Origin of the sequence: Rhodoplanes azumiensis (genome assembly GCF_042682915.1) — a bacterium.
GTDB lineage: Bacteria > Pseudomonadota > Alphaproteobacteria > Rhizobiales > Xanthobacteraceae > Rhodoplanes > Rhodoplanes azumiensis.
This window is the reverse complement of sequence record NZ_JBHUIW010000030.1, coordinates 1-54463: the sequence shown is the minus strand read 5'-3', so window position 1 is coordinate 54463 and position 54463 is coordinate 1. Positions and strand designations below refer to the sequence as shown.

Genomic DNA, 54463 nt, shown 5'->3' with positions numbered 1-54463 from the left:
TCTCCTCCATCGAGGACGACGCCTCCTCGGCGGACGCCGCCTGCTCGGTCGCGCCTTCCGACAGCTCCTCGGCGCTCGACGACAGCTCCTGGCTGCCGGCCGAGACGTTGTCGGCGGCGGCGAGCGCTTCGGCGACGACCTGCCGCAGCTTCGCCACCATGACGTTGACGTGGCCGATCAGATCGCCGATCTCGTCCTTGGATGTCACATCGACCGTGCGGGTGAGGTCGCCGGCGGCGACCGCCTGGGCGAGCGCCCCGGCCCTGGCGAGGCTGCGGCTGATGCTCGTCGCCATCCAGACGGCGATCACGGCGGCGAACAGAAGCGAAACCCCGACGACGCCGAGCATCAGATCGCGGGCGCCCTCGTACTGCGCGTTCGCGGCCTTCTTGGCGTCCTCCAGCAGGCCGCGATTGATGTCGGCGCCGCGCTCGAACTGCTTCTGGAGATCGGCCGTCAGCTTGCGCCGTTCGCCGGTCGATATCGCCCGAGCCTGATCACGGGCGCCCTGATCGACCAGACCACGGATCTTGTCCTGAAGTGCTCCGATCTGATTCAGCAGGCTCCGATTGTTGGCCCAGATCGACTTGTATTGCGCCGCGGCCGTCTCGTCGGCCTTGTCGATACGCGCCATGAGCGCCTGCCGCTCCTGAACGAGCTCGTTGCCATAGCGCAGGATCTCGTCCTTGGTCTCGGCCATCAGCATGTTCTGCTCGGACCGGACGATCGAGACGAGCGAGGTATTCATCTCGAGCGAGAAGGCGAGGCGTTGGACAGGTACGTCGACGACCCGCGTGAGCGTCGCGTCGAGCGTGGCGAGATTCGAGATGCCGAGCCAGGCCGTGACGCCCGACAGGACGATCACCACGGCGAAGGCGAGCGCCAATTTGAGCTTGATGGTGAAGCGCATCACAGGTCTCCTGAACGCGCGGCCGGCGTACAGGTCGGTCGTCGCTCTGACTTGGTTGCGTCGAGAGCCGGTTCGGCGGACGACGGCGAGAGAATGCGGGCGAGATCGGGAACGACGATGAAGTCGTCGCCGCGCTTGCCGATGAAGCGGATGTAGTCCTGCCGCCAGCGGGTGCCGACGCGCGGCACGTCCTCCAGGGCCGAGGCGGCGAGCTCGGTCACCTCGTGGACCTTGTCGGCCCGGATGCCGATCACGGTCGGCACCCGGTCGATCTCGATCTCGGTGACGACGATGCGGGTGTCGATCGTGTCGGGCGCCGGCTCCATGCCGAACTTCAGGCGCAGATCGGCGAGCGGCACGACCTTGCCGCGCACGTTGATCAGACCGTTGACGAAGGGCTCGCTCCCGGGCACCTCGGTGACCGGCACGAGATCGAGGATCTCGCGCACCTGGGACGCCTCGAGGGCGAAGGTCTGGCCCTGCAAATCCAGGGTCAGCACCTCGAGGGGTCGGCCGGCATCGTGATCGGACGTTTCGAAGCGGTTCATGGCGTTGTCTTTCGCGGCTCAGCTCGCGGCCTTGAGCCGCTCCTCGGTGGCCTGCCCGTCGGCGACGAGCTGCGGCACGTCGAGGATCAGGGCGACACTGCCGTCGCCCAGGATGGTGGCACCGGAGAACACCCCGATGCCGGCGTGAAGCCGCGACAGCGACTTGATGACGGTCTGATGGTCGCCGATCACCTGATCGACGACGAGCCCGACCCGGAAGCCGCCGGCCGAGACGATGACGACCTTCTGATAAGGATCGGGCGGCAGCCGCGAGGCGAACTGCTCGCGCAGTCGGATATAGGGAACGAGGTCGCCACGGATGTTGAGGAAGCAGCGGCCCTTGGCGCGCAGATCGTCCTCCGGCGTGAGCTCGACGCACTCTTCGACGGCGCCGAGCGGGATGACGTAGCGGCCCTTCCCGACCCGCACCAGGAGGCCGTCGATGATCGCGAGCGTGAGCGGCAGACGCAGCGTCACCTCGGAGCCTTGGCCCGGCGTGCTCCTCACGTCGATCGAGCCGCGCAGATCGTCGATGGTGCGCTTCACCACGTCCATGCCGACGCCGCGGCCGGACAGGCTCGTCACCTCGCGGGCCGTCGAGAACCCCGGCGCGAAGATGATCTTGAACAGCTCCTCGTCGGCGAGCCGAGCGCCCGGCGCGATCAGGCCGTTCTCCTCGGCGCGCGCCTGGATACGGTCACGGTCGAGCCCGCGGCCGTCGTCGCCGACCGAGATCAGCACGGCGGCGCCGGCGTGACGCGCGGTGAGCGAGACGCGACCGGTCGCCGGCTTGCCGGCGGCGGCGCGGCCGTCGCGCGGCTCGAGGCCGTGGTCGGCGGCGTTGCGGATGAGATGGACGAGCGGATCGGCGAGCCGCTCGATCACGGTCTTGTCGAGCTCGGTCTCCTCGCCCGAGGTGATCAGCTCGATGTCCTTGCCGAGATCGCGCGAGAGGTCGTGGACGAGGCGGCGAAAGCGACCGAACAGCGAGCCGATCGGCATCATGCGGACACCCATGGTGGTGTCCTGCAGCTCGCGGGCGAGGCGCTCGATCTCTTCGGTGACGGACTTCACCTGCGGATCGAGCGAGGCTGCGGCGATCTGCTTGAGCCGCGACTGGGCGATGACGAGCTCGCCCACCCGGTCCATCAGCTCGTCCAGCCGCTCCGCCGGCACCCGGATGCTGCCGGTGCCGTGGCGTCCGGCGGACGCGGCCGAAGCCGTTCCGGACGCGGTCTGGCCCGCTGCGGCCGCAGCGGCAGGTGCGGTCGCAGCAGTCGCAGCGGTCGCAGCGGCCGGAGCGGCCGGAGCGGACGCCGCGGGCGGCGACGCGGAGCGGGTCTCGGGGCAAGGTTCGCCGTGAGCCGCGGCGGCGGCGCGCTTGTCGAGGGAGTTCCAGGCGGTCGCCGGGTCCGACAGGACCGGCACGTCGCTCGACACGGCAGGCGCCGAAGCCGCAGCGGCGTCCGCGGCGACCGGCACGATGCTCAGCTCCATGTCGTCGAGGAGGAACATGAACACCTCCTCGATCGCGTCGCGCGGCCTCGCCGTGGTGAGCAGCACCTCCCAGCCGACGTGACAATCGAGCGGGTCGATCTCGTCGAGCGCGGGAACGTCGCCGGTGCGCGCCACCACGGTCGCGGTGCCGAGCGAATGAAGATCCTCGATCAGCAGGAGCGGATTGGTGCCGGTCGCCATCGCACCCTTGGGCAGGCGGAAGGTCACGCGGAACGTCTGCTCGGCCGCCGCGGCCGCGGCGGCCGGCCGGGTCGCGCCGGGCACGACGGCGTGGGGAGCGCCGTTCGCCGGCCCGTTCGCGAGAATCAGGTGGAGCCCGCGGAGAATCGTGTCGCTGGCCGCCTCGTCGGCCTCGGCCGGCGCCTCGATCAGGCGCCGCATCTGATCCTTCGCATGGAGGGTGAGCGCGATCAGCTCGGCCGTCGCCGCCACTTCGCCCTTGCGGACACGATCGAACGCGCTCTCGACGTGATGCGTGAAGGCGGCGAGCCGGTCGAAACCGAACATCGCGCCCGAGCCTTTCAACGTATGGAGCGCCCGGAAGGCGGCGTCGATCAGATCGGCGTCGCCGGGCCGGTGCTCGAGGTCGAGGAGCGTGTGCTCGAGCTGCTCCAGGAGCTCCTGGGCTTCCTGGCGGAACGTGTCCGCTGCATCGACGATGGTCATGCGCCGAGAACCTTCCTGACCACGGCGACGAGCTGCTCCTGCTGGAACGGCTTGGTGATCCAGCCGGTGGCGCCCGCCTCCTTGGCCTCCTTCTTCACGTTGGCGTCGGACTCGGTGGTGAGGAACAGGATCGGCACACCGCGATAGCTCGGCAGCTTGCGCAGCTCGCGGATCAGCGCGAGGCCGTTCATCACCGGCATGTTGAGGTCCGTCACGATCATGTCGACCGGATTGGCCTTCGCCTTGGCGAGGCCGTCGGCGCCGTCGTTCGCCTGGAGCACGCGGTATCCGGCTCCCTGCAGCGTGAGCTGCACCATCTGGCGCACGCTGGCGGAGTCGTCGACGTTGAGAATGGTCTTGCTCATGGATGATCCGTTGCTTGCAGCCAGAACGCGGAGCCGCCGCACGGGTCGGCGGGATCGACGGCGAGGAAGCCGGCGCGGTCGAGAGCGCGGAGGAGCGCCCCCCCGACGGGCGCGGCGAGGTGGAGAGACTTGCCGGCCGCTCGTGCGCTGCGCCGGGCGGCGAGGACGAGCTGGACGAGCGAGAGGTCGAATTCGGAGACGTCGTCGAGCCGGATCTGCACCGCGTCGGCACGACCGAGCTCGGCCCGGAGCCGCTCGTGCGCGGCCGCGATGGTGCGGACCGTCTGCGCACCGGCGAGGTCGACGACCGCGACCTCCGGGACGACATTCAGGTTGTTACTAATCACGTCACACACCTGTGGCGATCACCGGGCCACGCGCTTATCGCATTGCCCTCTCTCGGCTTTCCGCCACGGAACGTACCCGGTCCGGTTTTAAGCCAGACTTAACAGGTGATAGCCTGGGTAATTGGTACTTACTAATAAAGACCCGATAAACATCGTTTAGAGTTCGTCTCGACCCGTGGCCGAGGCGTTACCGGTTGCAGCGTCGCGAAGCTGTCGCGAACATGGAAACATGCAACGGCCCGTGGCATTTCGGCGGGTCCACGCCGTCGCGAAAATCGTAAACGCGACGCCCCTGCGGGACCGCTCCGACCACCCTGGCGTTGTGATCGGACGTGATCAGACGCGCACCGCGGCGGATTTCCGCATGGCCGTCATGCAGGCCGGCGCGCGGGCGGAATGCTGGCTCACGTCGTCGGCGAGGCTGCGCGATACCGCCGCGCGCATCGCCTCCCCGATCATCACGACACACGGCCCGGACGGCAGGGCCTCGACGGCGCGCAGCAGACCGGCAACGCTCGTGATCACGTCACGTTCGTCGGTCCGGGTCGCGTTCACGATGGCGACGGCCGGTGTGGTCGGCGGCAGGCCGGCGGCGAGTGCCCGGGCGACCAAGGCCGGCAAGGTCTTACGTGGCATGTAGACGACGGTGGTGACGGACGGATCGGCCAGCGTCGTGCCGTCCACATCGTCGGGCAGCCGGGCATCGCGATCGTGGCCCGTGACGTACTGAACGCGGCGCGCCACGCCGCGGGCGGTGAGCGACACGGAAAGTCCGGCCGCGGCGCCCTGTGCGACCGTGACGCCCGGCACCACGGAAATCGCGATCCCGGCGGCGCGCGCCGCCGCGATCTCCTCGCCGGCACGGCCGAACACCCCGGGGTCGCCGCTCTTCAGCCGCACCACGCGCTTGCCGCGCCGGGCGAGGCCGACCATCAGGGCATTGATGTCGTCCTGCCGGCAGGAGGGGCGATGCCCGGTCTTGCCGACGAGCAGCGTGCGGGCCTCCCGCCGCGCGAAGGCGAGCACCTCGGGTGCGACGAGATCGTCGTAGAGCACCACGTCGGCGCTGCGCAGCGCCCGCACGGCCGCGAGCGTCATCAGCTCCGGATCGCCCGGGCCGGCGCCGACCAGCGTGATGGTCCCCTCCCCTTCGCCGGCGCCGCCGGCGAGCAGTTCGTCGAGGTCGTCGCGCGTCGGGCTGCGATCCGGCTCGTGGAAGGCGCGGTCGGCGAAGCGCTGCCAGAAGCCACGACGCGCCGTCATCGAGGCGACGCGGTCGGCGACCTCGGCCCGCCACGTCTTGGCGGCGTCGAGCCAGCGCGCGAGGCCGACCGGGATCAGCGCCTCGATCTTCGAGCGCAGCGTCTGGGCGAGCACCGGCGCGGCCCCGTCGGTCGAGATGCCGACCACCAGCGGCGAGCGGTTGACGATGGCGCCGAACTGCACGTCGCACAGATGCGGCCGATCGACCGCGTTGACGATGGCGCCGGCGCGACGCGCCGCCGCGACAGCCGCCTGCGCATCCGCCTCGTCCTCCAGCGCGACGACGACGACGCGCGCCCCCTCGAAGTCTTCGGGCCGCCAGGCGCGCGCGTGGAGCGCGACGGCGCCGTCCGGCACCGACTGCGGCGCGGCGCGCATCTCGTCGGACATCGCTTCGGCGATCACGTCGACGAGCGCCCCGGCCGAAGCGAGCAGCCGCGCCTTCCAGGCCGCCCCGGCCGAGCCGCCGATCACGACGGCCCGCTGTCCGCGCAGCGGCACGAACACGGGCAGCACGGCGAGCGGCGCGAGGCCGCCGGCGTGCGTTTCCTCCGGGTGGCGATCAGGCTGCGGCACGGGACACCTCCGCGAGAAGCCGCTTCAGCTCGGGCAGGCACGAGCCGCAATTGGTGCCGGCCATCACGGCCGCGCCGATCGCAGCCGTGTCGGTCGCGCCGGCCGCGACCGCGGCGAGGATCGCATCGCGCCCGACCGAGAAGCACGCGCAGACCAGCGGCCCGCATGCCGCCGCCCCGTCGGGGGCGCGGCCCGAGAGCAGCGCGAGGCGCGTCGCCGGCGCGAAGGCCTCGCCGACCATCGGCGCCAGCGTCTCCCAGCGCGGTACCTGCCCGGCCGGACCGATGAAGACGGCACCGGCGAGCCGGGCGTCCGCGAACGCCGCGATCCTGATCACGTCGCGGGCCGGATCGTGCAGCTCGGCGCACTCGCAATCCGAGAACAGCGCGCGGATCGCGGGCACCAGCGCCTCGATCGGCGCGTCGCTTGCGAGGCTCCAGGCGAAGCCTCCAGCGACGGCGATGCGGGACCACCACAGACCGTCCGGCAACGACAACGGCCCGCGCGAGAGCGCGAAGCCGGCACGCCGCATCGTCACCGGTGTCATGGTCGCGGGCGTCGCCTTCGCTTCGGGCTGGCCCGAATACGGATCCGTCGCCCCCGCGACCAGAGGTCCGACGCGGCCGTGCGAGGACGTCTCGGCGGTCCAGTGGATCGGCGCGAAGATCTCGCCGGACCGCACCACCTCGGTCGCGACGACGCGCAGGACGGCCTCGCCGTGCGCCGTCTCGACCTTTGCGAAGCCGCCGTCAGACAGGCCGAAGCGCGCGACGTCGTCGGGATGCACTTCGACGAAGGGCTCGGGCCGATGCGCACCGAGCCGCGGGGACAGGCCGGTGCGCGTCATCGTGTGCCACTGGTCACGGATACGGCCGGTGTTGAGGCGAAGCGGATAACGCGGCGACACCGCGGCGGCCAGCGTCGGCATCGCGGCCGGCACGAAGCGGGCGCGGCCGTCGGTCGTGACGAACCCGCCGGCACCGAACAGCCGGACCGTGCCCTCGCGCTGCCCGCGCGGCACCGGCCACTGGATCGGCGCCAACGCGTCGTATTCCTCGTCGCCGAGATCGGCGAGGCCGGAGATGTCGAAGGCGCGCGCCCCGTCGTTCTCGAAGCCGGACAGCGCCGCGTGCTCGCGAAAGATCGCAGCGGGCGACGTGTAGGCGAAGGCGGCGCCGTATCCGAGCCGCGCCGCGACGCCCGACAGGATCCACCAGTCCGGCTTCGCCTCGCCGGGCCGTGGCAGCACGGCGCGCTGGCGCGAGATGCGCCGTTCGGAGTTCGTGACGGTGCCGTCCTTCTCGCTCCACGCGGCGGCCGGCAGCCTGACATGGGCGCCGGCGCCGAGCGTGTCGTTCGACACGACGTTTTCTGAGACCAGAAGCAGATCGAGCGTCTGCAGCGCCGTCCGCACCGCGTCGGCACGCGGCAGCGACACGGCCGGGTTGGTGCCCATCACCCACAGCGCCTTGATGCGACCGTCGGCGACGGCGTCGAACAGGTCGACGGCCTTCAGCCCCTCGCCCGTGACGATGTGCGGCGCGTTCCAGAAGCGGCGCACGCGATCGACCTCGGCCGGCGCGAAGCCCATGTGTGCGGCCAGCATGTTGGCGAGGCCGCCGACCTCGCGGCCGCCCATCGCGTTCGGCTGTCCGGTGAACGACAGCGGCCCGGTGCCGGGCTTTCCGATACGCCCGGTGGCGAGATGGCAGGCGACGATGCTGGTCACCTTGTCGGTGCCCTGCGCCGACTGGTTCACGCCCTGCGAATAGACGGTCACGACCTTATCGGTGTCGCGCCAAGCGCCGACGAACTCGCTCACCTCGGCCTCGGACAGGCCTGTGCGAGTGGCCGTGGCGGCGAGCGACGGTGCGATCTCGCGGGCGCGGGCGAGCGTCTCGCCGAAGCCGGTCGTGTGCGTCTCGATGAACGCCCGGTCGAGCGCATCGGTATCGGCGAGCTGCGTCAGGAGATGGGCGAACAACACCGTGTCCTGACCGGGTGCGATCGCGAGATGCCGGTCGGCCTCCTCGGCCGTCGCGGTGCGGCGTGGATCGACCACGATCAGCCGCGTGCCGCGGGCGCGGCGCGCCGCGACGATGCGCTGGAACAAGACCGGGTGACACCACGCCGCGTTCGATCCGACCAGCACGATCAGATCGGCCTCGTCCAGATCGGCGTAGCAGCCCGGCACCACGTCGGCGCCGAAGCTGCGGCGATGGCCGGCGACCGAGGACGCCATGCACAGCCGCGAGTTGGTGTCGACATGCGGCGTTCCGAGAAAGCCCTTCGCCAGCTTGTTGGCGACGTAATAGTCCTCGGTGAGGAGCTGACCCGAGAGATAGAAGGCGACGCTCTCGCGGCCGTGTGTCGTGATCACCTCGGTGAGGCGGGACGCGACGGCATCGAGCGCCGTGGCCCAGTCGACCTGCTTTCCGTCCACGACGGGATGCAGGAGCCGGGTCGACAGGCCGAGCGTCTCGCCGAGCGCGGCCCCCTTCGAGCACAGCCGGCCGAAGTTGGCCGGATGCGCGGGATCGCCCGCGATCGCGAGACCGCCCTGCCCGTCCGGCGTGGCGACGACGCCGCAGCCGACGCCGCAATACGGGCAGGTGGTTCGCACGGACGCAGTCCCGAAGGCCATGGCGAGCGCCCTCAATACACGTCGGCCTGATAGCGACCGGCCTTCTTCAGCGCGGCCACGTAGGCGACGGCGGCGTCAGCCGTCCTGCCGCCGTGCCGCTCGACGATGTCGACCAGCGCGCGCTCGACGTCCTTGGCCATCCGCTTGGCGTCGCCGCAGACCGCGACCTGCGCGCCCTCCTCGAGCCAGGCGTACAGCTCGGACCCGACCTCGCGCATGCGATCCTGCACGTAGAACTTCTCGGCTCCGTCCCGTGACCAGGCGAGCGACAGCCGGGTCAACACGCCGGCGTCCTTGAGCGTGTTCAACTCGTCCTCGTAGAAGAAGTCGTGATCACGTCGCTGGTGGCCGAAGAACAGCCAGTTCTTCCCCGGCGCGCCGGTCGCGGCGCGTTCCTGCAGGAAGGCCCGGAACGGCGCGATGCCGGTGCCCGGGCCGATCATGATCAGCGGCGTCGCCGGATCCTGCGGGACGCCGAAGCCGTGCGCCCGCTGGACGTAGACCGGAACCCGCGCCCCGATCGCGAGGCGCTCGCCCAGATAGGTCGAGGCGACGCCGAAGCGGCCGCGACGGTTCACGGTGTAGCGCACGGCGTCGACCGTGAGCGAGACGCGACCCGGATCGGCCTTCGGCGACGACGAGATCGAGTAGAGCCGCGGCTGCAGCGGATCGAGCGCCTCGACGAAGGCCTCGGCGGACGGGCGCACGCCGAACTTCATCAGCGCCGCGAGCACGTCCAGCGTCGCGGCGTCGCCGTCCGGATCCTCGCCGGCGGCGAGCGCCCGCGCCTTTCGGCGCAGCGCCCCACCGGTCACATAGGAGAAGAGCTGGAACAACGCATCGGGCGCGGCGCCGAGCGACACGTCGTTCGTGAGCACCTCGAACAGCGGCTTGCCGGCGACGAGCCCCTCGGGCCGCGCGCCGAGCTGCGCGATCACCGCATCGACCAGGCCCGGGGCGTTCTTCGCGAGCACGCCGAGGCTGTCGCCGACCGTGTAGGTCACGCCGCTCTCCGACAGATCGAGATCGACGTGGAACGTCTCTTTCTCGGAGCCGGGACCGTTGAGACGGCGACGGCCGACCAGCACCGCCTCGACGGGCGCTTCGCGGGAAAAACCGCGCGCGGCCGGCGCCGCGGGGGCGGTCTCGATCACGGTGTTCTCGATCACGGTCGAGGCGAGCGACGGCGACGCGCTCGTCGTGGCACCACCGATCTCGGCGGCGAGCGCCTTCACGGCGCGAAACGTCTCCTTGCCGCCCGGCGCGCACAGATTGAGCCGCGCCTCGGCACCGGTGAACAGCGCGTTCGCATAGGCCGCGCAGGTGTAGCCGCACTGGCCGCAGTCCTGCTGCGCCATCGCCGCCATCAGGCGCGGCGCCAGGGGACGATCCTCGGCGAGTTTCTGGCGCTCGGCGAGCGGCAGGGCGGGATCGTGCCAGGGTGCGTCGTCGTTGTCGGCGAGGGCCGAACCCATGGACGCGCCGGCGCCGTCCGGGGCCGCGACGGGCAGCGGTGCACCCGGAGCCGCGAGCGTGGCGAAGAAGCCGCCGAGCCATGCGCGCTGCTCGGCCGAGAACGGCGCCGTCTCGGGCAGCACGTAGACGGACGGTGGTTGCACGGATGCGTTCATTCGACGGCCTCCAGGGCGCGCACCTCGCGCGGCGCCAGGGATTTCAGGTGATCGATGCCCGTCCTCAGCGTGAACTGCTGAAAGGTCTCGGCGGGTCCGCGGCGGCCGTCCAGATAAGCCCGCAGCAGCGCCTCGACGTGATCGGCGGCCGCATCGGCGCGAACGCCGCTCCATAGCACGCGGCCGATCGCGGCGTTCTCGGCGAAGCCGCCGCCGACCACGATGTCGTAGCCTTCCACCGTGTCACCGTCGTCGCCGACCGGCACCTTCACGCCGATCAATCCGATGTCGCCGATATAGTGCTGGGCGCAGGAGTTCGGACAGCCGGTGAGATGGATGTTGACCGGCGCGTCGAGTGCGAGCCGCCCCTCGACGTGATCGGCAATCTTCAGCGCGTGCTCCTTGGTGTGGGCGTTGGCGAACTTGCAGCCGGTCATCCCCGTGCAGGCGACGAGGCCCGCCCGTATCGAGCTCGGCTGCGCCGACAGCCCCAGGTCGGCGAGGCGTCGCTCCACGTCGCCGGCGCGCTCGGCCGCGACGCCGGAGATGATCAGGTTCTGCCAGACCGTCAATCGGATATCGCCGTCGCCGAGATCCCGCGCGATCGCGGCGAGACCGCGGACCTGGTCCACCGTGAGACGTCCCACCAGGACGACCACGCCCACATAGACACGGTCGATCTGCCGCTGCGGATGCACGCCGAGATGGCCCATGCGGTCGGTCGCCGGGCGCGGCGCGACCTGCGCCGCATCGACCCGATCGAGCCGGCGGCCCAGCACCGCCTCGACCTTCGCGAGGAACGTCTCGAAGCCGAGCCGATCGAGCACGTATTTGAGCCGCGCCTTGGCCCGGTCCGTGCGGTCCGCCTCGGCGATGAACACGCGCACGATCGCGTCCGCGACGGCCGTGCAGTCGGCCGGCCTCACGACGACGCCGGTGTCGCGCGCCAGATCCCGGTGGCCCGAGATGCCGCCGAGCACGAGCCGCATCCAGATGCCGGCCGGCACCGCGGCGCCGTCCAGCACCTCGACGGCCTGGAAGCCGATGTCGTTGGTCTCCTCCAGGGCGGGAATTCTCCCACCGCCGTCGAACGACACGTTGAACTTGCGCGGCAGGCCGATGAGAGAGCGATCGTTGAGGATGTGGAAGTGCCAGGCCCGCGCCAGCGGCCGCGTGTCGATCAGCTCTTGCGGGTCGATCCCGGCGGTCGGCGAGCCGGTGACGTTGCGGATGTTGTCGGCGCCGGCGCCGCGCGCCGTCAGGCCGAGATCCGACAGGCCTTCGAGGAACGGCGCGGCGTTCTCGGGCGCGATCTCGCGGATCTGCAGATTCGCCCGCGTCGTCACGTGGACATAGCCGCCGCCGAATGTCTCCGCGAGTTCGGCGACGCCGGCGAACTGCCAGTGATTCAGAATCCCGTTCGGGATGCGCAGCCGCGCCATGTAGGAGGTCTGGGCCGGCGCCACCCAGAACAGGCCGTGATAACGCCAGCGGAAGTTGTCCTGCGGGTTCGGTGCCTTGCCGGCATCGGCATCGCGCTTCAGCCGCGCATAGGCGTCGAGCGGGTGTTCGGCCCGCTTCCACTTCTCCTGATCGGCGAGCTTTCTTCCTTCGGCCAGAACTTTGTCCTGTGCGGCGAGATGCGGCGCATCGGGCCCGGTCGGTGCCGACGCCGCAGGCGTGCCGGGCGCGCCGAAGCCGACCGACTTCATCACCGCCATGCCGGCCGCCATGCCCTCCAGATAACGCTTCTGCTCGGCCGAGAAGTCGGTCATCGCACGATCCTCAGGCTGCCTCGGCGACCGCCTCGGCGGCAGGCTCGGTTTCCGGCTCGAACGCGACGGCAGTCGCCTCGGCGCGCGGCCCGAACACCAACGCATCGCGCATTCCTGACACGTCGGCGCGGCGCGTGATCAGATCCTGGAAGAAGCCGGCATGGCGCGTCTCGCCGACCAGGATCGCACCGACGAGTCGGTTCTCGGCGACGACCAGTCTGGCGTAGCGACCGGCGGCGGCGTCCGAGAGCGTGATCACCTCGGCGCCGGCGGGCGGCGTCACGTCGCCGGCCGAGAACACCGGCACGCCCGAGACCTTCAGGCGGGTCGCGAGAAGCGTGCCGGTATAGCGCGCATCCTCGCCCGCGAGCCGGCGGGCGAGCACGACCGCCTGCGCGTAACCGGGCTCGACGAGTCCGTAGACGGTGCCGCGATGCGAGACGCATTCGCCGATCGCGTGAACCCGTTGTGCCGAGGTCGCGAGCCGGTCGTCGACCACGACGCCGCGCTCGACCGACAGGCCCGCCCCGACGGCGAGCCCGACCGACGGCCGTACCCCGACCGCCACGACGACGAGCCCGGCCGGCAGCCGCCGCCCGTCGGCGAGCCGCACCGCCTCGACCTGATCACGGCCTTCCACGGCGGCGGTCTGCGCCTCAAGCACGATGTCGATTCCGCGCTCGCGCATCGCCGCCTCGACGATCCGTGCGGCGCCGTGGTCGAGCTGCCGCTCCATCACCCGGTCGGCGAGATGGACGAGCGTGACGGCGACGCCGGCGCGGGCGAGGCCGTAGGCGGCCTCCAAGCCGAGCAGGCCGCCGCCGATCACCACGGCCGGGCTCCCGCGCCGTGCCGCCTCGCGCATGAGCGCGACGTCGGCGAGATCGCGGAACGTGATCACGCCGGGGAGGTCCATGCCGGGCGCCGGAAGTCGAATCGGCTCCGAGCCGGTCGCGAGCACGAGGCGATCGAACGGCACGACGCCGTGGCCGCCGATCCGCACCTCGCGCTCCGCCGTGTCGATGCCGGTCGCCCGCGCGCCGGTGATCAGCCGCACCCGGTTGGCCAGATACCAGCGGCGATCGCGGAAGCGGCACTCCTCGTCCGTCACCTCGTCGGCGAGCAGCGCCGAGAGCAGCACGCGGTTGTAGGCCGGTACCGGCTCGGCGCCGATGACGGTGATGTCGAAGCGCTCCGGCACCCGCCGCGTCACCTCCTCGACGAGGCGCAGCCCGACCATGCCGTTGCCGACGACGACCAGCCGCTCACGCATGGCGAGATCCGAGCCGCGAGATCAGCGCGCCTTCACCTCTCCCCGCGGCGCGGGGAGAGGAAGGGCGAGGGCCGTGCCCGATACTGTCAGAACACCTCATGACCATGACTCCGGAGCCGCTGTCATCGCCGCCTCACGCCGCCTCGACGAAGCGATTACGGGCGTAGAGGAACTCGAGCACGGCGGCGCGGCAGCGGTTGTACTCGTGGTCGTCGACCAGCTCGAGCCGCCGGCGGGGCCGGGCGAGGTTCACGGTCAGCACCTCGCCGATGGTGGCGGCCGGGCCGTTGGTCATCATCACGATGCGGTCGGAGAGCAGCACGGCCTCGTCGACGTCGTGCGTGATCATGATCATGGTGTTGCTCAGGCGCGCGTGGATCTCCATCACCTGGTCCTGGAGATGGGCGCGGGTGAGCGCGTCGAGCGCTCCGAACGGCTCGTCGAGTAGCAGGATCTTCGGCTCCATGGCGAGCGCCCGGGCGATCCCGACGCGCTGCTTCATGCCGCCGGAGATCTCGGCCGGGCGCTTGTCCTTCGCGTGCGCCATGTTGACGAGGGCGAGGTTCTCCATGATCCATTCACGCCGCTCGGCCCGCGAACGCTTGCCGCGGAAGACCTTGTCGACCGCGAGCGCGACGTTCTCGTAGACGGTGAGCCACGGCAGCAGGCTGTGGTTCTGGAACACGACGGCGCGATCCGGTCCCGGCTCGTTCACCTCGTGCTCTTCCAGGATCACGCCGCCCGTGGAGGCGCGCAGCAGGCCGGCGACGATGTTGAGGAGCGTCGACTTCCCGCAGCCCGAATGGCCGATGATCGAGACGAACTCGCCGGCCTGGATTCGCAACGTCACGTCGCGCAGCACCTCGGAGGTGGCACCGGCGCGGGAGAAGCTGATGCCGACGTGGTCGATCTTCAGATAGGCGTCCTTGAGACAGGCGTCCATGACGGGCTCCATCAGTTCGACGCGGTGCCGCGGGTGACCAGCACGGCGGCGCCCGCCACCAGCCGGTCGAGCAGGAAGCCGACGCCGCCGATATAGGCGAGCGCGACGACGATGTCGGGGAGCCGCGAGGAGTTCCAGGCGTCCCAGATGAAGAAGCCGATGCCGACGCCGCCGGTGAGCATCTCGGCCGCGACGATGGCGAGCCAGGCGAGCCCGATGCCGATGCGCAGGCCGGTGAAGATGTAGGGCGCCGCCGACGGCACCATGATCTTGCCGAAGAACTCGAGATGATTGAGCCGCAGCACCCGCGCGACGTTGCGATAGTCCTGCGGAATGTTGCGGATGCCGACCGCGGTGTTGATCAGGATCGGCCAGATCGAGGTGATGAAGATCACGAAGATGGCGCTCGGGTTGGCGTCCCGGAACGCGGCGAGCGAGATCGGCAGCCAGGCGAGCGGCGGCACGGTGCGCAGCACCTGGAAGACGGGATCGAAGCCGCGCATCGCCCACACCGACTGGCCGACGACGGCGCCGATCAGCACGCCGGCCATCGCCGCGAGTCCGAAGCCGATCGCCACCCGCTGCAGCGAGGTGAGCACCCGCCACCCGAGCCCGATGTCCTGCGAGCCGGCGACGAAGAACGGATCGAGGATCAGGTCGCTCGCCTCGCTCCACACCCGGGAGGGCGGCGGCAGCGAGGAGGTCGGGCTCCAGCACGCCATCTCCCAGACGAGCAGCAGGAGCGTGGTGACGACCAGGGGCGGCAGGAGCGTCGCGATGATCCGGCGCACCACCGGCAGGACGCGCGCCGCGAGCGGCGGGGCCTTCAGCGCGAGCGGAACGACGGTCGCGGGTTTCGGCGCCGTGGTCGCGACAGCGGGTGGCGCGCCGCTCTCGGCGGCGAGCCGCACCTGCGATACGGTCTTGAGCTTTTGCATGGATGTCGCCACGGATGGCTCCTGAGGTCGATGGTGCTCGAGGCGTCGTTCCGGGCCGGCGCGGAGCGTCGGACCCGGAATCCGGTCACCCGTTCGGGGACCGGCTGCTGGAGTCCGGGGTCGCACCTGCGGCGCGCCCCGGAATGACCGAGGACTGAACAGGCGAGGCCGGCCTCGACCTCACACGGTGACGCGCTTGATGCGCTGGGCGCGCAGATAGGCCATCGGATCGGCCGGATCGAACTTGACGCCGTCGAAGAAGGTCTCGACGCCGCGGCTGTCGGAGGTCGGAATGCCCGACACGCCGAGCGCCTTCGCCGCCTCGATCCACAGATCCGAGCGGTTGGTCTTGTCGACCAGCCCCTTGATGTCGATTCCCGGATCGAACTTGCCCCAGCGGATGTTCTCGGTGACGAACCACGTGTCGAGGCTCTTCCACGGATAGGAGGTCGAGCCGCCCTCGCCCCAGAACTTCATGTAGAGATTGGTGCCCTTGGCGGTGCGGCCGAGGCCGTAATTGATGTCGCCCTTGAGGCGGCCGACGATGTCCGGCACCGGCACGTTGAACCACTGCCGGCGGCCGATGATGGCGGCCATCTCGTCCTTGTTCTCGGGCTTGTCGCACCACTGCTGCGCCTCCATCACGGCCATCAGGATGGCCTTGGTGGCGCGCGGATTCTTGTCGACCCAGTCGGCCCGCATGCCGAGGATCTTCTCGGGATGGCGGAACCACAGTTCGCCCGTGGTCAGCGCCGTGTAGCCGATGTTCTGGTTGACGAGCTGCTCGTTCCACGGCTCGCCGACGCAGAAGCAGTCCATGTTGCCGACCTTCATGTTCGCCACCATCTGGGGCGGCGGCACCGTGATCACCTTGATGTCGGTGTCGGGGTCGATGCCACCGGCGGCGAGCCAGTAGCGGATCCACAGATCGTGGGTGCCGCCCGGAAACGTCATGGCGGCGGTGAGCTCCTTGCCCTGCGCCTTCTTGCGCTCGAAGGCGGCCTTGAGCGGCGAGGAGTCCTTCTCGATCTTGAGATCCTTGTATTCGTTGGAGACCGAGATCGCCTGGCAGTCCTCGTTGAGATTGAGGAGCGTGTACATCGGCAGCGGCTGATTGTTCTGCATCACCTTGCCGGTCGAGTAGAGATGCGTCTTGGGCCTCAGGATGTGGCCGCCGTCGATGCCGTTGCGCTCGGTGCCGAGCGCCATGTTGTCGCGCGTCGCGCCCCACGAGGCCTGCTTGGCGATGTCCATGTCGGGCAGGCCGTGCTTGTCGAAGAAGCCCTTCTCCTTGGCGATGATCAGCGGCGACGCGTCGGTCAGCGCGATGTAGCCGAGCTTGGTGCCCTTCACCTCGGGCCCCGCGCCTTGCGCGAACGCGCCGGCCGGCAGCGCGGCCTTGGCGGCGGCGAGGAGGGCGGCCGTGTTGGCGACGTCGCGCAGGAAGCGGCGGCGGGTGGAACGCGGCACGCGGGGGGTGCTGGTCATGCTCTCTCGTCCTCGGTCGGCGAAAAAACAAAAAACGCCGCCGCTTCGAACCGACACGACGCGCCGCCCGGGATGCGGAGCGCTGGACCGATCGAAGCAGCGGCGTTGCTGCGTTTGGGAGGCGGCCCCGTCAGCGTCGGCGAGGCCACTGACGATCGATATACAAGGCGCGTGCCAATCCTGCCGCGCTGCGGAAAATCACGTACTCATCGGTGATTAGGTTGGAGGTCGAGCCGGCGCGGCGGCCGCCACGCTTTCACCATGCGCCACTTTGCGGCACCGCGAAAACGGCAACTGATCAAACCGTGGGCAGACCCGGCGGCTCAGCCCCGTGTCCGGGCCGCCAGTGCGGCGTCGTAGAGATCGGCCCGGAACACCGCCCTGGCCGCGTTCCCGGCGTCCTGCGGCAGATGCCCGGCCGCCACCATGGCGTCGGCGAGCCAGTCCGCCTGGCGGGGCTCCGGCCGGTTGGCGCCGAGCAACAGGAAATCAGGATCGGACCGCACCGTGCCGGCGCCGTCGATCACCAGGGCGCCGTCGAGCGTGCGTCGAACGACCTCGGCCGGAGCATCGAGATGCCGCGGCTCGGCCAGCAGCGCGGCGAGGTCGGCGCGGTTCTCCGGTGTCGCACACCAGGCGGCGGCCGCCGCAAGCGCCCGGATCAGCGCGGCGATCTCCGGCGCTTGGGCGCGCTCGGCCGGCACGGCCAGCACCTTCTCCGGGGCGCGCGGCACGATGGCGTTGCCGAGCAGCAGGATGGTGCCGACGCCCTGGTCGACCGCGACGCTGTTCCATGGGCTGCCGACGCAGAAGCCGTCGACGAGGCCGCGCCGCAGCGCGTCGACCATGAAGGGCGGCGGCACGACGACGAGGCGGACGTCGCGCTCGGGATCGAGCCCGGCCGCGAGGAAGAGCAGCCGCAGCTGATAAGCGTGGGTGGAGAACGGGAACACGGCCGCGAAGGTGAGCGGCCCCTGCCCGGCGGCGAGCCGCTCGCGCGCCACCGCGCCGAGCGCCGCGCCCGCGTCGGCCAGGTCTCCGGTCAGACCGCCGTGGGCCGCGAGCGCCGCGGCGAGCGGCCGCGACACCGTGACGGCGTTGCCGCCGAGATTGAACATGAAGGGCGCGACGAGCGGCAGCGCGACATGGCCGAGGCCGAGCGTCGTCGCCACCGCGAGCGGGGCCAGCATGTGGGCCGCGTCGAAATGGCCGAACACCAGCTTGTCGCGGGTGTTCGCCCACGAGGCCTCGCGCACCGGCACGAGGTCGAGCCCCTCGCGCGCCGCGAAGCCGCGTTCGGCGGCGGCGATCAGGACGGCGACGTCGGTGAGCGGCACCCAGCCGACGGTGAGACGGGTCGCACTCATCAGAACAGCTCCGCCGCCGTGATGATCGCCTGGGCGATCTCGACCATGCGTTTCTTCTCGTTCATGGCGGTCCGCCGCAGCAGCGCGTAGGCGGCCTCCTCGGACAGACCCTTACGGGCCATCAAGAGCCCCTTCGCCGTGTCGATGGTCCGACGATCGGCCAGTGCCGTCTTCGCCTCCTCCAGCTCGCGGCGCATGCGGCTGTAGGCGTTGAAGCGCATCACCGCCATGTCGACGATGGCGCGCACCCGCTCGGGCTTGAGGCCGTCGACCACATAGGCCGAGACGCCGGCGTCGATGGCGGCCTGCATGGTGGCGGCGTCGGAGCGATCAACGAACATGGCGACGGGGCGCTCGACGACGCGCGAGACCTTGAACATCTGCTCGAGCACGTCACGGTTGGGGCTGTCGAGGGCGATCACCACGACGTCGGGCGCCAGCGCGACGAGACGGTCGAGGAGATCGGGCGAGTCCGGCACGATCGCGACGCGCGGAATGCCCGCGGCGCGCAAGCCTTCCTCGACGATCGCGGCGCGGGCGCGGTCGGCGTCGACCACCGCGATGGATACAACCCCGTCCTGCATCGCGCGGCTCGCACCCCCCTCCGGCATCCCCTGCCCTGCGTCCGGCATTGTCGCCGGAACGACTGTGCGATGCAAACCATCGTGGGCGATTTGCCGCGGCTCGGGAAACTTGCGCGCCGCTCGGGCTTTGTCCTTCCGAAACGATCACCACCACGTCATCCCGGAGGACAGTGCATGGCGAAGAGTATCCTGAGCGCAGCGGCTATCGTTCTGATGCTGGGCGGCGCGTCGGCGCTCGCCGCGTCACCGGCCGCGGCGCCGCAGGACGACGCCGCGAGCGGAGCGCGATCGACCGAAGCGCCGATCACGCTCGCGCAGCGCGGCGACTTCGACAGCCGCGCGATGCGTGACGGACGCCCCGACGGACGCCCCGACGGACGCCGATTCGACGGGCGCCGCGGCGATCGCGACGACTGGCGGCGCGGACGGGCCTGGGACGGTCCGCGCCCCGGCTATCGCGGCCCGCCGCCCGGCTGGCGGCGCTACGACGGTCGGCCGTCGGGCTGGCGCAACCGCGGCTGCATCCAGATCGGCCCGGTCTGGTACTGCCCGTGACGGTCCGGTCGCTGATCAGGTGACGACGGACAGACCGCACCGGTGCGACGCTTCGCACCGGTCCGGTCGCGTGCGCGGACCTCATGCCGCGTCGAGAAATCCCTGCAGCACGCCGACCGCGTTGACGCCGATCGCCTCGACGGCGTAGCCGCCCTCCATCACGAACAGGGTCGGCAGTCCCGCACCGGCGAGCGTCGCGCCGATCACCGGATAGTCGGCGGTGTCGAGCCGGAAGCGCGAGATCGGATCGCCCTTGTAGGTGTCGACACCGAGGGAGACGACGAGCGCGTCGGCGCGAAACGCGGCGATGCGGGAGAGTGCGTGGTGGAGCGCTGCGCGCCAGGCCTCGAATCCGGTGCCGAAGGGCAGCGGATAGTTGGCGTTCGCACCCTCGCCCGCCCCTTCACCGGTCTCGTCGGCGAAGCCGAGATAATAAGGATACTCCTGGACCGGATCGGCATGCAGCGAGACGAACAGCACGTCGCCGCGCGTGTAGAAGATGTCCTGGGTACCGTTGCCGTGGTGATAGTCGATGTCGAGGACGGCGACGCGATCGGCCCCGGCGTCGCGCAGCGCTTGCGCGGCGATCGCGGCGTTGTTGAAGAAGCAGTAGCCGCCGTAGCAGGCCCGATGCGCGTGATGACCGGGCGGCCGCGTGAGCGCGAAGGCGGCACGCTCGCCCCGCACGATCAGCTCGGCGCCGGTGAGCGCGACGTCCGCCGCGGTCCTGATCGCGCGAAACGTGCCGGCCGTGATCGGCGTGCCGGCGTCGAACGAATAGTAGCCGAGCTTGCCGTCGATATGATCGGGCACGACGCGGCGCATGCCGGGACCGATCCAGGTGAACGGCAGCGCGTCGTATTCGCCGTGCTCGGCGACCCATTCGTCCCAGGCGGTCTCGAGGAACGCCACGTAGTCCGGCGCATGCACGCGCCGCACCGGATCGAGCCCGAAGTTCTTCGGCGGCGACACCGGCCCGAGACCGACCTCCTCGACGCGGGCGAGCACCAGCGCGGCACGGCGCGGCATCTCGAAGCTCGACACCAGCTTGCCGTCGTGCAGCTCCGCCTTGCCGTCGTGCAGGGCGTGAGCGTCGCTGTAGATCGTGATCATGACGTGCGTTACCGAGCCTCGCGGTTGGCCTCACCGTCATTCCGGGGCGCGATCGCGCGGCTCGCGAACCCGGACTCCAGTTACGAGCACGGTGTCCGTGGCTGGAGTCCGGGTCCGGCGTTTCACGCCGTCCCGGAATGACGATGCTGTACCATGGATCACGCGCGCAGAAGGGCGAGAACGACGATCCGCGGCGCGCGGCAGACGGCGAGATCGAGGATACGGCCGCTCGGGACGACGGCCGTGCGGGCGGCGAGGTCGACCACGATGTCGTGGAAATCAAGGAAGACCCCGTCGAGCGGATGCATCGCCTTGTACACGGCTTCCTTGGCGGCGAACAGCAGGCGCCCGTGCAGCGGATCGCGGTCCAGCCCGTCGCGCTCCGCCGCCGTGACGACCAGATCGACGATGTCGTCCGGCAGCGGCTCGGCCGGCTCGACGTCGATGCCGAGCGCCGCGACGCCCGATCGCTTCGCCACCGCGGCGACCGCGACCTCCTGGTCGTGCGCCAGCGAGCCGACGATCCCGTCGGGCCATACCGGCGCTCCGGACGCGGTGCGCACCAGCACGACGTCGCGATGGCCGAGTTGGTCGAGCAGCGCCCGCGCGACCACCCGGGCCGCGCCGCTGGCGCGCCGCACCGCGACGATGGTCGAGAGGATCGAGTCCGCCTCCGCCTCGCGCAGCGCCGCCTCGTCGCCCGGACGGATCGCGCGGCAGCCGGCCGCGACGCCGGGAGCGAGCGCGTCGAGCACGCGCTGCAGGTCCGCGACACCGGGGCCGGTCGACGGCGGGGTGGGCGTCCGCCCGGCCGCCGCGGCCGCATCGTGCGTGATGTCGCCGTCGACCAACATCTGCGCCCCACCCTAGGCTGCGACCACCGGAAGCTCGGCGATGACCTCGCCGTCCTCGTCGGAGCCGATCTCGACGAAGCCGACGCTGGCATAGAGCTTCTTGGCCGGGTTGGCGGGCTCGTAGCAGATCGCGATGGTGGCGACGCCCGGAACCGCGCGGATCTCGTCGAGCGCCCGCTCCAGCGCCACCCGGCCGTAGCCGAAGCCCTGGAAGCGGCGGTCGATCATGAACCGATAGATGACGGCGCGACGCGGGTCTTCGTCGCCGACGTCGTACATCAGGAAGCCGACCAGCTCGCTGCCGGCGTAGATGGCGCGCGGTCGCGCCAGCGGATCGAACTTCGACTCGGCGATCGAGTAGAGATTGCCGGCGACGAGGTCGCGCTGCTCGGGCTCGAGCTCGAGGGCGGCGACGTCGCGCCAGTTGTCGGCCGTCACGTCGGCGAGCCGCACGCTCGCCGGCGCGGGCGCCCCCGGAAAGAGCCCTCGGACTCTCGGCTTCGTCGTCATGTCCACGGCTGCATGCTCCGGCGGCGCGCCGGGACCGGGCCGGCGCGGAGAACGCGAATGGCCGGGGCGAGCCCGGCCATGTCGTCGGTCGTGATCAGGTCGTTCGGCGGCACGGACCTACTCCGCCGCGATCCGGTAGGCCGGGGCGACCGCGTCGGGCGCCCGGTAGACGGCGGCGCCGAGCGCGCCGTCGGCGGTGCCGTGGCGGCGGAACAGCTTCGCCGGGTTGCCGCGCCAGGTGGTGTGGGCATCGACCACCTCGCCCTTCATCAGGAAGGCGTCGGTGTCGATCACCACGTGCGCGCCGAGCGTGACGCCGTAGTGCACGAAGGCCGACGGCCCGAGCGTGCAGCCGGCACCCATGCGGATGTGGTCGGACTTGAACACGCCCTCCTCCAGCGAGTGCGCCTGCAGGACGCTGCCCTCGTTGAGGTTGGCGTAGTCGCCGACCTGGGTGAGGCTGCGGTCGGTGATCGAGCAGCCGAAGTCGACGACCTTGCGGCCGACCTTCACGCCCATCAGCCACAGGATCAGGCTCTTGATCGGCGTGCCGCCGAACAGCTGCACGTGCGGCCAGTCGGACAGCTTCCAGTGCCGCTCGTGGCTCCAGAAATACGGGTCGTAGATCGTCACCATCTCGGGCTTCAGCGAGCCGAAGCCGAGCGAGGCGCGCTCCAGGAACGTGAACCACAGCACGGCGGCGGCCGACGTGATGGTCCCGGCGGCGAACAGCGAGAGCAGGCCGAAGCGGTCGTAGGTCAGCAGCGCCGCCTGCCAGACGGCCAGCGAGGCGAACACCAGGAGCCAGCGGGTCAGGAGGAACAGCGCCGCCGTCACGGCATTGTAGCGGTTCTTGGCGGCGAGGCGGCGCAGCCGCTCGTCCTCGGGGATGGCGCCGAGCATCGACTTGTCGCGCTCGACCATGCGCGGGATGGCGAAGGGCGGCGAGCCGAGCAGGCCGACATTCTCCTGCACCGGGCCGTCGATCGGAATCATCACCTTGGTGCCGAGCAGCACGTTGGCGCCGGTGCGGCCGCCGGGCGGATAGTGGATGTTGTTGCCCAGATAGTTGTCGTCGCCGATGCGGGTGTGGCAGAGGCGGAACGCCGAGGCGGACATCTCGACGTTGATCATCGACAGCCCGTCCGAGACCATCGTGCCGGAGCCGATCTCGCAGCAGAGCGGGTTGTCGTGCTTCTGGTTGGTGCCCATGTTCGAGCCGGTCTGCTCGACCTTGTTCAGGTTCCAGCCGACGAAGCGCATGTAGTGGACGATGGCCGAGCTATCGCCGAACAGCACGTTGAAGAACTGCACGTTCGTCGCCTTCTCGACGACGCCCTGCAGCCAGGCGTGGATGCCGAAGGTCGAGTAGGTACGGCCTTCCTCGAGGAAGACGCGGGCGAGCCGCGGCACCGCCCACACGCCGGCGAGCCCGGTGACGAGCGAGCCGAAGAACGAGATCACCGACACGGCGAGCACGGTCGGCAGCGAGGTCCAGAAGCCGGTCGCGGCGGCAGCGCCGGCCGCCGTGGCGGTGTGCTGCTCCCACAGCGCGAGCGCGACGATCGGCAGCGGGATGACGATCGCGAACAGGCCGGCAAGCTGCACGGTCTCGGCGACCACGCGGCGCAGCAGCGACGCGGGCTGCGCCTCGACCCGCACATAATCGGCCGTCGTCTCGACCGCGGGCGAGCCGTGCATGCGGCCGCCGTCCGGCACGCGCTGGCCGCTCTGCAGCGAGGAGGCGTGGCCGAGCTGGGTGTCGTCGCCCATCGCGGTGTCGATGTCGAGCACGCTCGCCTCGCCCACGAAGGCGCGGTCGCCGATGCTGACCCGGCCCGTGCAGATGTAGTTCGACTGCGCCCGGTAGCCGAGCAGGATCGTCTCCTTGCGCAGGATGGTGTCGTCGCCGATCGAGATCAGGTCGGTGGCGACCGGCACGAAGCGGGTCTTGACGATGGTGTTGCGGCCGACCTTGGCGCCGAGCAGGCGCAGATAGACGTTGAAGATCGGGTGGCCGGCGAACAGCGCGACCGGCGCGTTGCGGATCAGCGTCTTGGCGGCCCAGAAGCGGAAGTAGCGGGCCGACCAGATCGGGATGCGCTCCTCCTTGAAGCGGCCGACCAGCAGCCACTTGCCGACGACCGACACGGCCGTCAGCCCGAAGAAGCCGGCGACCGCCGCGATCACGCTGCGCAGATAGAGCTGCACCGGGTCGCCGGCCGCCGCATAGGCCCATTCGAGACCGAGGTCGAACACGGCGAGGCCGAGCAGGCTCATCGCGCCGTAGAACAGGAGCTGCGCGGCGCCGCAGGCGTAATACGAAAAGTCCGAGGGCACGTGGAACGGCTCGGGCGCGACCGCGACCGCGGCCGCCTGGCCGTCGGCGTCGAAGATCGCCGCGAGCTTGGCGATCGTCGGGTTGGTGTAGATGTCGCGCATGGAGACGTTCTCCATGCCCGGGTTGCGGCGGATGCGGGCGCAGAACCGCGCCATCAAGAGCGAGTTGGCGCCGAGATCGTCGAAGAAGTGATCCTCGATCGAGACGCGCTCGACGGTCAGGATCTCGGCGATCGCCTCGACCAGCAGGCGCTCGTTGTCGGTGCGGGCGGCGACCACCTTGTCGCTGCCGCCGGCCTGGACGCGGCCGCCGGTCGGCTTCGGCAGCCGCTTGCGGTCGGCCTTGTTGGAGGCCGACATCGGGATCGCGGAAAGCTCCTCGAGATAGGCCGGCACCATGTAGGCGGGCAGCCGGCGCTTGAGCGCCTGGACGATCTCGGCCTTGGGCAGCGCCGCAGCGCCGGGCTTGAGCGCATAGTATCCGACCAGCTCGGGCTGGCCGGGCTCGGGCTCGAAGGTCGACACCGCGGCCTGGGCGATCTGCGGCATCTCCAGCATCACCGACTCGATCTCGACGAGCTCGATGCGGTAGCCGCGGATCTTCACCTGGGTGTCGATGCGGCCGAGATACTCGATCTCGCCCATGTCGTTGATGCGGCCGAGGTCGCCGGTGCGATAGATGCGCTTCGAGGCATTGTTCGGGATGCCGACGAAGTCGGCGATGAACTTCTGCCCGGTCAGCTCCTCGCGATTGAGATAGCCGGCGGCGACGCCGATGCCGGCGATGCCGATCTCGCCCAGCTCGCCGCGCGGCACGGAGCGCGGCTCGGCCGGATCGAGGATCACGATCGAGTAGGTCGGCATCGGGATGCCGATGGTGACGGGCTTCTCGGGGACGAGCTCGGTGACGGTCGCCGTGACGGTCGCCTCGGTCGGACCATAGGTGTTGAGAATGGTGCGGCCGCGCCGGCTCCAGCGCATCACCAGATTCTGCGGGCAGGCCTCGCCGCCGACCATCAGCAGGCGCAGATGCGGCAGGTCGCGCTCGATGGTGGAGAGCAGCGTCGGGCAGCAGCACATCGCGGTGACGCGGCGCTCGTGCAGGAAGTCGGCCAGCTCCTCGCCGACCAGCCCGCCGCCGGCGCGCGCCGGCACCAGCGTGGCGCCGGCCATCAGCGGCACCCAGGTCTCCTCGATCGAGAAGTCGAACGCGATGGTCATGCCCTGGTAGACGCGGTCGCCCGGCCGGTAGCCGTAGCGCTCCGCGGCGACGCGCACGAAGTTGCAGATGCTCGGATGCTCGACCAGCACGCCCTTCGGGTTGCCGGTCGTGCCCGACGTGTAGATGACGTAGCAGCCCTGGTCGTCGGTCTCGCCGACCTCGCCGGCGAACAGCCGGTCGGGCGCCCGCGTGTCGATCTCGGCGCGCTCGGCGTCGAGCAGCACGGCGGTGGCGTCCTGCGCCGCGAGGCGCTCGGAGAAGCTCGCCATCGACACGATGGTGCGGATCTTGGCGTCGCCCAGCATGTAGCGGATGCGCTCGGCCGGCAGGCCGGGATCGAGCGGCACATAGGCGGCGTTCGCCTTCATCACGGCGACCAGCGCCACATAGGTCTCGACCGTCTTGTCGAACAAGAGGCCGACGCGGTCGCCGGCCTTCACGCCACGGGCGATCAGGTGGCGGGCGACCTGGTTGGCGCGCCGGTCGAGCTCGGCATAGGTCAGCGACGCGTCGGACGTCACCACGGCGGCGTTGCGGCCGAACCGGTCGGCGGCATCCTCGAACAGATGGTGCAGCCGCTCGCCCGCCCGCCAGCGCGGCGACGGATCCGGGCTGCCGCAGAACAGCACGTCATGGCCGCCGATCACCCGGGCATGGCCCTCGGATCGGCCCTCGCCCCCGGTCGTGGCCAGGCCGGCGCGGAGCGCCTCCTGCATTCGGGCCGGACCGCCGGTCGCGCCGTCGCGGAGGTCGCCGAAGTCGATACGATGGGCCATCGGTCTGCTCTGGTTGCGGTCCTGCGCGATCGCTCGCGCCGGGCCGAGGTCGTGCTGTCGTTCGGTGCTGCCGGGTCCGGAGGGTCGAGGGCGTGCCGCACGCCGGCGACGAGGCGCTCGCGACGACACGGACGGGATGGGAGATCCTGCGCTTCCCCCGAGGCTTTTGGATCCGGCAGCCTCTCACGGTCGGCAACCTGGGAGCCGGCACATGAATGCCCGCTGAATGAGCCGTTTAGGGTCCGTGAACGCCGCGGCGCAGCAACGCCGTAGTCCTTGCGGGACGGCCCCGCACGCCGCGAATCCGCACGATTACGGAGGCTGTTCGTCTGGTTAGCGGGGCGTTACGGAACCGGCTTTTCACGGGCCGGGCCCGCTCCGCGGGGCGCGACGCGGATACGGAGGCGGCATCGGCGCGATTCGGGACGGCACGATCGTCGGCCCGGGTCGACCGGGACGATGGTCGACACTTCGGACCGGGATGATGGTCTCGGCGCCGAGCCCCAGTGCCCGAGCCGGCACTCGATGGTCGCGACGGGCTCGGTGTCGGTGTCGGTGTCGGTGTCGGTCTCGGTGTCGGTGCTGTGCGGGCGGCGCCAATCGACCGCCTGGAGGGCGACGACGCCGGGGTCGGGCCGCGTGATCGGCTCGAGCCCCCCGGGCGAGCTCGAAATGCGGGCCGCGGCCGAGCGCGCCGTCGATGGTCCCCGTCGTCACCCGGACCGTGCCGAGCGGCCCGCTCCTCACGACGCTCCTCGCGACTCGTGGCCCCCCCGGCGGCCCACGAGCCGTTGCAGCGCAAAGGCGACGGCGACCCAGACGGCGAGCAATCCCGCCGCCGCGGCGATGCCGCACGGGGTCGGGTCGCGGATCACGGCGAGGAGCTGATCGCCGAACGCCGACATGGCGATGATGCCGGGCGCGAGGCCGAGCACGGTGCCGCCGATGAAGTCGGCGAAGCGCACCCCGCCGGCACCGGCCAGGAGGTTGACCAGCACGAAGGGAGCGAGCGGCAGGATCCGGATGGTGGCGACCGCGAGCACGCCGCGGCGGACGACCTCCCGCCGGAGCGCGTTCACGCGCGGGCCGAGCAGGCCGACCAGCGGCCCGTGCCCGAGCCGCGCCCCGATCGCGAACCCGACCGCAGCGGCCACGAGGGTGCCGGTCGCCGCATGAACGAGGCCGAGCCAGCCGCCGAACACCATGGCGGTGGCGGCGATCAGCATCGTCACGGGGAATCCGACGAGGCTCGCGGCCGTGTAGATGCCGGCGACCGCGAGCGGCGTCCACGCGCCGCCGAGCCCGCTCAGCAGCGCGCGGATGCGCTCGATGTCGGCATAGTCGGCGAGCGGCCCGGAGCGCCAGGCCAGCAGGATCGCGAGCAGCGCCGCCGCGACCGCCCCGACCTTGACGGCGCCGGACAGCCGCCGCGCCGGCGTCGGCCCTGCCACATGCGCCGTCACCGCCTCGACCGAGATCGGCCTCTCGGGATCGGCGAGCGGCGCGAGGGTGCCGGCGAGCCCGCCGGTCGGCGCCTCCGGATCGCTCACCACGCCGAGTCGGCGGCCGTCGCCCGACAGCGTCTCGGTGGTGCGCGTGAGCGAGCCGGTGCGCACCCGCGCGTCGGCGACCGCCTGCTCGGCCCGCCGGACGTTTCGTTCGGGACGCAGGATGCGGTCGGTGGTCACGGGGCGGACATCGATGTCGACGGGCATTCGGAGGTCTGGTTCCGCAGGCGCTTCGGGTCCGCCGGACGACGCCCGCGGCGGCGTTCGGTGCCGCGGTCGGGCGCGACGTGCCCGCGGCGGAAATCTCCACCCCTCGGGACGCCACCGCGTCGGCCGTCCCGGGGCGGCGCGCAGCGCCGAGCCCGGACCCCATACGCCCTCTGTCCACCGTGAGCCACGAGACCGGGGCCATGGATTCCGGGCTCGCGGACCTGGCGCTCCGCGCCCCGGAGTGACGAGGCTCTACTCCGCCGCCACGGATGCGGCCTGCGCCGCGTCCGACAGCGAGCGCGGGTCGTAGTTGAGGATCGGGGCGAGCCAGCGCTCGGCCTCGGTGACGCTCCACCCCTTACGGCCCGCATAGTCCTCGACCTGATCGCGCTCGATCTTGCCGACCCCGAAATAGTGCGCCTCGGGGTGGCTGAAATAGAGCCCCGAGACCGAGGCGCCCGGCCACATCGCGAAGCTCTCGGTGAGCTTCACGCCGATGTCCTCGCCGCCGAGCAGGCCGAACAGCGTGCCCTTCTCGGTGTGGTCGGGCTGCGCCGGGTAGCCGGGCGCCGGCCTTATGCCGCGGTACTTCTCGGCGATCAGATCCTCGGCCGAGAGATGCTCGTCCACGGCGTAACCCCACAGCTCGCGGCGCACCCGCTCGTGCATGCGCTCGGCGAAGGCCTCCGCCAGCCGATCCGCCAGCGCCTTGACCATGATGGACGAGTAGTCGTCGTTGGCGCCCTTGAAGCGGTCGGCGATCGCGTCCTCGCCGAGCCCGGCCGTGACGATGAAGCCGCCGACGTGATCGGCAAGCCCGCTCGCGACCGGCGCGACGAAATCGGCGAGCGCCACGTTGGCGCGGCCCTCGCGCCGCGTGAGCTGCTGGCGCAGCGTGTGCAGCACGGCGAGCCGCTCGCGCCGCGTCTCGTCCGTGTAGAGGACGATGTCGTCGCCCTCCGCCGCGGCCGGCCAGAAGCCGACCACGGCCGCGGCCTGGAACCACTTCTCGCGCCGGATCGTCTCCAGCATCGCCTGGGCGTCGGCATAGAGGGCGCGCGCCGCCTCGCCGACCACCTCGTCCTTGAGGATCGCCGGATGCTTGCCGGTCAGCTCCCAGGTCGAGAAGAACGGCGACCAGTCGATGTAGGGGATCAGCTCGGCGATGTCGTAGGTCGGAAACACGCGCCGCCCGACGAAGCTCGGCCGCGGCGGCCGGTAGGCGCCCGACCAGTCGAGCGCCAGCGCGTTCTTGCGGGCTGCCGACAGCGTGAGGCGCTTCTTCTGCTCCTCGCCGCGCGCATGCGCGGCCGAGAGCTTAGCGTATTCGCGCCGGATCTCGTCGATATACGCGACCTTGTCCTTCGACAGGAGCGAGGCCATCACGCCGACGGCGCGGCTCGCGTCGTTGACGTAGACGGCCTGGCCGCGCCGGTAGTTCGGGTCGATCTTCACGGCGGTGTGGACGCGACTCGTCGTCGCGCCGCCGATCAGCAACGGCACGTCGAAGCCCTGGCGCTCCATCTCGGCCGCGACATGGCACATCTCGTCGAGCGACGGCGTGATCAGGCCGGACAGGCCGACGATGTCGGCCTTCTCGGCCTTGGCGGCCTCGAGGATCTTCGCGGCCGGCACCATCACGCCGAGATCGACGACGTCGTAGTTGTTGCACTGGAGCACGACGCCGACGATGTTCTTGCCGATGTCGTGGACGTCGCCCTTCACGGTCGCGAGCACGATCTTGCCGGCCGCGCTCTTGCCCGTGTCGCCGCTCCGCGCCTTCTCCTCCTCCATGAACGGCATCAGATGGGCGACCGCCTGCTTCATCACGCGGGCCGACTTGACCACCTGCGGCAGGAACATCTTGCCCGCGCCGAACAGGTCGCCGACCACGTTCATGCCGGCCATCAACGGGCCTTCGATCACGTCGAGCGGGCGGCTCGCCGCGCGCCGCGCCTCCTCGACATCCTGCGCGATGAAGTCCGTGATGCCGTGGACGAGCGCATGCGACAGCCGCTTCTCGACCGGCCAGGAACGCCATTCGAGCACCGCCTCGCTCGCCTCGCGGGTCTGGCCGCGATACCGCTCGGCGACCGCCAAAAGCCGCTCGCCGGCGTCCTTGCGGCGCGCGAGGATCACGTCCTCGCAGGCCTCCCGCAGCTCGGGATCGAGATCGTCGTAGACGGCCATCTGGCCGGCATTGACGATGCCCATGTCCATGCCGGCCTGGATGGCGTGATAGAGGAAGACCGAGTGCATCGCCTCGCGCACCGGCTCGTTGCCGCGGAACGAGAACGACAGGTTCGACACGCCGCCCGACACATGCGCGCCGGGCAGGTTCCGGCGGATCCAGTGCGTCGCCTCGATGAAGGCGAGGCCGTAGCCGTCGTGCTCCTCGATGCCGGTCGCCACCGCGAAGACGTTCGGATCGAACACGATGTCCTCGGGCGGGAAGCCGACCTGGTTCACCAGGATGTCGTAGGCGCGCTTGCAGATCGAAATCTTGCGCTCGACCGTGTCGGCCTGGCCCTGCTCGTCGAACGCCATCACGACGGCGGCGGCGCCGTAGCGCCGCACGAGACGGGCGTGGTGCACGAACGCCTCCTCGCCCTCCTTGAGCGAGATCGAGTTGACGATCGGCTTGCCCTGGATGCACTTCAGGCCGGCCTCGATCACGTCAAACTTGGAGGAGTCGACCATCACGGGCACGCGGGCGATGTCGGGCTCGGAGGCGACCAGATTGAGGAAGGTCGTCATCGCCGCCACGGCGTCGAGCAGGCCTTCGTCCATGTTGACGTCGATGACCTGGGCGCCGTTCTCGACCTGATCACGTGCGACCGACAGCGCCGCCGCGTAGTCGCCGGCCTTGATCAGCTTGCGGAACTTCGCCGAGCCCGTGACGTTCGTGCGCTCGCCGACGTTGACGAACGGAATCTCCGGCGTGAGCGTGAACGGTTCGAGCCCCGCGAGCCTCAGAAAGGGCTTCGGGCGCGCCACCTCCCGGGGCGGCTTGCCGGCGACGGCCTGCGCGATCGCGCGGATATGGGCCGGCGTCGTGCCGCAGCAGCCGCCGACCACGTTGACGAGCCCCGCGTCGGCGAACTCGGCCAGAAGGCCGGCCATGAACTCCGGGCTCTCGTCGTAGAGGCCGAACTCGTTCGGCAGTCCGGCGTTCGGATAGGCGCACACGAGCGTGTCGGCGACCCGCGAGAGCTCGGCGATGTGGGCGCGCATCTCCTTGGCGCCGAGCGCGCAGTTGAGCCCGATGGTGAGCGGCCGCGCGTGCCGCAGCGCGTTCCAGAACGCCTCCGGGGTCTGGCCCGAGAGCGTGCGGCCCGACATGTCCGTGATGGTGCCGGAGATCATCACCGGCACCGAGCGGCCGATCTCCTCCAGCACCTCCTCGATGGCGAACACGGCGGCCTTCGCGTTGAGCGTGTCGAACACGGTCTCGATCAGCAGGAGGTCGGCGCCACCGGCGATCAGCCCCCGCACCTGCTCGGCATAGGCGACGCGCAGCTCGTCGAACGTGATGGCGCGGAAGCTCGGGTTCGACACGTCGGGCGAGATCGAGGCGGTGCGGTTGGTCGGGCCGATCGCGCCGGCGACGAAGCGGCGGCGGCCGTCCTCCTTCTCGGCGATGACGGCGGCCTCGCGGGCGAGCCGCGCGCCGGCCTCGTTCAGCTCGAAGGCGATCGCCTCCAGCCCGTAGTCGGCCTGTGCGATGGTGGTCGAGGAAAACGTGTTGGTCTCGACGATGTCGGCGCCGGCGCGAAAATAGGCGAGATGGATGTCGCGCACCGCATCCGGCTTCGTCAGCACCAGGAGGTCGTTGTTGCCGCGCAGGTCGTGCGGGAAGTCGGCGAAGCGCTCGCCCCGGAAGGCGGCCTCGTCGAGCTTCAGCTCCTGGATCTGCGTCCCCATGGCGCCGTCGAGCACCAGGATCTTTTCACGCGCCAACGCCCGCAGGGCGATCTCGGTCTCGGACGGGGCAAGGGGCTTGGACATCGTCGTCTTTCTCTCCCGCGCGGGAGCATTCTCGAAGGTTCGTGAGTTGGCGAGCAGACCGCGTCGATCAGGCGCGCTTTTCCAGTGCTGCGAGGCGCGCTTCCAGCTCGACGCGTCTCTGCTCGACGTCCACGACGGCGTACCGCCCCAGGATCGATTCAGCGAAGGCGGCTTGCTTGATGGTGTCGATCTTCTTCTCGAGCGCGGCGAAACGGGCATCGTGCTCGTCGAACCGCGTATCGTGCTCGCCGAGCTTTCGATCGATCGCGTCGAACCGCGTCTCCATGCGGCTCCGCAGGTCGCGCAGCAGGACCAAAGTCATATTCTCGGGCTCGGCCATGGCGCTCTCCTGAAATTCGTCCCTCTACAAATAGGCATTGCGCGACGCTGCCGACTCACGCCGCCACCTCGGCCGCGACGCTCGGCGCGGTCGCCGGCGGACGCAGGCCGAGGAGATGGCAGACCGCGTAGACGAGGTCGGCGCGGTTCATCGTGTAGAAGTGGAACTCGGTGACGCCGCGGTCGACGAGATCGAGCACCTGCTCGGCCGCGACGGCGGCGGCGATCAGCTTGCGGGTCGCCGGATCGTCGTCGAGCCCGTCGAAGCGGTCGGCGAGCCAGCCCGGGATCGAGGCGCCCGCCTTGCCGGCGAACGCGCGGGCGAGCTTGAAGTTCTGAACCGGGAGGATGCCCGGCACGATCGGGATGTCGATGCCGCGGGCGCGCACCCGGTCGAGATAACGAAGGTATAGATCGTTGTCGAAGAAGAACTGGGTGATGGCGCGGCTCGCCCCGGCGTCCACCTTGGCGGCCAGCATGTCGAGGTCGGCGGCGTCGGACGGGCTCTCGGGATGGCGCTCCGGATAGGCCGAGACCGACACCTCGATGTCGGTCTTCTCCGCCTCCGCCAGCCGCTTGATGCCGCCGACCAGGTCGGCCGCGTTGACGTAGCCGCCCGGATGCGGCGCGTAGGCCGTGCCGATGCCGGCGACCGGATCGCCGCGCAGCGCCACGATGTGGCGCACGCCGGCGGCGAGATACGCGCGCACCACGTCGTCGACCTCGTCGCGGGTCGCGGCCACGCAGGTGAGATGCGCGGCCGGCGTCAGCGCGGTCTCGTCGAGGATGCGCTTGACGGTCGCGTGGGTGCGCTCGCGGGTGGACCCTCCCGCCCCGTAGGTGACAGAGACGAAATCGGGGCGCAGCGGCGCCAGCCGCTCGATCGACTCCCACAGCGTCGTCTCCATCTCCTCGGTCTTCGGCGGGAAGAACTCGAAGGAGACGCGCAGGCTCTCGCGGGGATGCGGCACGCGGCTCGCGCGCGGCTCGGACGGCGACATCAGGCGACCTCGCGGGTTTGCTCGGCGAGCGCGATGCGCGGATCGCGGCCGAGCCAGAGGGTGACGGCGAGCCCCCCGTCCGGACCGGGCCCGGGCGGCAGGACGCGGTGCAGGCCGGGCTCGAGACCCGCCTGCTCCAGCCATTGGGTGATGGTCTCGCGCGAAAAGCCGAGACGCCGGTGGGCGTGCTGCTCGCGCAGGAATTCGAGATCGTGCGGGGCGAAATCGACGACCAGCAGCCGGCCCTGCGGGCGCAGCACACGCGCCGCCTCGCGGATGGCACGGCCGCCGTCGTCGAGGAAGTGCAGCACCTGGTGCAGGATCACGACGTCGAACGAGTCCGGCGGCATCGCGAGGTCGAACAGGTCGCCGTGGCGCACCGAGCAGTGCTTCAGCCCGGCGCGGTCGAGCCGCGCGCGGGCGAGCGCCAGCATGTCGCGGGAGAGATCGATACCGAGCCCGCGCTCGAGCTGCGGCCCGAACAGCTCCAGCATCCGCCCGGTGCCGGTGCCGAGATCGAGCAGCGAGCGGAACGGCCGGTCGGCGAGCGCCTCGACGATCGCCTGCTCGACCGCCTCGTCGCTCGCATGCAGGCGGCGGATGCGGTCCCATTCGGCGGCATGGCGGGTGAAGTAGTCCTGGGCGGCCTGGTTGCGGGCGGCCCGCACGGCGGCGAGCCGCTCGCGGTCGCGCCCGATCGTGCGATCGGCCGGGTCGAGCCGCGCCAGCAGCGCCCGGACCAGCGTGGCCGCCTCGCCCTGCTCGGCGGCACGAAAAAAGGCCCACGACCCCTCGCGGAACCGCTCGACCAGCGAGGCCTCGGCCAACAACTTGAGATGCCTCGAAATTCTGGGCTGGGACTGGCGCAGAATATCGGTCAGGTCCGACACGGTCAGCTCGGCTTCGGCCAGCAGCGCGAGGATGCGCAGGCGCGTCTCCTCGCCCGCCGCCTTCAGGGCGGCGTTCAGGGCGTCGAAGCTCAGGCGGTCGTCCATGCGGACACGATCCTCGGCAGGTCGGGGGTGGCCCCTCGGGACGGGCGATCCTCTATGGCACGTTTCGTGGCAGACATAAAGATATCTTTATGCCTTGAAGCCAGTTGCGCGTATATCGTTCCACGCGCCATCTCGGTCCGCCCGAAAGGCCCCGGAACCTGCTAAGAATCAGCCAACGGGATCTCGCAGTCCGCCCGTGTGCGACGGCCGCTCCGGCCGCCGGGACAGTATCGCCGATGACCGCCTCCTCCGAAACCACCCCGCCCCGCCGCCTGGCCGACCAGTCGTCCGCCCGCCCCGGCGACCCACCCTTGCCCCCGCTGCCCGGCCCGGTTTCCGCCGACAGCGCCGACGATGGGGCTCGCCCCGGCGAGGTCACCGTGCCGCTGCCGAACGCCTACGACGCCGGCGTCTTCTACATCGGCCGCATCGGCACGCCATGGACACGGCGGGCCGACTGCCCACGCAACGCCCGGGGCTCGGACGCGGTGTGCACCATCACGGTCGACGCGCGCTGGGCCGCGGCGCTGACCGGGGTCGAGACCTGCACGCATCTCCTGGTGCTGTACTGGATGGACCGGGCGCGGCGCGACCTCGTGGTCCAGGCGCCCCGCCACTCCAGCGGAGTGCGCGGCACCTTCGCGTTGCGCTCGCCGGTCCGCCCCAACCCGATCGCGGCCAGTGTGGCGAGGCTCGTCGGGATCGAGGGCACGCGGCTGTCGGTGATCGGGCTCGACTGCCTCGACGGGACGCCGCTCCTCGACATCAAGCCCTACTTCGCCTCCACCGACGCGGTCGGCGACGCCGTGGTCGGATGGCACGCGGGGCAGAAGAGCTGAGCGGGCTTCCACTACCGCGGACTCGTCATTCCGGGGCGCTGCGCAGCAGCGAACCCGGAATCCAGCGGCAGGCTCCGAGGTCTCGGCTTGATTCCGGGTTCGCGCGCCTTCGGCTCGCGCCCCGGAATGACCACCAACTTCAAGCGCGACGACGCCCGTCGCCCGCTCGCGTGATCCGGTTCACACACGATCGGTCGCGATCGCGTCACATGGTTGACGTTTCGTCAGCGTGGTGGGCGCCGGCACGCCCGCGCGGGGTACTACAAAAACCCCGAAAAACAAGCGATTCTCGCATTGGATCGGCGCGCAGCCGCGGCTCCGCTCACGTCCGCCGGCGATTGGTCGGGACTGTCTTAAATTGCATCTAAAATTCGACGCTCCCGGTTGAACCGCCCGAAGAGAGTTTTCGACACAAAGGCCGAGAACACGGGGGGTGATCATGACAATCTTCGTTCGGGCTCGCTTCGTTCGGCCTCGGATCCTCGTCGTCGCCGCGGCGATCGGCGTGGCCGCCATCGGCGTGACGATGTCCGGCAGGGCCTCCGCCAATCCGTTCGCGTTGTTCGCGCCGACCCTGGCGCCGCCCACCGAGGCGCCGCTCCAAGGATCGCTCCACGCGCCGGTCGAGACCATGCTGCCGCGCGACGAGACGCCGGCCGCGCCGTCGGCCCGCTTCCGCCGCCAGATCGTCGACTACAAGACCAGCGAGCCCGCCGGCACCGTCATCGTCGACACGCCGAACACCTATCTGTACTTCGTGCTCGGCAACGGCCGCGCGGTGCGTTACGGCATCGGCGTCGGCCGCGACGGCTTCCGCTGGTCCGGCACCCAAAGCATCACCCGGAAGGCCGAGTGGCCGGACTGGACGCCGCCGACCGAGATGGTGCGCCGCCAGCCCTATCTGCCGCGCTTCGTCGCCGGCGGCCCCAACAACCCACTCGGCGCCCGCGCCCTCTATCTCGGCGACACCATCTACCGCATCCACGGCACCAACGCGCCGGAGACGATCGGCGAGCGCGTCTCGTCGGGCTGCATCCGCATGGTCAACGAGGACGTGATGGATCTCTACGGCCGCGTCCATGTCGGCACTCGGGTCATCGTGCTGCCGGGCCGCGACCGCCGGGTCGACACCGCCGCGGATCGCCAGGGCTGACGCGCCCGCCCCGAACCCCACGCCTGAGACACTTCCCTCGAAAGACACTTCCCTCGAAGCCTCCGCTGGCCGGCCCCGGATGCCCCCGGGGCCGGCCTTCTTCGTCGCGATCGCAGATCGGCGGCGTCACGTCGCCCCGCCCGTCGCCCGTGGCGAGCCCCGCCCACGTTATGACGACATGGGCCGGACGGCGTAGACCACCGTCCGGTCGGACTAATAATCAACGAAGCCTTAATCACCACACCAACTCCCAATCCTGATTACACCTCCGGCAATTTTCGTCGTGTTCTATTCTTCCATTCGCCACGAGGTGATTTGGACCGGACAGCTCGTTGCTCATGCGCTCGAACCAGCGAATAACCTTCCTGCTGCTCGCCGCTTGCGCCGGCCTCGTGATCGGCCTGTCCGCGATGGCGATCGGCGTGGCGGTCGAGTACCTGCGCAAGGATGCGATCCGGGCGGCCGAGCGCGAGAGCACCAACGCGGCCCTGACGGTGGCCGATCAGCTCATGCGGATCGTCGGCCCGCGTGACGCCGTGCTGGCGGAGCTGCGCGACGTGGTGCCGTCGCTCGGCCTCGCCATTCCGGCCGAGTTCGACGCGTTCTTCTCCGGCGATCCGCAGCGTCAGATGCTCGACGAGCGGCGCCATCGCGACGATGCGGTCGGCGTGCTGGCGATCGTCGCGACCGACGGCCGCATCCTCCAGGCGAGCCCGGAGCAGGCCCGTGCCGAGTTGCCGGGCGTCGTCGAGGCGCATTTCCGGCGCTCCGACCGGTCCGGCGCCTACGGCCTTCTCGTCAGCCCGCCGGTTCATTCGCCCGTCGCCGGCGAGCCGATGATCTATTTCGGCCGGCGCATCGCCGGCACGCTCGGCACCCATGTCGGCACCGTCGTGGTCGGCATCCCGGCGGCGACCCTCGACCGTCTGTACGAGACCTTCGAGCCTCTGCCCGGGCAATCGTTCCTGGTGAGCCGGGACGACGGCGCGATGCTGGTCAATCGTAGCGTGATCACCGGGCTCGCCGGCCCCGCCATGCCCGCGGGCGGGCCGTGGCACGACGTGACGAGCCGGGGCGGCGGCACCTATCGGGTGCAAACCGGGAGCGACGGCGCCGATCGGCGGATCGTCGCCGTCCACAGGATCGCCGACACGCCGCTGGTGGTGAGCAGCGCCATCCTGGAGAGCGCCGCGCTCGCCGAATGGCGCCGCCATGCGGTGCGGATCGGCGCCGGCGCGCTGCTCGCCTTCGTCTGCGCACTCGGGCTCCTGTGGGCGCTGAAGCGGCAGTTCGATCATCTGCTGGCGTCGAAAGCGTCGCTGCGCGAGCGCGAGGCGCGGCTCGCCGACAAGTCACGCGAGCTCGCCGAGGTCGCCGGCCGGCTCGACGCCGCCGTCAACAACATGACGCTCGGGCTCAGCATGTACGACCGTGACGACCGGCTCGTCGTGTGCAACACGCCATATCGTCAGATCTACAAGCTCACGGCCGACGACGCCCAACCGGGCACGCCGATCCTCGACCTGTTCATGCGCCGGATCGCGCTCGGCACCTTCAACGGCGATCCGGTGGCGCGCGTCGCCGGCATCCGGCGCACCATCGCGGCAGGGCAGTCGGGCCGTTTCATCGTCGAGCTGCCGGACGGTCGCGTCATCGCGCTGACGTTCAGCCCGGTCGGCGACGGCGGCTTCGTCACGGTCCACGAGGACATCACCGAGCGGACGCTCGCCGAGCGCCGGATCGCTCATCTGGCGCATCACGATCCGCTCACCGACCTGCCCAACCGCCTGCTGTTCCGCACCCGCATGGACGCCGCGCTCGCGCGGCTCGACCGCGACGGCGCGGGGTTCGCGACGTTCGTGTTCGACATCGACCTGTTCAAGTCGGTCAACGACTCGCTCGGGCATTCGGGCGGCGACGCTCTGCTCGAGGCCGTGGCCGAGCGGGTGCGCTCCTGCATCGGGCCGGCCGACACGGTCGGCCGCATCGGCGGCGACGAGTTCGCCGTGATCCAGCTCGTCGACGGCCCGCCCCGCGCCGCGGCGGCGGCGCTGGCCGAGCGGCTGCTCCAGCGCGTCCGCGCCCCCTACGAGATCGACGGCAAGCGGATCGTCATCGGCATCTCGATCGGCATCGCGGTCGCCCCGAATGACGGCCGCACGTCGAGCGGCATCCTGCGCAACGCCGATCTCGCGCTCTACCGCGCCAAGACGGACGGCCGCGGCTGCTATCGCTTCTTCGCGCCCGCGATGGACACCGACGTGCGGCTGCAACGCGCCTTCGAGCTGCAGCTGCGCGAGGCGCTGCCGCGGCGGGAGTTCGAGCTGCACTACCAGCCCATCGTCGACCTCTCGACCTGCCGCCCCTGCGCCGTCGAGGCGCTGGTGCGCTGGCGCCATCCCGAGCACGGCCTGATCCCGCCCGACAAGTTCATCCCCGTCGCCGAGGAGATCGGCCTGATCGGTCCGCTCGGCGAATGGATCCTCGCCACCGCCTGCCGCACCGCCGCGGAGTGGCCGTCCGACATCCGCCTCGCCGTCAATCTCTCGGCCAAGCAGGTCGTCGGCGGCGATCTGGTCGAGGTCGTCCGCCGGGCGCTCGCCGACACCGGCCTTCCGGCCGGCCGTCTCGAGCTCGAGATCACCGAGTCGGTGCTGCTGCAGAAGGACCACGACAGCCTCGCGGTGCTGCACGGGCTCACGGCGCTCGGCGTCCACGTCGTGCTCGACGATTTCGGCACCGGCTACTCGTCGCTGAGCTATCTGCAGCTCTTCCCGTTCAGCAAGATCAAGATCGACCGCACCTTCGTGGCCGAGCTGACGACCCGGGCCGATTGCGCCGCGATCGTCTCCAGCGTGACGACGCTCGCCAGGGCGCTCGCGATGAGCACCACGGCGGAGGGCGTCGAGACCTGGGACCAGGTCGCGCTGCTGCGCGCCGCCGGCTGCCGGGAGGCCCAGGGCTGGCTGTTCGGGCGGCCGGTGCCGGCCGCCGCACTGTCGTTCGAGCCCACGGCCGCGTGCGCGCCCGCGGCGGCGTGACCGGCTGCCCCGCCGCGGTCCTCCGCACGCGCCGGCACGGCGCCGGAAACGGCCGAGGACCGATCGGCTCGTCGGCCTGGATTAACCGACTGGTAGCTCGGTCGTGATACGTCGTTGTTCCGAACGGCCGAACCACGCGTCCCTGGTCCCACACGGCCGGTGACCCGGTGGATCGCCGGCCGGCGGTCCGCCCGGTCCGGCTCGCAGCGACGGACAGGTCTCGACGTCAGGAACGCCCAGGCGCCCATCCGCCATGCCGTCAGCTTCGCCACATCGTCATTGGGCTTCGTTCGGCACCCTCATCGCCGTGACCGCCTCGGTGATCGCGGCCTCGGCCCTGGCGATCGGGGTCGCGGTCTGGCAGCTCCGTTCCGACGCCATCGCTTCGGCAAACGAGGACTCGGCCAATCTGGCGACCGTGCTGGCCGATCAGATCAACCGCGTCGTCCAGCCGATCGACGCGGCCCTGGTCGACCTCGCACGCCACCGGCTGACGGCCGAGCAGGTGCGCGACATGCTCGGCACCGCCCGGGTCCACGACGATCTGCGCGAGCGGCTGGCCGGCCTGCCGCAGGCGACCGCCATCGTGATCGCCGACGCGACGGGCGAGCTCGTCAACTGGTCGCTCGACTGGCCGGTACGGCCGCTGAACTTTCGCGGCCGCCCCTTCCATCAGGACTTTCTCGGCACGACCGACGACGCACTGCGCGTGAGCGGGCCGCTCCACAGCCGCATCAGCAGCACCCACGTCGTCCTGTTCAGCCGCCGTATCGCGGCACCGGACGGCACCCTCGGCGGCGTGGTCGCCATGGGCGTCCCGATCGACTACTTCCGCAACGTCTACGACTCGATCGCACCGCTCGCGGCACGCTCCTTCGCGTTGCTGCGTTCCGACGGAACCGTTCTGGCGCGCTTCCCGACCGAGCTCGAGCCGAGCGGGACGCCGATCCACGACCTGAGCTGGTTCGCGGCGGCGGCGCGGGGCGGCGGCTTCTACACGACCCGCGACCCGCAGACCGGCGAGACGCGACTCGTCGCGGTCCGCCCGGTCCCGGGGCACCCGCTGTTCGTCAATGTCGCCATCACCGAGAGTGCGGCCCTCGCCACCTGGGAGCATCGGGCGCTGTGGATCGGCCTCGGCACCCTGCTCGGCTTCCTGTGCTGCGCCGCGCTGCTCAGCGGCCTGGTGCGCAAGTCGCGCCGGCTCGAACAGACGTCCAGCCAGCTCGACGCCGCCCTCAACAACATGTCCCACGGGCTGTGCATGTTCGACCGCGACGGCCGGCTGATCCTGCACAATGCCCGCTACCGCCAGATGTACGGCCTCGCCGCCGACGCGGTGCGCCCGGGCACCTCGCTGCGCGAGCTGCTGCGGCTGCGCACCGAGGCCGGAACGGTGTGCGCCGATCCGGAGTCCTACCTGGCGGAGCTGACCGGCGCGATCTCGCGCGACACCGCCACCCACGTGATGACGCGCCTCGGCGACGGCCGGGTCATCGCCGTGCTCAACGACCCGACCGGCGACGGCGGCTGGATCTCGGTGCACGAGGACATCACCGAGCGCACCCAGGCCGAGCAGCGCATCGCCCACATGGCGCGGCACGACGCGCTGACCGACCTCGCCAATCGCCTGCTGTTCCGCGAGCGGATGGACGAGGCGATCGCCCGCCTGGGCCGCACCGGCAAGAGCTTCGCGGTGCTGATCTTCGACATCGACCTGTTCAAGTCGGTCAACGACTCGCTCGGCCATTCGGGCGGAGACGCGCTGCTCGAGGCCGTGGCCGAGCGCCTGCGCCGCACCGCCTCGCCGGACGACACGCTCGGCCGCATCGGCGGCGACGAGTTCGCCGTCATCCAGCACTGCCACGACGACCCGCGCGGCGAGACCGGCGCGCGGGCCGAACGGCTGCTCGACGAGCTGCGCGCCCCCTACGAGATCGAGGGCAAGCGGATCGTCATCGGCATCTCGATCGGCGTCGCCATCGCCCCCGACGACGGCACCGAGCCCAGCCAGATCCTGCGCAACGCCGATCTGGCGCTCTACCGCGCCAAGGGCGACGGCCGCGGCTGCTACCGCTTCTTCGAGCCGGCCATGGACGCCGACGCACAGCTCCAGCGCGAGTTCGAGTTCGAGCTGCGCGAGGCGCTGGTGCGCAAGGAGTTCGAGATCCACTTCCAGCCGATCGTCGACATCGCCACCTGCCGGCCGTGCGCCGTCGAGGCGCTGGTGCGCTGGCGCCATCCCGACCACGGCCTGATCCCGCCCGACAAGTTCATCCCCGTCGCCGAGGAGATCGGCCTGATCATCCCGCTCGGCGAATGGATCCTCGACACCGCCTGCCGCATCGCCGCGGCGTGGCCCGCCGACGTGCGCCTCGCCGTCAACCTCTCGGCCGTGCAGTTCCGCTCCGGCAACCTGGTCGAGGTGGTGCGCGACGCGCTCGCCCGCAGTGGCCTGCCGGCGGCGCGGCTGGAACTGGAGATCACCGAGTCGGTGCTGCTGCAGAAGGACCACGGCGGCCTCGCCGTGCTGCACGACCTCGCCGCGCTCGGCGTCCACATCGTTCTCGACGACTTCGGCACCGGCTACTCGTCGCTGAGCTACCTGCAGCTCTTCCCGTTCAGCAAGATCAAGATCGACAAGTCGTTCGTCGCCGACCTGCCGACCCGCTCCGACTGCGCCGCGATCGTCTGCACGGTCGTGAACCTCGCCAAGGCGCTCGACATGGGCACCACGGCGGAGGGCGTCGAGACCGTCGAGCAGCTGGAGCTGCTGCGCGCCGCCGGCTGCCGCGAGGCGCAGGGCTGGCTGTTCGGCCGGCCGGGCGTCGCGGGCGCGCTCGTGCTCGACCAGCCGCTCGCCGCCCCGCGCGCTCCGGCTTCCGCCCCCGCGGTCGGGCGGCGTGGCGCCGAGAGCGACGCCGGTGGCCGGCTGCCGACCCGGCGCGTCGTCGGACCGTCGCATTGACAGGTCTCCGTTCTGCCGTACATTGAGACTTCGTTCCGAGGGGTGCTCCGGAAGGAGCTGAGAGACCGTCGGCCGCGCAGTCCCGCCGTCGCTCCGGAGCCGATCACACGCTCGATCGCTCCGGTTCCGGTGATCCGCAAGGCACCACGGAAACCCTTTGAACCTGATCCGGGTCATGCCGGCGAAGGGACAGGGACCATTCCCATACCGACGCATGCTGTTGCCGGACACCCATTCACGGGAGGCTCCGAATGAACAAGCACACCCCCAAAGACGCGCTCGCCGTTCCGACCGTCACGACCGGGCCGATCGCCGGCTCGCGCAAGGCCTACACGACGCCCGATGCCGCGCCCGACCTGAAGGTGCCGCTGCGCGAGATCGTGCTGAGCGACGCCGCCGGCGAGCCGCCCGTGCCGGTCTACGACGCCTCCGGCCCCTACACGGATCCGACCGCCACCATCGACGTGGAGAAGGGCCTGCCGCGCCATCGCACCGCCTGGGTGAGCGAGCGCGGCGGCGTCGAGACCTATCAGGGCCGTCCGATCAAGCCGGTCGACAACGGCAACGTCACGGGCGCCCATCTGGCCCGCTCCTTCCCGACCGTGCATGCTCCCCTGAGAGCGCTCGAAGGCAAGCCCGTCACCCAGTACGAATGGGCAAAAGCCGGCGTGATCACCAAGGAGATGATCTACGTCGCCGAGCGCGAGAACCTGGGGCGCAAGCGGATGCTCGATCGCGCCGCGAGCGCGCTCGCCGACGGCGAGAGCTTCGGCGCGTCGCTGCCGGCCTTCGTGACGCCGGAGTTCGTGAGGAGCGAAATTGCCCGGGGCCGCGCCATCATCCCGGCCAACGTCAACCACGCCGAGCTCGAGCCGATGATCATCGGCCGCAACTTCCTCACCAAGATCAACGCGAACATCGGCAACTCCGCCGTGACCTCGTCGGTCGAGGAGGAGATCGACAAGATGGTGTGGGCGATCCGCTGGGGCGCCGACACCGTGATGGATCTCTCCACCGGCCGCAACATCCACAACACGCGCGAGTGGATCATCCGCAACGCGCCCGTGCCGATCGGCACGGTGCCGATCTATCAGGCGCTCGAGAAGGTCGACGGCGATCCGGTCAAGCTCGACTGGGAGGTCTACAAGGACACGCTGATCGAACAGTGCGAGCAGGGCGTCGACTACTTCACCATCCACGCCGGCGTGCGGCTCGCCTATGTGCCGCTCACCGCCAGCCGCGTCACCGGCATCGTCTCGCGCGGCGGCTCGATCATGGCGAAGTGGTGCCTGGCGCATCACCGCGAGTCGTTCCTCTACGAGCGGTTCGAGGAGATCTGCGAGATCATGCGGCGCTACGACGTGTCGTTCTCGCTCGGTGACGGCCTGCGTCCGGGCTCGATCGCCGACGCCAACGACCGCGCCCAGTTCGCGGAACTCGAGACGCTGGGCGAATTGACCAAGATCGCCTGGGCGAAGGGCTGCCAAGTGATGATCGAGGGCCCCGGCCACGTGCCGATGCACAAGATCAAGATCAACATGGACAAGCAGCTGAAGGAGTGCGGCGAGGCGCCGTTCTACACGCTAGGCCCGCTGACGACCGACATCGCGCCGGGCTACGACCACATCACGTCGGGCATCGGCGCCGCCATGATCGGCTGGTTCGGCTGCGCCATGCTGTGCTACGTGACGCCGAAGGAACACCTGGGACTCCCCGACCGCGACGACGTGAAGACCGGCGTGATCACCTACAAGATCGCGGCGCACGCCGCCGATCTGGCGAAGGGCCACCCGGCCGCGCAGATCCGCGACGACGCGCTGTCGCGCGCCCGCTTCGAGTTCCGCTGGGAGGATCAGTTCAACCTCGGCCTCGACCCCGACACGGCGCGCGGCTTCCACGACGAGACGCTGCCCAAGGAGGCCCACAAGGTCGCGCATTTCTGCTCGATGTGCGGGCCGAAATTCTGCTCGATGAAGATCACGCAGGACGTGCGGGACTACGCGGCCGGGCTCGGCGACAACGAGAAGGCGGCGCTCTATCCGGTCGACACGGCGCAGGCCGACGCCGCCGCCGGCATGAAGCAGATGTCGGACAAGTTCCTGAAGATGGGCGGCCAGGTCTATGTCGAGGCCGACGCCGTCAAGGACAGCAACAAGGCGCTGTGAGGGAAAGAAGCGACATCGTGTGGGATCGTGTAGCGTGGGCAAAGGTGCGCCGCAGGCCCGCCGTGCCCACGCGGTCGACCGGCACGAACAGACGTCGGGTGGACAAAGCCGCGAAAGCGGCGTGCCCACGCGGGCTCGGACGAGAAGGCTCCGGCGATGTCGCGCTATCGCCGCATGACGATCGACGGCGGGATCTTCTTCTTCACGGTCGTGCTCGCCGACCGATCGAGCACGCTCCTCGTCGACCACATCGCCCGGCTGCGCCGCATCCACGAGTCGGTGAGAAAGCGCCTTCCTTTCGAGGTCGTCGCCGTCTGCGTGCTGCCCGACCACATTCACGTGATCTGGGCCTTACCCGTACACGACTCGAACTATTCGCTCCGTTGGAGCCTCATCAAGAGCGGCTTCTCGCGCGGGCTGGTGGTCGACACGGTGCGCTCGCCGAGCAAGGCCAGGAAGCGCGAGCGAGGCGTTTGGCAACGCCGATATTGGGAGCACACGATCCGCGACGACGCCGATCTCGCGCGGCATGTCGATTACATCCATTTCAATCCCGTGAGACACGGCCACGTGTCCCGCGTCGTCGATTGGCCGTACAGCAGCTTCCACCGCTATGTGCGCGACGGCATTCTCGCGTCGGATTGGGCCGGCGACGCGCTGGACCTCGGCGGGCAATTCGGTGAATGATCCGCGTGGGCACGGCGCTCCGCGCCTTTGCCCACCCTACAGGTACTGACAGTTCTCTAGCCGCCACATTGGGGCCGTGTTGCTCGCCAGCCCCCCTACTTCAGCGACAGCGCCATGCCGCTGAGGTCGAGATTGGCGATCAGGCCGACCTGGCGGCCTTGAAGCTCGAGGACGGCGCCCTTCTGGTTGCGCAGCACGATCGCCTGGGCGCCCGGGCCGAGCGCCCCGCCGGCCCCGGCCGCGCCGTAGACGCCGGCGACGTCGGAGGGCCGCGCGATGTTGCTCACCCGGCCGTAGAGGTTCGCCTTGGAGGCGCCGAAGACGAGGCCGGCCGACAGGCCGCCGATCGAGAGCCGGTACTTCTTGCCCTGGAAGGTCAGCGTGCCGCTGCCGCCGGAGCCGCCGATCACCCAGCCGCCCTTGTAGATGGTGAGCGACACGGAGCCGCTGTCGGCCTGCGCGGCCGAGCCGGCGGCCAGCATCCCGGCGGCGACCACGGCGGCGGCGACGGACGCGGCCCGGACTCGCGAAGCGATCGACATGTAGGTGCTCTCCCATGGGGCGATGTCGCCCGATTTCCGAATCAGCCGGCGCGGACTCTCCGCCACGACTGCGGCGGCACCGCGGTGAGGGACGTGGAGACGGACGCGGTGAGGGACGCGGAGACGGCCGCCGGACCGTGGATCTTCGCGAGCATGCGCCGACCCGGCACGGCGACGGCTGCGGCCGGAGCGCCGTCGAGCACGACGGCCCTGTCGACTATCTGCACGACAGCCGTCTTCACCACATGCACGGCGATCACGTCGGCGATCTGGTCGACGGCCGGCTGCACCATCGGCACGGCGACCCCTGCGACGATCACGGCCGACGGGAGACGGCGTGCCCCCACAATTCGTCGATCGGCAGGTCGGAAACAGGGGTTGTTCCTGTCGTTCTGCGGCGAAAAACCCGCGCGACACCCTCCTCGATTCGACCTAAGATGACCCTCCTCGTGCCGGTTCCGGCACGGGGGGCGCGGCACCCGAGGCGCCCTCGCGGGACGCTCTCCGGGCCGTACATCGACGGCAGTCAAGCCGGCATCGCGATCGCGAGACACGGGCGCGAGAATCGGCCGGCCGGGTCATTCGAGGGGGAGTTCATGCGAAACGTCCTTGCGGGGTCGGCGGCGGCCGTGGCGGCCGTCCTGCTGGCCACCGCGGCACCCGCCCAGGAGCGGGTGCAGGCCGGCAGCCTGTCCTGCGACGTGTCGGCCGGCATCGGCCTGCTCGTCGGGTCGCAGCGGCAGGTCTACTGCACCTTCACGCCCTCGCTCAACGGCCCGGTGGAGACCTACACGGGCAGCATCACGCGCGTCGGCCTCGACATCGGCGCCACCGCCGGCGGCGTCATGGTGTGGGCCGTCTGGTCGCCGACGACGCGCCCGGTCGGGGCGCTCGCCGGCGCCTATGCGGGCGCCAGTGCCGAGGCCTCGCTGGTCGCCGGGCTGGGCGCCAACGTGCTGCTCGGCGGCAACGACCGCAGTGTTGCGCTCCAGCCGGTTTCGGTTCAGGGTCAGGCCGGCGTGAACATCGCCGCCGGCGTCGCCGGCCTCGAGCTGAGGTTCGTGCGCTGACCCGCGACGGTCGTCTTCTCCGCGGCGACGAGCCGCCTTGCCCGCGCGTGCCGCCCGGCCGCGTCCGGCTCGGTCGCGGCCGCTCTCGGTAAGCCCTCCTCACGAGCCGCACGGTCGCGACGGGGGCTCACCGAAGCACACACGCCGGTTCTCGTGCGGGACGCCTCCCGCGTCCCCGCAAGATCCGATTTCGCCGGGACCGGCAGAAGCAGGGCCGCTCCCGCTGTCAGAGCTTGGCTGCGTCGGCCCCGCCTCGGGGCCGAGCTGACCGACGGAGGCACGATATGGGAGACAATGGAGGCGGCCCCACAGGCCCACGGTGCATCGCGATCGTCGGACCGTTCCAAAGCGGCAAGACGACGCTGCTGGAGGCGATTCTGGCCCGCACGGGCGCGATCGGCCGCCAGGGCTCCGTGGACCAGGGGACCACGGTCGGCGACGCCAGCAAGGAGGCGCGCGACCACCGCATGAGCGTCGAGCTCTCGGTCGCCACGACGACCTTCATGGGCGACGCCTACACGTTCATCGACTGCCCCGGGTCGGTGGAGTTCGTCCAGGACATGCGCGCCGCGCTGCCGGCCGTCGACGCGGCCATCGTGGTCTGCGAGGCGGACGAGAAGAAGGTGCCGCAGCTCCAGCTCATCCTGCGCGAGCTCGAGGAGCTGAACGTTCCCCATTTCCTGTTCCTCAACAAGATCGACAAGGCCGACACCCGGCTGTCCGACGCGCTGCGCATGCTGCAGCCGGCGTCGCGCGTGCCGCTGCTGCTCCGCCAGATCCCGACCTGGAGCGGCGAGACCGTCAACGGCTTCGTCGACCTCGCGCTGGAGCGCGCCTTCGTCTATCGCGAGAACCAGCCGTCCGAGATGGTGCCGCTCGAGGGCGACGCGCTCGACGCCGAGAAGCAGGCCCGCTTCTCGATGCTGGAGACGCTCGCCGACCACGACGACGCGCTGATGGAGCAGCTGCTCGAGGACATCACGCCGCCGCGCGACCGGGTGTTCGACGATCTGCGCAAGGAGATGCGCGACCGGCAGGTCTGCCCGATGCTGATGGGCGTGGCGAGCCGCACGAACGGCATTCTCCGCCTGCTCAAGGCGCTGCGCCACGAGGCGCCGGGCGCCGCCCAGACGGCCGAGCGGCTCGGCGTCAAGGCCGGCGGCGAAGCCGTCGCCTACGTGATGAAGACGTTCCACACGGCGCATGGCGGCAAGCTGTCGATCGCCCGCGTGCTGGCCGGCCAGATCGGCGACTCGACCGTGCTGCATTCGCCGACCGACGAGGTCGGGCGCGTCGCCGGCGTGTTCAAGATGCTCGGCCAGGCGCAGGAGAAGCGTGGCGCGGCGACCGCCGGCGAGACGGTGGCGCTCGCCAAGCTCGACGGCGCCAAGACCGGCATGACCCTGTCGACCGGCAAGACGCCGCACAAGGCGCTGGCCGAGGTGAAGGCCTATCCGCCCGTGCTCAACATCGCGGTGGCGGCGCGCGAGCGCAAGGACGACGTCAAGCTCGGCCAGGCGCTCTCCAAGCTGCTCGACGAGGACGCCTCGCTCAGCGTGATCCAGAACCAGGAGACCCACGAGGTGGTCATCTGGGGCCAGGGCGAGATGCATCTGCGAGTCGCCACCGAGCGCCTCGCCGACCGGTTCGGCGTCGCCATCGAGCGGCACAAGCCGAGCGTCGGCTACCGCGAGACCATCCGCAAGTCGGTCACCCAGCGCGGCCGTCACAAGAAGCAGTCGGGCGGCCACGGCCAGTTCGGCGACGTGGTGCTGGAGATCTCGCCGCTGCCGCGCAGCTCGGGCTTCCAGTTCTCCGAGCGCATCACCGGCGGCGTGGTGCCGCGCAACTACATCCCGTCGGTCGAGGAAGGCGTGATCGACGCCCTCAAGGAGGGCCCGCTCGGCTTCCCGGTGGTCGACATCGCGGTGGCGCTGATCGACGGCTCGTACCACACGGTCGATTCGTCCGACATGGCGTTCCGCACCGCCGGCCGCATCGGCATCGCCGAGGCGCTGCCGCAGTGCCAGCCGGTGCTGCTCGAGCCGATCCACGAGGTCGAGATCGTCTGCCCGACCGAGGCGACCGCCAAGATCAACGCGATCCTGTCGGGACGGCGCGGCCAGATCCTCGGCTTCGACACCCGCGAGGGCTGGCCGGGCTGGGACACGGTGCGGGCCCAGATGCCGGAATCGGAGATCGGCGACCTGATCATCGAGGTCCGCTCGGCGACGGCCGGCGTCGGCACCTTCACGTTCAAGTTCGACCACATGGCCGAGCTGACCGGCAAGACCGCCGACCAGATCGTCGCCGCCCGGAAGGCCGCGGCGTGAGGTGACTCCGTTGAGCCTGCCGTGACCTGTTACATCGCGGCTTCAGCCTCCCCTCCCCCGCTCGCGGGGGAGGGTCAGGGAGGGGGCAAGCGGCGCCGACGATCGGCGCGCCCCCTCTCCATCTCTCCCCCGCGAGCGGGGGAGAGTGCCGGCTGCGGCGAGCGGCGCGCGACGTGATCAGATCGCGTCCGGAGCAGAATCCAGAGCGCCTCTCAAAACCCCCAGCGCGACGGCTTTCTCACGAAGACGAAGCGGTCGTCGGGGCGCCAGAAGACGTCCGGGTGGCCGTCGTGCACGTCGAGCCACAGGCCGTCGTCGTCGTGGTCGAGCGAGAAGGAGAGCGGTTCGCGCTCGGGATCGCCGATCGGCGGCATGGCGACGACCAGGCGCTCGCCGGCCGGCTGGTCGCGATAGGTCAGGCGCAGCATCGGAGCGATCTCGGCGGCCCCGAGGCCGAGCCGCACGGCCCGCGCGGCATTGCGGATCTCGGCCCACCGGGCGCCACGAGGAAAGCCGAGATCGGTGGCGGAGGCGACGGCGAGGTCGACGACGCGCTTGCGGTCGCTCCAGCGCAGGTCGGGGTGGCCGAGCAGCGCGTCAGCGTCGGCGGCGACATGGATGCCGGCGTCCGCGAGCATCGCCCGGCAGGGCGCGGCGCCCCGGCAGCGTCCGATCATGACGCTGCGCCAGATCGGCGACACGCGGGCCGGCCCGACATGGAGCCAGCGCCCGACCGCATTCCAGTTGAGCACGTCCAGCATACGCCACCCGCACGAGACGTCCTGCCGCCGGCCGCCTCGCGGCCGCGGCTCGCCTCCCGGACCGCTGCTTGGCCCATCAGGCCGCGAAACGCAACGCCCGGCGCCACCTGCGGTGTCGCGGCGCCGTCGATCTTCGGCATTCTACCGAAGCCCGAGACGATCGCGAAACCATCCCGGCGAAGTCCGTGGCGTCGCTACCGAAATTCAATGACCCCGGGGCGACAGTCGAAGCGACAGCCGACACAAGATCGGCGCCCCCCGCGTCGTGCAGGTATCGACATGTTGAAACAAATCCGCTCGCTTCTGTCGCGTGACGACGACGACCGCGGCCCCGACGGCAAGCCGCGGGTGACGCTGCAGAAGGCGCTCGACCGCAAGTGGCTCGAGGTCTGGTATCAGCCGAAGTTCGATCTCGCGACCCGCAAGATGGTCGGCGCCGAGGCGCTCGTCCGCGTGCGCCATCCCGAGCACGGCGTGCTGGCGCCGTTCGCCTTCCTGCCGGGCGCCGGCGAGGCGGCGATGCTCGCCATGACCGAGCGGGTGATCGCCGAGGCCTTGCGCGACTGGGAGCACTGCCGCGCGGTCGGCGCGCCGGAGCTCAAGCTCGCCGTCAACGTGCCGGCCAACGCCTTCGTGCGGCTGCCGATCGCCCGGATGATCCGCGACGGCCGCCCGCGCAGCACGGAGTGGCCGGGGCTCATCCTCGAGGTCACCGAGGACCAGGTGATGAACGACCTCGACGTCGCGAACGAGGTGGCGGCCGAGCTGCGCAGCCAGAATTGCGGCCTTGCGGTCGACGACTTCGGCGCCGGCTACTCGTCGCTCGCGCGGCTGCGCCAGCTCCCCTTCACGGAGCTGAAGATCGACCGCGCCTACGTCACCGACTGCCACACCGACCGCACCAATGCCGGCATGCTGGAGACCATCGTCGAGCTCGCCAAGCGGTTCGACCTGAAGACCGTCGCCGAAGGCATCGAGACGCCGCACGAGAGCCACAAGCTGCAGGGCATCGGCTGCGTGGTCGGCCAGGGCTACCTGTTCGCCAAGCCGATGCCGAAGGACCAGTTCGTCGCCGCGCTCCAGCGCCACACCGGCAAGCGCGCGCCGGAGCCGAGCCGCTGGAACCCGTTCGCCTCCGCGCCGAAGCTGCGCACCGGCACCTGACGCGGAGCGCCGAGGCCTGGCTTTCGCCGCCTGACGGACCTCGTGTCCCGGGCGCGATCAGGCGAGACGGTCGGAGAACCTTTTTTATCTTTTTTATTTTATTTATCTTTTTTATCTTGCCGCCCGTCGGGGGGGCTCCTGGGCCCCGGCTCGGCGGCGCATCGGGCCGGCGGCCCGACAGGCCTTGTCCGGGGCACGCGGCTGAAGCTCCACCCGTCCCGCACCGCCGCCGATTGTTTCATTCCGTGTCCGGCTGTTGCAGCCCTGCACTGGCGACCGACTGCGACCGGTGGTAGGTCGGACCGACACCAGTCGCGAGGTCGGCCCATGCGGATCGCTGCCCCTGCCCTGTCGCTTGTGTGCGTGCTCCTTTCGGCGGTCGCCGCCCAGGCGGATCGCCGCGTCGCCTTCGTTCTCGGCAACGGCGACTATCGCACCGTGATGCCCCTGCCCAACCCGACGATCGATTCGACCGCGATGGCGGCCAAGCTGCGCAACATCGGCTTCGAGGTGGTCGAGGGCACCGACCTCACCCGCGAGGGCATGACGGCGAAGCTGATCGAGTTCGGCCGCAAGGCGCAGGGCGCCGACATCGCGGTGTTCTTCTATGCCGGCCACGGGATCGCGGTGAACGGCGTCAACTATCTGCTGCCGGTCGACGCCGACCTGAAATCCGAGATGGACGTGAAGCTCGGCGCCGCCATCGACGTCGACACCACGCTCGATCAGACGATGGGCGACGCCAAGGTCAAGCTCGTCTTCCTCGACGCCTGCCGCGACAACCCGTTCGCCGAGCGCATCCGCTCGGCCGCGCGCACCCGCAGCGTCACGGTGGCGAACGGCCTCGCCGAGATGAAGTCCGGCGAGGGCACGCTGATCGCCTTCGCGACCGGCCCGGGCCAGACCGCGCTCGACGGCTCGGCCGGCGGCCACAGCCCGTTCACCCGCGCCCTGCTCGACCACATCGCGACCCCCGGCGTCGAGATCCAGCAGGCGATGACCAAGGTGCGGGCGCAGGTCAACGAAACGACCCGCAAGCAGCAGCTGCCCTGGGGCCACACCAACCTGATCGGTGCCGTCTACCTCAACCCGGCCGCCGACGGCGCCGCCGCGACCCCGGCCGCACTCGGTCCGGCGACCGCGACCGCCGCAGCCGCGCCGGTGTCGTCGGAGGTCGAGCTCGAGTTCTGGCGCTCGATCCGCGACTCCAACAAGGTCGAGGAGTTCGACGCCTATCTCACCAACTATCCGAACGGCCAGTTCCGCTCGATCGCGCTCGCCCGCATCGCCTCGCTGAAGGCGGCGCCGCCCAAGCCCGACAAGGCGCTGCCGCCCGGCGTCGACCCGGCCGTGACGACCGCCGAGGCGACCCAGCTCACCGAAGACCGGCTCGGCCTCAAGCCGGCGCAGCGTCGCGACGTGCAGCGCCGCCTCACCGGGCTCGGCTTCGACGTGTCGACCACCGGAACGTTCGGGCCGGAGACGCGCGGCGTGATCCGCCGCTGGCAGGCGGCGCGCGGCTATGTCGAGTCGGGCTTCCTCAACGCCCCGCAGCACAAGGCGCTGCTCGCCGAGGCGCAGCCCGTGGAGGAGAAGCCGGTGGTGCGCCAGGCCGCCCCGCGGTCGCGCGTCGAGCAGCCGCCGGCGGGCGAGATGCGGCCGGCCCGCGCGTCGTCGCAGCCGAGCCCGTTCGACGGCGCCGCCGGCGCCTTCATCGGCGGCGTGATCGGCGGCGCCCTGCGGAGGTGAGAGGGGGGCGAGGGGCGAGGGGCGAGGGGCGAACGGCGAATAGCGAATGGTGGGGAGCCGACTACCGTCGCTCCCGCCGCTGGGCCGGCCGGTCCTTCTTCCTGCTCGCTGCTCGCTGCTCGCTGCTCCCGCACCCGTGACTTGCCGGTGATCCGGCCGGCCCGTAGCTGACGTAGACGTCAGCGACGCCGCGCTGGTCACGATTCCTCGCGTCGAACGAAACAAGACCGCCGGCTCGGCCGTATCTCCTCGTGAGCCCCATCGCCCGCGAGAGCCCCCGGAGTTCGCCATGCCCGCCATCCTTCGCCGTCCCGCCTGGATGCTGCCCGACAGCGCCGCCACCCCCGAACATGTCGCGTTCCAGCTCGACCGGCGGACGCTCCTCGCCGGCGCCGGGGCGATCGCCGCGACGGCGCTGTCGCCCGACCTCGCCCTGGCGCAGCGCGTCGGCGACGTCCCCGACCCGTCGGCCGGGCTCTATCCGGCCAAGCGCAACGCGGCGTTCACGCTCGACCGCCCGGTCACCGACGAGCAGGCGAACCTCGCCTACAACAACTTCTACGAGTTCAACATGTCGAAGTCGGTGGCCCGTCAGGCCCAGGCGCTGAAAATCCGCCCCTGGACCATCGCCATCGACGGCATGGTCGAGAAACCGTTCGAGATCGGGATCGACGATCTCCTCAAGCAGGTGACGCTGGAGGAGCGGCTCTATCGCCACCGCTGCGTCGAGGCGTGGTCGATGGCGATCCCCTGGACCGGCTTCCCGCTGGCGAAGCTGGTGGCGCTCGCGAAGCCGCTCGGCTCGGCCAAGTACGTGCGGATGGAGACCTTCAAGGATCCGACCATTGCGCCGGGCCAGCGCCAGACCTGGTATCCGTGGCCCTATGTCGAGGGCTTGACCATCGCCGAGGCGACCAACGACCTCGCCTTCCTGGTGACCGGAGCCTACGGCAAGCCGGTCGCCAAGCAGATGGGCGCGCCGTTGCGCCTCGCGGTGCCGTGGAAGTACGGCTTCAAGTCGATCAAGTCGATCGTCCGCTTCACCTTCACGGACAAGCAGCCGAAGAGCTACTGGGAGGCCCTGCAGGCGAGCGAGTACGGGTTCTGGGCGAACGTGAACCCGGAGGTGCCGCACCCGCGCTGGAGCCAGGCCTTCGAGCGCGTGCTCGGCACCGACGAGCGCCGCCCCACCCTCCTGTTCAACGGCTACGGCGAGCAGGTCGCCGGCCTCTACATGGGGCTGGAGAAGGAGCGCCTGTGGGCGTGAGACGATCGACGGCGCGGCAAGTCGCCGTCTCCCGGGTGTGTGCCGAAGGCGCGCAAGCCCGGAATCCAGCCCCGGATCGACCTCGCGGAGGCCTTGCCGCGCCCCGCGGCGAGCGAGGCCGATAAAAAACGCCGGGTCTCGCGACCCGGCGCAGTTTCGTCGGCAAAACGCCGACAACACCTTCCAGAGGGACAGCTGACGGCCACGGAAAGATGTGGGAGGAACCCGTCGCCAGCAGCTTGTCGAAGCATGTCGGTGGGGCGCGCGCTAGGCAATGACGGTTATTACATGCCGACAATGCCCCGCCCGCAGGGCTGTTCGCTATCGAGAAACATCGGGCGATAATCGCCCGAACGCCTTTTACAGCCGAGAGGCGGCTCGGCAGTCCGAAACAGGCCACCGTCGTCATGGCCGGGCTCGTCCCACGGCTGTCCGGCACGGATTGTGCTTGAAGAGG

39 protein-coding genes and 1 riboswitch are annotated in these 54463 nt (G+C 70.5%); of the genes, 12 read left to right on the top strand and 27 right to left on the bottom strand.

The features are described 5' to 3' along the window. The 15 genes from ACFSOX_RS20715 to ACFSOX_RS20645 all read right to left on the bottom strand — a co-directional run. A partial coding sequence (locus ACFSOX_RS20715; protein WP_378479725.1) for a HAMP domain-containing protein occupies positions 1-910 on the bottom strand: 910 nt, incomplete at its 3' end. Continuing rightward, positions 910-1458, bottom strand: coding sequence for a chemotaxis protein CheW (locus tag ACFSOX_RS20710; protein WP_378479724.1), 549 nt, complete (start codon positions 1456-1458; stop codon positions 910-912). The genes ACFSOX_RS20715 and ACFSOX_RS20710, both read right to left, overlap by 1 nt. Positions 1459-1476: 18 nt before the next feature. Continuing rightward, positions 1477-3642, bottom strand: a complete 2166-nt coding sequence (locus tag ACFSOX_RS20705) for a chemotaxis protein CheA (protein ID WP_378479723.1) — start codon at positions 3640-3642, stop codon at positions 1477-1479. Beyond that, positions 3639-4007 (bottom strand): response regulator, encoded by a 369-nt coding sequence (locus tag ACFSOX_RS20700; RefSeq protein ID WP_378479722.1) that lies wholly within the window; start codon positions 4005-4007, stop codon positions 3639-3641. Before ACFSOX_RS20700 ends, ACFSOX_RS20705 begins: the two co-directional genes overlap by 4 nt. Then, entirely contained in the window at positions 4004-4354 is a 351-nt protein-coding gene (locus tag ACFSOX_RS20695) for an STAS domain-containing protein (protein ID WP_378479721.1), read from the bottom strand. The genes ACFSOX_RS20700 and ACFSOX_RS20695 overlap by 4 nt, the downstream gene beginning before the upstream one ends. Before the next feature lie 336 nt (positions 4355-4690). Continuing rightward, on the bottom strand, positions 4691-6193 hold the full coding sequence (cysG, locus tag ACFSOX_RS20690; RefSeq protein WP_378479720.1) for a siroheme synthase CysG: 1503 nt from the start codon (positions 6191-6193) through the stop codon (positions 4691-4693). Then, complete coding sequence (locus ACFSOX_RS20685) at positions 6180-8837, bottom strand: molybdopterin-dependent oxidoreductase (protein ID WP_378479719.1); 2658 nt, start codon at positions 8835-8837, stop codon at positions 6180-6182. The genes cysG and ACFSOX_RS20685 overlap by 14 nt, the downstream gene beginning before the upstream one ends. Positions 8838-8848: 11 nt before the next feature. Then, positions 8849-10468, bottom strand: a complete 1620-nt coding sequence (locus ACFSOX_RS20680; RefSeq protein ID WP_378479718.1) for a sulfite reductase subunit alpha — start codon at positions 10466-10468, stop codon at positions 8849-8851. After that, a complete protein-coding gene (locus ACFSOX_RS20675) occupies positions 10465-12243 on the bottom strand; it encodes a NirA family protein (RefSeq protein WP_378479717.1) in 1779 nt (592 codons plus the stop codon). The genes ACFSOX_RS20680 and ACFSOX_RS20675 overlap by 4 nt, the downstream gene beginning before the upstream one ends. A gap of 10 nt (positions 12244-12253) precedes the next feature. Then, complete coding sequence (locus tag ACFSOX_RS20670; protein WP_378479716.1) at positions 12254-13516, bottom strand: NAD(P)/FAD-dependent oxidoreductase; 1263 nt, start codon at positions 13514-13516, stop codon at positions 12254-12256. A 133-nt stretch (positions 13517-13649) separates the two neighbouring features. After that, the gene (locus tag ACFSOX_RS20665) at positions 13650-14459 is read right to left on the bottom strand and encodes an ABC transporter ATP-binding protein (protein ID WP_378479715.1); all 810 of its coding nucleotides are present in this window, start codon (positions 14457-14459) and stop codon (positions 13650-13652) included. 11 nt (positions 14460-14470) lie between these two features. Next, the gene (ntrB, locus tag ACFSOX_RS20660) at positions 14471-15397 is read right to left on the bottom strand and encodes a nitrate ABC transporter permease (RefSeq protein ID WP_378479728.1); all 927 of its coding nucleotides are present in this window, start codon (positions 15395-15397) and stop codon (positions 14471-14473) included. A 180-nt stretch (positions 15398-15577) separates the two neighbouring features. Next, positions 15578-16885, bottom strand: coding sequence for a CmpA/NrtA family ABC transporter substrate-binding protein (locus ACFSOX_RS20655; RefSeq protein ID WP_378479714.1), 1308 nt, complete (start codon positions 16883-16885; stop codon positions 15578-15580). 323 nt (positions 16886-17208) lie between these two features. Continuing rightward, positions 17209-18252, bottom strand: coding sequence for a CmpA/NrtA family ABC transporter substrate-binding protein (locus ACFSOX_RS20650; RefSeq protein WP_378479713.1), 1044 nt, complete (start codon positions 18250-18252; stop codon positions 17209-17211). Next, positions 18252-18836, bottom strand: a complete 585-nt coding sequence (locus ACFSOX_RS20645) for an ANTAR domain-containing response regulator (RefSeq protein ID WP_378479712.1) — start codon at positions 18834-18836, stop codon at positions 18252-18254. The genes ACFSOX_RS20650 and ACFSOX_RS20645 overlap by 1 nt, the downstream gene beginning before the upstream one ends. Positions 18837-18905: 69 nt before the next feature. Between ACFSOX_RS20645 and ACFSOX_RS20640 the strand changes: the two genes are divergently transcribed. Then, positions 18906-19391, top strand: a complete 486-nt coding sequence (locus ACFSOX_RS20640; protein ID WP_378479711.1) for a hypothetical protein — start codon at positions 18906-18908, stop codon at positions 19389-19391. Positions 19392-19472: 81 nt separating this feature from the next. Here ACFSOX_RS20640 and ACFSOX_RS20635 read toward each other — a convergent pair whose 3' ends face one another. From ACFSOX_RS20635 to ACFSOX_RS20595, 9 genes are all read right to left on the bottom strand, one after another. Then, complete coding sequence (locus ACFSOX_RS20635) at positions 19473-20504, bottom strand: histone deacetylase family protein (protein ID WP_378479710.1); 1032 nt, start codon at positions 20502-20504, stop codon at positions 19473-19475. A gap of 158 nt (positions 20505-20662) precedes the next feature. Continuing rightward, a complete protein-coding gene (locus ACFSOX_RS20630; RefSeq protein WP_378479709.1) occupies positions 20663-21358 on the bottom strand; it encodes a 4'-phosphopantetheinyl transferase family protein in 696 nt (231 codons plus the stop codon). A 12-nt stretch (positions 21359-21370) separates the two neighbouring features. Beyond that, positions 21371-21868 (bottom strand): GNAT family N-acetyltransferase, encoded by a 498-nt coding sequence (locus ACFSOX_RS20625; protein WP_378479727.1) that lies wholly within the window; start codon positions 21866-21868, stop codon positions 21371-21373. A gap of 117 nt (positions 21869-21985) precedes the next feature. Then, the gene (locus ACFSOX_RS20620) at positions 21986-26206 is read right to left on the bottom strand and encodes a Pls/PosA family non-ribosomal peptide synthetase (RefSeq protein WP_378479708.1); all 4221 of its coding nucleotides are present in this window, start codon (positions 26204-26206) and stop codon (positions 21986-21988) included. A gap of 743 nt (positions 26207-26949) precedes the next feature. After that, positions 26950-27921 carry a TVP38/TMEM64 family protein gene (locus ACFSOX_RS20615; RefSeq protein WP_378479707.1) on the bottom strand — a complete coding sequence of 324 codons (972 nt, stop codon included), beginning with the start codon at positions 27919-27921 and terminating at the stop codon, positions 26950-26952. A gap of 255 nt (positions 27922-28176) precedes the next feature. After that, positions 28177-31932 carry a methionine synthase gene (metH, locus tag ACFSOX_RS20610; RefSeq protein WP_378479706.1) on the bottom strand — a complete coding sequence of 1252 codons (3756 nt, stop codon included), beginning with the start codon at positions 31930-31932 and terminating at the stop codon, positions 28177-28179. A 67-nt stretch (positions 31933-31999) separates the two neighbouring features. After that, complete coding sequence (locus tag ACFSOX_RS20605; RefSeq protein ID WP_378479705.1) at positions 32000-32272, bottom strand: hypothetical protein; 273 nt, start codon at positions 32270-32272, stop codon at positions 32000-32002. 55 nt (positions 32273-32327) lie between these two features. Then, a complete protein-coding gene (gene metF, locus ACFSOX_RS20600) occupies positions 32328-33272 on the bottom strand; it encodes a methylenetetrahydrofolate reductase [NAD(P)H] (RefSeq protein ID WP_378479704.1) in 945 nt (314 codons plus the stop codon). After that, the gene (locus tag ACFSOX_RS20595; protein WP_378479703.1) at positions 33272-34267 is read right to left on the bottom strand and encodes an ArsR/SmtB family transcription factor; all 996 of its coding nucleotides are present in this window, start codon (positions 34265-34267) and stop codon (positions 33272-33274) included. Before ACFSOX_RS20595 ends, metF begins: the two co-directional genes overlap by 1 nt. Positions 34268-34503: 236 nt before the next feature. On the opposite strand from ACFSOX_RS20595, the gene tsaA reads away from it, so the two are divergent. The 6 genes from tsaA (at position 34504) to ACFSOX_RS20565 (ending at position 45120) form a co-directional block, all read left to right on the top strand. Then, positions 34504-35106 carry a tRNA (N6-threonylcarbamoyladenosine(37)-N6)-methyltransferase TrmO gene (gene tsaA, locus ACFSOX_RS20590; RefSeq protein ID WP_378479702.1) on the top strand — a complete coding sequence of 201 codons (603 nt, stop codon included), beginning with the start codon at positions 34504-34506 and terminating at the stop codon, positions 35104-35106. A gap of 439 nt (positions 35107-35545) precedes the next feature. Then, positions 35546-36259: a L,D-transpeptidase gene (locus ACFSOX_RS20585; protein ID WP_378479701.1), complete on the top strand. Its 714-nt coding sequence runs from the start codon at positions 35546-35548 to the stop codon at positions 36257-36259. Between the two features lie 338 nt (positions 36260-36597). Beyond that, positions 36598-39300: a bifunctional diguanylate cyclase/phosphodiesterase gene (locus ACFSOX_RS20580; RefSeq protein WP_378479726.1), complete on the top strand. Its 2703-nt coding sequence runs from the start codon at positions 36598-36600 to the stop codon at positions 39298-39300. 253 nt (positions 39301-39553) lie between these two features. Beyond that, complete coding sequence (locus ACFSOX_RS20575; protein ID WP_378479700.1) at positions 39554-42268, top strand: bifunctional diguanylate cyclase/phosphodiesterase; 2715 nt, start codon at positions 39554-39556, stop codon at positions 42266-42268. Between the two features lie 28 nt (positions 42269-42296). Then, a riboswitch (TPP riboswitch) is annotated at positions 42297-42476 on the top strand. A gap of 43 nt (positions 42477-42519) precedes the next feature. Further along, the gene (gene thiC / locus ACFSOX_RS20570) at positions 42520-44433 is read left to right on the top strand and encodes a phosphomethylpyrimidine synthase ThiC (protein WP_378479699.1); all 1914 of its coding nucleotides are present in this window, start codon (positions 42520-42522) and stop codon (positions 44431-44433) included. 156 nt (positions 44434-44589) lie between these two features. Continuing rightward, on the top strand, positions 44590-45120 hold the full coding sequence (locus ACFSOX_RS20565; protein ID WP_417716679.1) for an REP-associated tyrosine transposase: 531 nt from the start codon (positions 44590-44592) through the stop codon (positions 45118-45120). Positions 45121-45215: 95 nt separating this feature from the next. Here the strand turns inward: ACFSOX_RS20565 and ACFSOX_RS20560 are convergent, their stop codons facing one another. Together ACFSOX_RS20560 and ACFSOX_RS20555 are read right to left on the bottom strand one after the other, a co-directional pair. After that, positions 45216-45662: a hypothetical protein gene (locus tag ACFSOX_RS20560; protein ID WP_378479697.1), complete on the bottom strand. Its 447-nt coding sequence runs from the start codon at positions 45660-45662 to the stop codon at positions 45216-45218. Positions 45663-45703: 41 nt separating this feature from the next. After that, the gene (locus tag ACFSOX_RS20555; protein ID WP_378479696.1) at positions 45704-45982 is read right to left on the bottom strand and encodes a hypothetical protein; all 279 of its coding nucleotides are present in this window, start codon (positions 45980-45982) and stop codon (positions 45704-45706) included. A gap of 276 nt (positions 45983-46258) precedes the next feature. Here ACFSOX_RS20555 and ACFSOX_RS20550 point away from each other — a divergent pair, with 276 nt between their 5' ends. Then, positions 46259-46732 (top strand): DUF992 domain-containing protein, encoded by a 474-nt coding sequence (locus ACFSOX_RS20550; protein ID WP_378479695.1) that lies wholly within the window; start codon positions 46259-46261, stop codon positions 46730-46732. Positions 46733-47016: 284 nt separating this feature from the next. Next, a complete protein-coding gene (locus ACFSOX_RS20545; RefSeq protein WP_378479694.1) occupies positions 47017-49065 on the top strand; it encodes an elongation factor G in 2049 nt (682 codons plus the stop codon). A 212-nt stretch (positions 49066-49277) separates the two neighbouring features. On the opposite strand, the gene ACFSOX_RS20540 is transcribed toward ACFSOX_RS20545, so the two are convergent. Next, positions 49278-49826, bottom strand: a complete 549-nt coding sequence (locus ACFSOX_RS20540; RefSeq protein WP_378479693.1) for a hypothetical protein — start codon at positions 49824-49826, stop codon at positions 49278-49280. A 279-nt stretch (positions 49827-50105) separates the two neighbouring features. On the opposite strand from ACFSOX_RS20540, the gene ACFSOX_RS20535 reads away from it, so the two are divergent. The 3 genes from ACFSOX_RS20535 to msrP all read left to right on the top strand — a co-directional run bounded on the left by ACFSOX_RS20535 (position 50106) and on the right by msrP (position 54006). Then, the gene (locus ACFSOX_RS20535) at positions 50106-50990 is read left to right on the top strand and encodes an EAL domain-containing protein (RefSeq protein WP_378479692.1); all 885 of its coding nucleotides are present in this window, start codon (positions 50106-50108) and stop codon (positions 50988-50990) included. Between the two features lie 327 nt (positions 50991-51317). Further along, entirely contained in the window at positions 51318-52739 is a 1422-nt protein-coding gene (locus tag ACFSOX_RS20530; RefSeq protein WP_378479691.1) for a caspase family protein, read from the top strand. Positions 52740-53028: 289 nt separating this feature from the next. Continuing rightward, complete coding sequence (gene msrP / locus ACFSOX_RS20525) at positions 53029-54006, top strand: protein-methionine-sulfoxide reductase catalytic subunit MsrP (RefSeq protein ID WP_378479690.1); 978 nt, start codon at positions 53029-53031, stop codon at positions 54004-54006. The last annotated feature ends 457 nt before the right edge of the window (positions 54007-54463 follow it).

What these genes read in the sequence shown, in the direction of transcription:
- ACFSOX_RS20645 (WP_378479712.1), bottom strand. Translation starts at nt 18,836, where the DNA reads ATGCAGGACGGGGTTGTATCCATCGCGGTGGTCGACGCCGACCGCGCC.
- ACFSOX_RS20545 (WP_378479694.1), top strand. Translation starts at nt 47,017, where the DNA reads ATGGGAGACAATGGAGGCGGCCCCACAGGCCCACGGTGCATCGCGATC.
- ACFSOX_RS20700 (WP_378479722.1), bottom strand. Translation starts at nt 4,007, where the DNA reads ATGAGCAAGACCATTCTCAACGTCGACGACTCCGCCAGCGTGCGCCAG.
- ACFSOX_RS20565 (WP_417716679.1), top strand. Translation starts at nt 44,590, where the DNA reads ATGTCGCGCTATCGCCGCATGACGATCGACGGCGGGATCTTCTTCTTC.
- ACFSOX_RS20630 (WP_378479709.1), bottom strand. Translation starts at nt 21,358, where the DNA reads ATGTTGGTCGACGGCGACATCACGCACGATGCGGCCGCGGCGGCCGGG.
- ACFSOX_RS20675 (WP_378479717.1), bottom strand. Translation starts at nt 12,243, where the DNA reads ATGACCGACTTCTCGGCCGAGCAGAAGCGTTATCTGGAGGGCATGGCG.
- ACFSOX_RS20625 (WP_378479727.1), bottom strand. Translation starts at nt 21,868, where the DNA reads ATGACGACGAAGCCGAGAGTCCGAGGGCTCTTTCCGGGGGCGCCCGCG.
- ACFSOX_RS20685 (WP_378479719.1), bottom strand. Translation starts at nt 8,837, where the DNA reads ATGGCCTTCGGGACTGCGTCCGTGCGAACCACCTGCCCGTATTGCGGC.
- ACFSOX_RS20585 (WP_378479701.1), top strand. Translation starts at nt 35,546, where the DNA reads ATGACAATCTTCGTTCGGGCTCGCTTCGTTCGGCCTCGGATCCTCGTC.
- ACFSOX_RS20640 (WP_378479711.1), top strand. Translation starts at nt 18,906, where the DNA reads ATGCAAACCATCGTGGGCGATTTGCCGCGGCTCGGGAAACTTGCGCGC.
- ACFSOX_RS20535 (WP_378479692.1), top strand. Translation starts at nt 50,106, where the DNA reads ATGTTGAAACAAATCCGCTCGCTTCTGTCGCGTGACGACGACGACCGC.
- ACFSOX_RS20580 (WP_378479726.1), top strand. Translation starts at nt 36,598, where the DNA reads ATGCGCTCGAACCAGCGAATAACCTTCCTGCTGCTCGCCGCTTGCGCC.
- ACFSOX_RS20665 (WP_378479715.1), bottom strand. Translation starts at nt 14,459, where the DNA reads ATGGACGCCTGTCTCAAGGACGCCTATCTGAAGATCGACCACGTCGGC.
- ACFSOX_RS20560 (WP_378479697.1), bottom strand. Translation starts at nt 45,662, where the DNA reads ATGTCGATCGCTTCGCGAGTCCGGGCCGCGTCCGTCGCCGCCGCCGTG.
- ACFSOX_RS20635 (WP_378479710.1), bottom strand. Translation starts at nt 20,504, where the DNA reads ATGATCACGATCTACAGCGACGCTCACGCCCTGCACGACGGCAAGGCG.
- metH (WP_378479706.1), bottom strand. Translation starts at nt 31,932, where the DNA reads ATGTCCAAGCCCCTTGCCCCGTCCGAGACCGAGATCGCCCTGCGGGCG.
- ACFSOX_RS20670 (WP_378479716.1), bottom strand. Translation starts at nt 13,516, where the DNA reads ATGCGTGAGCGGCTGGTCGTCGTCGGCAACGGCATGGTCGGGCTGCGC.
- ACFSOX_RS20620 (WP_378479708.1), bottom strand. Translation starts at nt 26,206, where the DNA reads ATGGCCCATCGTATCGACTTCGGCGACCTCCGCGACGGCGCGACCGGC.
- msrP (WP_378479690.1), top strand. Translation starts at nt 53,029, where the DNA reads ATGCCCGCCATCCTTCGCCGTCCCGCCTGGATGCTGCCCGACAGCGCC.
- ACFSOX_RS20615 (WP_378479707.1), bottom strand. Translation starts at nt 27,921, where the DNA reads ATGCCCGTCGACATCGATGTCCGCCCCGTGACCACCGACCGCATCCTG.
- ACFSOX_RS20530 (WP_378479691.1), top strand. Translation starts at nt 51,318, where the DNA reads ATGCGGATCGCTGCCCCTGCCCTGTCGCTTGTGTGCGTGCTCCTTTCG.
- ACFSOX_RS20710 (WP_378479724.1), bottom strand. Translation starts at nt 1,458, where the DNA reads ATGAACCGCTTCGAAACGTCCGATCACGATGCCGGCCGACCCCTCGAG.
- ACFSOX_RS20680 (WP_378479718.1), bottom strand. Translation starts at nt 10,468, where the DNA reads ATGAACGCATCCGTGCAACCACCGTCCGTCTACGTGCTGCCCGAGACG.
- ntrB (WP_378479728.1), bottom strand. Translation starts at nt 15,397, where the DNA reads ATGCAAAAGCTCAAGACCGTATCGCAGGTGCGGCTCGCCGCCGAGAGC.
- ACFSOX_RS20705 (WP_378479723.1), bottom strand. Translation starts at nt 3,642, where the DNA reads ATGACCATCGTCGATGCAGCGGACACGTTCCGCCAGGAAGCCCAGGAG.
- ACFSOX_RS20550 (WP_378479695.1), top strand. Translation starts at nt 46,259, where the DNA reads ATGCGAAACGTCCTTGCGGGGTCGGCGGCGGCCGTGGCGGCCGTCCTG.
- ACFSOX_RS20655 (WP_378479714.1), bottom strand. Translation starts at nt 16,885, where the DNA reads ATGACCAGCACCCCCCGCGTGCCGCGTTCCACCCGCCGCCGCTTCCTG.
- ACFSOX_RS20605 (WP_378479705.1), bottom strand. Translation starts at nt 32,272, where the DNA reads ATGGCCGAGCCCGAGAATATGACTTTGGTCCTGCTGCGCGACCTGCGG.
- ACFSOX_RS20650 (WP_378479713.1), bottom strand. Translation starts at nt 18,252, where the DNA reads ATGAGTGCGACCCGTCTCACCGTCGGCTGGGTGCCGCTCACCGACGTC.
- thiC (WP_378479699.1), top strand. Translation starts at nt 42,520, where the DNA reads ATGAACAAGCACACCCCCAAAGACGCGCTCGCCGTTCCGACCGTCACG.
- metF (WP_378479704.1), bottom strand. Translation starts at nt 33,272, where the DNA reads ATGTCGCCGTCCGAGCCGCGCGCGAGCCGCGTGCCGCATCCCCGCGAG.
- tsaA (WP_378479702.1), top strand. Translation starts at nt 34,504, where the DNA reads ATGACCGCCTCCTCCGAAACCACCCCGCCCCGCCGCCTGGCCGACCAG.
- ACFSOX_RS20540 (WP_378479693.1), bottom strand. Translation starts at nt 49,826, where the DNA reads ATGCTGGACGTGCTCAACTGGAATGCGGTCGGGCGCTGGCTCCATGTC.
- ACFSOX_RS20595 (WP_378479703.1), bottom strand. Translation starts at nt 34,267, where the DNA reads ATGGACGACCGCCTGAGCTTCGACGCCCTGAACGCCGCCCTGAAGGCG.
- ACFSOX_RS20575 (WP_378479700.1), top strand. Translation starts at nt 39,554, where the DNA reads ATGCCGTCAGCTTCGCCACATCGTCATTGGGCTTCGTTCGGCACCCTC.